Here is a 56,673-nt window from a genome sequence, read left to right as displayed (position 1 = left end):
TAATCCCCGGTCGGCTGCATGAAAATCCCCAGATCGAGCAGGCGATCGCACAGCGCGGCGGTCTCCAGCGTGGCGGGTTCCAGTGTCTGATGATCCCGTACCAGCTCTAGCCCTAGGTAGAAACCCGAGCCATGCACGGCGCCCACCAGCGGATAATCATCGGTCAACGCCTGCAATCGCGCCTTGAAATGCCGGCCGACGTCACGCGCGTTGTCCCAGAGCTGCTCTTGCTGCATGACGTCGAGCACCGCCAGGCCGATGCGGCAACTGACCGGGCTGCCTCCCGCTGAGGAGAAAAAGTACCCCTCGGCCTCCAGCGCTTCGGCGATTTCCCGCCGAGTGATCACCGCGCCAAGGGGGTGGCCATTGCCCATGCCCTTGGCCAGGGTGATGATATCGGGCACCACGCCCTGCTCTTCGAAACCCCAGAAGTACTCGCCCAGCCGGCCATAGCCGACCTGCACCTCGTCGGCGATGCACACGCCCCCCAGTGCTCGCACGCGGGCATAGACCTGTTGCAGATAACCGGGCGGCAGAGCGATGCCGCCCGCGTTACCGTACACCGGCTCGCAGATGAACCCGGCGACCTGGCGGCCTTGCGCGCTCAGCCCGGCCAGGATGGCCTCCACATCGGCGACATAGTTGCCGGTACTCTCGGCGCCGCGCCATTTGCCGCGATAGGTGTTGGGCGCCATGACCGGATGCACCCAGTCCGGCCGGGTGCTGAGTGCCTGCGGGTTGTCGGCGATCGAGGTCGAGATCGCATCGGTGGCCACCGACCAGCCGTGATAGGCCTCCAGCACGCTGAGCATGTCGCGCCCGCCGCTGGCGGCCCAGGCCAGGCGAATCGCCAGGTCGTTGGCCTCGGTGCCGCTGTTGACCAGAAACACCCGGTCCATCCCCGCCGGTGCCAGTGCCAGCAACTGCTCGGAAAACTCGGCAATGGCGGCGTAGTGAAAGCGCGAGTTGGTATTCAACAACGACCATTGCCGCGCCGCCTCGCTGGCCATGCGCGGGTGCCCGTGGCCGAGCACCGCTACGTTGTTGAGCATGTCCAGGTAAGAACGGCCCTGCATGTCGATCAAGTGGTTGCGCCAGCCACGCTCGATGTGCGGTGGCGCCTGGTAGTAATGCTTTTGCGAGCGCGCGAAGCTGGCATCGCGGCGCTGTAACAGGCGCTGGGCGTCCACCGCCGGCGGGGCATCGCAATCAAAACCCAGCAACGCCTGGGGCGAGGGGCAAAGAGCCTGCCAGGCGCGGGCCCGCAGCGCCGTGGTGAACAACGGCGGGGCGATCCATGCCATGCGGCACAATTGCACCCGCACCACGCCTTCGCCGCGGCCCAGGTACTGCCCCTCGGCGACGCCGCGATTGACCGCCGCCTCGTCGGTCGATACCTGCACACCCGTCAGGTACAAGCTGGCACCGTCGCCCACCAAACGCAGTCCGTCGGGCTCCACGGCCTCCAGTACACCGCAGAAAGGCGCGTGCACCGCGCTCCCCGGCGGCAAGTGCAATTCGACATGCAGTGCACAGGTGGCTGGCCCCATGGCGCAGTCGATGCGGGTCTGGGACAATCGATATTCACCATACAGCGAACTGGCGACACCCTCGCTCCCCGCCTGCTCGGCCAGAATCCGCGAGTCGATCAACGGCGTCTCCCAGTTGCCCGCTTCGAACCATGGGCTCAGCACGCCCAGATCGATCCGGCGCACATCCTCGACCTGGAGCGTCGGCAGCAATGCGGACATCGGCAACGGCGCAGGCAGTCGCGGCGCCAGGCCCGCGCACTGCTGAATCGCCAGCTCCATCAACTCGAAGGGGACCGAGGTGGCGACGTCGAAGATTTCCCATTCATGCTGCAGATTGGCGCGGATATAAGCGTTACCGGGTTCGACACTCAACTGCTGCTCGCTGCTCACCACCAGTACCGCCGCTCGGGCCACGATCATCGGCCACAGCGCGCGCAGTTCTTCGACCTGTAGCGGATTGGCGGCGTGATACGCGGCAATGGCCGGCAGCAAGGCGAACGGCTCGCCCGCGACGTGATGCAGCAGCGCCGCGCAGGTGACCGACAGGTCGGCGATACGCCAGGTACGCAGCACGTCGCCGAAATCGATGATGCCCTGCAGTTGCCATTGGCGCTGCACGTCGCGCTGCCACACTGTGTTGTCATCGGTGATGTCCAGATGCACCGCCTGAACCGGCAGGCTGGGCAACAAGGCGTGCAGATGTCGCGCCGCCTGATCGCTGGCCCGCGCGACCTGGGCACGGCGCACGGGGTCGGCGAGTACGGGCAGCAGGTGATTGATCAACGGTTGCGCATGGCGCGGGTCCCATTGCAGGGTGCGGTCAAGGCCGGGATGCTGGAAATCCGCCAAGCCGATATCGATCTCGGCGCAGGCACGCCCCAGCCGCGCAAACTGTGGCGGCCCGACCCAGGCCTGCTTGGTCAGCGAGCTGCCTTCTATATAGTCCAGCAAGCGCAGCCGCACCGGCTGGCCGTCGATACTGAGAGACAGTAACGACTCGCCGTTCAGGGCAGCGACTACACCGGGTACCGGCAACCCGCGCTCGGCCAGGCGCGCCAATGCGCCATGCTGGGCGAGCAGTTCGCTGGCGGCGTAGCTGCCATGACAGATTTTCAGTACGTGGCGTTGTACTTCACCGTCGCTGCCCCTGCTCTCTACCCTGAAGTTGACATCCTGCTGGCTGCCCAGCCGCTCGAGGCTGGCGTCCAGACCATAATGCTCGCGCAACAAGCGCCGTGCCTGCTCGGGGTCGACCTGCGGCGACGGCAAACTGGAACGGTGCATCAGCGTAGTGAGCGGCATGGCATGACCTCGGCGATTTTCAGGCGCCAATATCGCCGTGAGCGGGCGAACGGTGCAAGTCCGACAGCGGCTTTATAGTTATCAGTGCCAATTTGTCAGCAAGGAAACCCAGCACTTACAGTTTGAGACGACTGCCGCTTGCTTCGCTTGATCATTGCCCACAATCTATGCGGCGAATAGCTTCACAGTCAGCTAAGGAAGAAGGCGATTACATGCGAATTCTGGTTACAGGCGGTGCCGGCTTCATCGGGTCGGCCGTAGTGCGTCACCTGATCGGCAACACCGAACACGAAGTCCTCAACCTCGACAAGCTCACGTATGCCGGCAATCTCGAGTCCCTGGCTGCGATTGCCAGCAACAGCCGCTATGAGTTCGTGCAGGCCGATATTGCCGACCAGGCGACCGTCAGCGCCGTACTTGAGCGCTTCGCGCCCCAGGCGATCATGCATCTGGCTGCGGAGTCCCACGTCGATCGCTCCATCGATGGCCCTTCGGATTTCATCCAGACCAACATTGTCGGCACCTACAGCCTGCTCGAGGCCACCCGCGCCTACTGGCAGACACTGCCGACCGCCGAGCGCGAAGCGTTTCGTTTCCACCATATCTCCACCGATGAGGTGTACGGCGACCTGCACGGCGTCGACGATCTGTTCCTCGAGACCACCCCGTATGCACCCAGCTCGCCCTATTCGGCCAGCAAGGCGGCGTCCGATCACCTGGTCCGGGCCTGGCAGCGTACCTATGGGCTGCCGGTGCTGGTCACCAACTGCTCGAACAACTACGGCCCGTATCACTTCCCGGAAAAACTCATTCCGCTGGTGATCCTCAACGCCTTGGCCGGCAAGCCGCTGCCGGTGTACGGCGATGGCCTGCAAGTGCGCGACTGGCTGTACGTCGAAGATCACGCCCGCGCGCTGTTCAAGGTCGTCACCGAAGGCAAGGTCGGCGAGACCTACAACATCGGTGGCCACAACGAGCAGAAAAACATCGACGTGGTGCGTGGTATCTGTGCCCTGCTCGAAGAACTGGCGCCTCAGCGCCCGGCCGGAGTGGCCCAGTACGCCGACCTGATCACCTTCGTCAAGGATCGCCCCGGCCACGACCTGCGCTATGCCATCGATGCCGGCAAGATCGAGCGCGAGCTGGGTTGGGTCCCGGAAGAAACCTTCCAGAGCGGCCTGCGCAAGACCGTCCAGTGGTACCTCGACAACCTCGAGTGGTGCCGCCGCGTTCAGGATGGCAGCTATCAAGGCCAACGCCTTGGCATGACCGAACACAAGGATCTGCTCGCATGATCAAAGGTATCGTTCTGGCGGGCGGCTCCGGCACCCGCCTGCACCCCATCACCCTGGGTGTTTCCAAGCAACTGCTGCCGATCTACGACAAACCGATGATCTACTACCCGATCTCGGTGTTGATGCTCGCCGGTATCCGCGAGATCCTGCTGATCTCCACGCCTGTCGACCTACCGCAATACCGCCAGTTGCTGGGCGATGGCAGCCAGTTCGGGGTAAACATCCAATACGCCGAACAACCCGCGCCGGACGGCCTGGCGCAGGCATTCTTGATTGGCGAGGAGTTCATCGGCAACGACCCGGTGTGCCTGATCCTCGGCGACAACATCTTTCATGGCCAGCATTTCAGCGATCAGTTGCAGCGTGCCGCCAATGCCGGGCCGGGCGCCACTGTGTTCGGCTATTGGGTCAAGGATCCAGAGCGCTTTGGTGTCATCGATTTCGATGAGCACGGTCGCGCCCTATCGATCGAAGAGAAACCCACCCAGCCGAAATCCAGCTATGCCGTGACCGGCCTGTATTTCTACGACAACGATGTGGTCGAGATCGCCAAGGCGGTCAAGCCATCGCCGCGTGGCGAGCTGGAAATCACCGACGTCAACAACGCCTACCTGCAGCGCGGCGATCTGCGCGTCGAGCGCTTTGGCCGCGGCTTCGCCTGGCTCGACACCGGGACCCACGACAGCCTGCTGGAAGCTTCCCAGTACGTGCAGACCATCGAGCATCGTCAGGGCCTGAAAGTCGCCTGCCTTGAAGAAATCGCCTATCAGCAAGACTGGATCGACCGCGAACAACTGCTGGTCCGCGCCAAGGCGTTCGGCAAGACTGGCTATGGCCAATACCTGTTCGCCCTGGCCGGAGAGAAACGATGAAAGCTATTGCATGTGAAATCCCCGATGTATTCATCATCGAGCCGAAAGTATTTGGCGATGATCGCGGATTTTTCTACGAAAGCTTCAATGCGGCGGCCTTTCGTGAAGCGACGGGTGCAGCCGTGGAGTTCGTGCAGGACAACCACTCACGCTCGCAAAAGGGCGTGCTGCGCGGCCTGCATTACCAGATTGAAAACCCTCAGGGCAAGCTGGTACGCGTGACGCAGGGCACTGTACTGGACGTCGCTGTGGATATCCGCCGTACCTCGAAGACCTTCGGCCAATGGATCGGGGTCGAGCTGTCGGCCGAGAACTGCCGTCAGCTGTGGATTCCGGCGGGTTTCGCCCACGGTTTCGTGGTGCTGAGCGACACCGCCGAGTTCCTCTACAAGACCACCGACTACTACACGCCGAGTGCCGAGCGCTGCATCCGCTGGGATGACCCGACGTTGAACATCGACTGGCAGCTGAGCCAGGAGCCGCAACTGTCTGCCAAGGATAAACTCGGCAAGCTGTTGCAGGATGCCGAGCTGGCCTGAGGCTGCAAGCTGCAAGCTGCAAGCTGCAAGCTGCAAGCATTAGAGCTTGCGGCTTGAAGCTTGAAGCATGAAGCTTGCAACTCGCAGCTACCTCTCCGGCTTTCCATGAACAAGACCCCTATTCTCCCGCGCCGGCCTCGCTGGCGCAGCCTCGCCATCCTGGCGATCTGCCTCGCGCCCTTGCTGTGGCCGTTGCAACGCCTGGCCGAGCGGTACTATGGCAGCGAGCTCGCCAGCCAGAATCGCCAGACCCTCGATCTCTACGTCGCCAACCTGCTGGGCACCCTGCATCGCTACGAAACGCTGCCGCAGATCCTCGGCGACCTGCCCGCCCTGCGCCAGACCCTGGCGACCCCTGCCTCGGCGGCCACCGTCGACAACGCCAACCATTTGCTCAAGGCCATCGCGCGCCAGACCGGTGCCGAAGTGATGTACCTCATGGATACCAAAGGCCTCACCCTGGCGGCGTCCAACTGGGATCACAAGGACAGCTTCATCGCGCGCAATTTCGCTTTCCGCCCGTATTTCCGAGATGCCCTCGCCGGGCAGATGGGGCGATTTTTCGGGCTGGGCACCACCTCGGCCAAACGCGGCTATTTCTTCGCCGCGCCAGTGCGAGAAGGCAACCAGGTGATCGGCGTGTTCGTGGTCAAGGTCGACCTGGACCACACCGAAACGCTCTGGGGCAACACCCCCGAGCAACTGCTGCTGACCGACAACAACGGCGTGGTCATCCTCACTTCGCGGCCCGACTGGCGGTTCAAGGCCACCAGGGCGCTCAGCGATAGCGAGCGCCAGAGCATCGCCGAAGTGCAGCCCTACCCGACCCGCGACCCGCAACCGCTGCGCCTCGACACAGGCGCCTGGGTCACCCAGACCCAAAGCATCGGCGAAACCGGTTGGGACGTGAGTATCCTTGCGCCCCGCACCCTGATCGATCGCCCTGTCCGCACGGTGGTCGCCGTCGGTGGCGCTACCTTGCTGGTGCTGATGCTACTGTTGGGCCTGATGATGCAACGCCGCCGTCACTACCTGGACCGCATCAACTTCGACACCAAGGCCCGGCACGAGCTGGAGAAGCGCGTGATCGAACGGACCAGCGCCCTGGAAGGCCTCAACAGCCGACTGAAACAGGAAGTACTGATCCGCGAAGAGGCCCAGCAAAACCTCGTGCAGGCCCAGGACGAACTCGTCCAGGCCGGCAAGCTGTCGGTACTCGGGACCATGTCGGCCAGCATCAGCCACGAGCTCAATCAGCCGCTGGCCGCCATTCGCAGCTACGCCGAGAACGCCGAAGTGCTGCTCGATCATCAACGTACCGACGATGCCCGCGGCAACCTCAAGCTGATCAACGAACTGACCGGGCGCATGGCCTCGATCATCGCCCACTTGCGCGCATTCGCCCGCCGCGACCACCACGCGCCGGAAAGCGTGGCCCTGCAACCGGCACTCGATGATGCCCTGGCACTGCTCGGCAAGCGCCGTCGGGCCATGGCCGTGGAACTGATCCGCGATGTGCCTGACGCCACACTTTGGGTACAAGCCGGGGAAACCCGCTTGCGGCAGATCCTCGGCAACCTGCTGGCCAACGCCCTCGACGCCTTGACCGAGAAAGCCAACCCGCGCTGCCTGTGGATCAGCGCCGAGCAGACCGCCGAAGGTATCAACTTGAGCATTCGCGATAATGGCCCGGGCTTCAGCAGCGTCGCCCTGGCGCGCGCGCGCGAGCCATTCTTCACCACCAAGACCCGCACCCAGGGCCTTGGCCTTGGGCTGGCGATCTGCGATACCCTGATCGGCGCTCTGGGCGGCGAACTGGTCCTGGCCAATCACCCCCAGGGCGGCGCCCTCCTGACCCTGCGCCTGCGCGCGGGCGCACCGGGCGTCAATCTGCAACCACCAGAGGATCTCTCGGTATGAGCCATGAGCCGATCATCGACAGCCAGATCCAAGTGGTATTGATCGATGACGACAAACACCTGCGTCAGGCCCTGACCCAGACCCTCGACCTCGCCGGCCTGAAAATCCTGCCACTGGCAGACGCCCGCGGCCTCGCCGAACGTATCGAGCGTGACTGGCCGGGGGTGGTGGTCAGCGATATCCGCATGCCGGGTATCGATGGCTTGCAATTGCTCGAACAACTGCACGCCCAGGATGCCGAGCAGCCCGTGCTGCTGATCACCGGCCATGGCGATGTGCCCTTGGCCGTGCAGGCCATGCGTGCCGGCGCTTATGACTTTCTGGAAAAACCCTTCGCCAGCGATGCCCTGCTCGACAGCGTGCGGCGCGCCCTGGCCCTGCGCCGCCTGGTGCTCGACAATCGCAGCCTGCGTCTGGCCCTGAGTGATCGCCAGGCACTGAGCACGCGCCTGGTGGGGCAGTCGGCGTCGATGACGCGCTTGCGCGAGCAGATCGGCGCCCTGGCCGCGACCAAGGCCGACGTGCTGATCCTCGGCGAAACCGGCGCCGGCAAGGAAGTCGTGGCGCGAGCCCTGCACGACCTGTCGAATCGCCGTGGCGGGCCTTTCGTAGCAATCAACGCCGGGGCGCTGGCCGAGTCGGTAGTCGAGAGTGAACTGTTCGGCCACGAACCTGGGGCGTTCACGGGCGCGCAGAAGCGCCGTATCGGCAAGTTCGAATTCGCCAATGGCGGCACCTTGTTCCTCGATGAAATCGAAAGCATGAGCCTCGACGTACAGGTCAAACTGCTGCGGCTGCTGCAAGAGCGAGTGGTCGAGCGCCTGGGTGGCAATCAGCAGATCCGCCTCGATATCCGCGTGATCGCCGCTACCAAGGAGGACTTGCGCCACGCTGCCGATCAAGGGCGCTTCCGCGCCGACCTCTACTACCGCCTGAACGTCGCCAATCTGCGCATTCCGCCGCTGCGTGAACGCGGCGAAGATGTATTGATGCTGTTCCAGCATTACGCCGATGCTGCCAGCGATCGCCACGGCCTGTTACCGCATTCCCTGGGCCCCGGCCAGCGCGCGTTGTTGTTGCGCCACAGCTGGCCAGGCAACGTGCGGGAGCTGCAAAACGTTGCTGAGCGTTTCGCGTTGGGACTGGAGCTTGAACTCGACGTACCGGTCAACGAACCGCCCGGCAGTGTCCCGAGCGTTATCGAGGGCGGGCTGGGCGAGCAAGTCGAACACTTCGAGCGCTCGCTGATCGCCGCCGAGATGGCCCGCCCCCACAGTTCGATGCGCAGCTTGGCCGAAGCCTTGGGCCTGCCCCGCAAGACCCTGCACGACAAATTGCGCAAACACGGCCTGACCTTCGCCAGTGGCGAGGACTCGGACTCATGAGCCAGGAAACCCGTTGATGAACCCTGTCGAACACTTGCAGCAGGTGCTGCACCACGATATCCCGCTCACCGCCGACATGCAGATGCAGGTCTTGAGCTGGGAGGCCCACGCATTACGATTGCGACTGCCGCTGGAGCCTAACGTCAACCATAAAAACACCATGTTCGGCGGCAGCCTGTACTGCGGCGCCGTACTGGTGGGATGGGGATGGCTATACTTGAGCTTGCGCGATGCCGGCATCGAAGACGGCCATATCGTCATTCAGGAAGGACAGATCAGTTATCCACAGGCGGTGCGCGGCGCTGGCATCGCCCACTGTGAAATGCCCGAGGCGGCGGTGTGGCAGCGGTTTATCACGACCTACCAGCGCCGTGGCCGCGCGCGGATCACGCTACAGACGCGGATCAGCAATGAGGGCAGCGACGAGGATGCGGTGCGCTTCAGCGGGCAGTATGTGTTGCACCGCTGAACGAGTGCGGTGAAGCGACGGGCCTCTTCGCGGGCAAGCCTTGCTCCCACAGTGCACGCCGCAGCTCAGCCATACACCCGGGGGAGCCCGCGAATAGGCCCGCAGGCACACCGATAGATTCAAAGATGTTTGAGCAACGCCTCACGCCACGGCGCCTTTGCGGGCAACGCCATGAAGAACGGATTCAACAGCGATTCCCGAGCCGGATAGCGGAACGGCGAACCGTCCACTTCCAGCACTTCACCGCCCGCCCCTTCCAGCACCCCTTGCGCCGCAGCAGTGTCCCACTGCGAGGTCGGCGCCAGCCGCGGGTAGCAATCGGCAGCACCTTCGGCCAGCACGCAGAATTTAAGCGAACTGCCGATATTGGCCAGCTCCAGCGCCCCCATATCGGCCTTCAATCCCTCCAGCAAACGCTCCTGTTCCGGGCTCGAATGACGGCGGCTGGCGACCACCACCAGAGGGCTGCCTGCTGGAGGCTGCTCGCGCACAGCAATCGCCTTGCTCTCGCCATCCCCCTCACTGCGCCACGCGCCCAGCCCGGCGCCACCGCTGTAACAGCGGCCATTGGTCGGCATCGACACCACGCCGAACACGATCCGACCCTGCTCCACCAAGGCGATATTGACCGTGAATTCTTCGCTGCCGCTGATGAACTCCTTGGTGCCATCCAGCGGGTCGACCAGCCACCAACGCTGCCAGCCCTGCCGCACGCTGAGAGGGATATCTGCGTCTTCTTCAGACAGGATCGGAATATCCGGCGCCAGCGCCGTCAGCCCGGCGACGATGACGTGGTGAGCGGCCAGGTCAGCGGCCGTAACGGGCGAATCGTCGGATTTGACCTCTACCGCAACATCCGCGCGCCAGAACGGCAGGATCGCTTCGCCGGCGCGGTGAGCCAGTTCTATGACACCGGGCAACAGCGGATGGGCACTGAGGGGGGTTACAGCTTGAGGCATGGTCGAAAACTCCAACGTTGAACCGGCGTGCCGCGGTGCGCGCCAGCCGATGAGCTTGGGACAGCCGGAGGATGTAGTCAAACCTGACGCTACCCACGAGGCTGGTAACACGAATCAGCGCAGACGCGCTACCTGACACTTCTGAGAGGTGTGGGCAGATATAGCCCCCAGTAAGCTCCTTGAGACCGAACCTTTCGGGTTTATCTCCATCATCCAAAGGGGCACCATCATGGCTAATCAAAATCAATCAAGACGGCCGGGGGATCTCAATCCGGCGTTCAACGGCGGCAAGGTTACGCTGGATCACACCGGTAACGCTGCATTCGTACTCAGCCTGGAACAGACTACGGACGCAAATCTCCTCGTACTCTCGCGCAGTATCGGCGCTCGGGGCTACTTTCTCAGCCAATTCACCCCGCAAGGCGAACTTGATCCCTCGTTCGCCGACGGCGCAGGTTTTGTTCACGTCGAAGATCCGATCTACGAGGACCGCGACAGGCTCCATTTGCTGGAGAACGGATCGTTTTTAGTAACCGGCGGTTCAGATGGCGAGCTCCTGTCAGCTTCACGCTTTCACGCTGATGGTCGGCTGGATAGCACGTATGGCAAAGACGGCCACGCTGTCGTACACGTGTCCGAATTGATCTTTGATGGTGAGAGCGGGGCTCGCATTCATACCCCGGAACATAAATCGGCTCAAGATAAGGGCCTGCCACCGAAGACCGGAAACCTGATCAGCATTGCTGACGGTGACAGCTTGTATCTGGTGTTAACAGTGGGCTGGGGTGGTTACGACGAATTGCTGCCGGTAGTAGTCCGCCTCGACAACCAGGGCAAGTTGGACAGAGCATTCAACGGCTCCGGTTATGTAGTGGTAACCCTGGCTGGCACCCTCATCCCCTTCAACTTTGCCGTCGCGGCCGCTCTGCAAACGGGAGGCGCCGGGAGCAGTAAGCTGGTAATTCTCGTCAAGGAGGCATTACCGTTTACCAACCCAGATGAAGGGCAGCAATTCCTGGTGCGTTACGACGCTGAGGGCAAACAGGACTACAGCTTCGGTGGCAATGGCAACGACCAAGGATTGGTGCGCATCGATAAGGATGATTTTTATGTCGTCAACGCTTTGTGGGCCGATGAGAACGGCGCATTGAAAGTGCTGGGGGCCTCGGTGAAGGACGGCATAGGCCTCAAAGGTGCTATAAGTGGCTATACCGCTGAGGGTCAAGTTGATACTTCGTTCAACCGGGGAGAGTTACTATTGAAAGAGATCGTGCCGGGTTATGGCAATTGGCACGGTGGGGCTTTTTATGGTCAAGGCAGAGAGGCGCGAATGGTATTGTCCACGTCCGTGCCCAAAGAGGTGACGAGGATCGGGGTAGTGCGCCTGCTTGATGACGGAAATTTCGATGAGACGTTCGGCGAGCAAGGCATCGCGGCCTTCGATCCAGCAGATAGCGGCCTGCTGGTCTTGGCACAACTGCACCTACTCCCCAACGAGGACATTATTCTCGGCTTCAAGAATGATATCTGGTGGCTGCAGGGCGGTGCCGCGACACCCACCCATCATGGTTGAAAGCTGCCCCGCTGTGTCAGCAGATCCCGAGCCAGATACAGCGCCGCCAGCGCCCGCCCTTCGGAGAATTGCGGGTGCTGGGCCAGGCTTGCCAGTTCGCGCAGGTTGACGCGATCAACGCGCATCTCTTCAGGCTCGTCGCCCTCCAGGCGTTCTTCGTATAGGTCAGAGGCCAGCACCACCTGGATTTTCTGGCTCATGTAGCCGGGCGACAGCGACAGCTCGGTCAGATGCTCCAACTGCCGCGCACCGTAGCCGGCCTCTTCCTTGAGTTCGCGATTGGCCGCCGCCAGCACGTCCTCGCCCGGCTCGATCAGGCCCTTGGGCAAGGACAGTTCGTATTCGTCGGTACCGCCGCAATACTCCTCGATCAACAACGCATGGTCGCTGTCGATCATCGCCACGATCATTACCGCACCATGGCCGGTGCCGCGCCCGACCAGCCGTTCATAGGTGCGCTCGACGCCATTGCTGAACCGTAATTCCACCTGTTCGACACGGAATAGACGGCTGCTGGCGACGATCTCGCGGGAAAGGGCGATAGGTTTCTGGCGCATGGGGGCGGCTCCTGAGCGTGAACGGGTTACTATACCGTGGCTTTTGCCTGCAAAGGCCATCGAACCAACCCATTGCCCGAGAATCTTTATGGCTCCCCTCGCCTGGCAAGACATCGACACCGTGCTGCTCGACATGGACGGCACCCTGCTGGACCTGCACTACGACAACCATTTCTGGATGGAACACCTGCCGCAACGCTACGCCGAGCTGCATGGCGTCAGCCGCGCCATGGCCGAACTCGAAATCCATCCGTTGTTCGAGCGCAATGCCGGCAAGCTGACCTGGTACTGCCTGGACCACTGGAGCGCCGAGCTGAATCTGTCGGTGCGCGACCTCAAGGTCGAAACCGCGCACTTGATCGCCCTGCGGCCCGATGCCGACACCTTTCTGGCGGCGATACGCGATGCCGGCAAGCGAGTGATCCTGATCACCAACGCCCATCGTGACTCGCTGTCGCTGAAGATGGAGCGGATTGAACTGGCGCCCTATTTCGAGCGCCTGATCAGCTCCCACGACTACGGCTACCCCAAGGAAACCCAGCAGTTCTGGGACGCCCTGCAGGCCGATATCGGCTTCGATCCGGCGCGCAGTCTGTTCATCGACGATACCTTGCCGATACTGCGCAGCGCGCGCGCGTTCGGCGTCGGGCATCTGCTGGCGGTGCGCGAGCCTGATAGCAAGAAGGGCCCCAAGGACACCGAGGAATTCGACGCAGTGGACGATTATCGCGAGTTGATCAAAGGTCTTTGAGCGACCTTTGTTGCGCATTGACGGCTTATTCTCGGTGTGGGGGTGTGAGCTGTGTGCAAGCTGCAGCGGCCCCTCAGATCCCCCAAACGTGCGTCAGGAATGCAGATGGACATAAAGCAACTCAAATTCCTCATCGCCCTCGACGAAACCCGGCATTTCGGCCAGGCCGCGGCGCGCTGCCACATCACCCAGCCGACGCTGTCGATGCGCTTGCGCAACCTCGAGCAGGAACTCGACCTGCCACTAGTCAACCGTGGCCAGCGCTTCGAAGGTTTCACTGCGCCCGGCGAGCGCGTGCTGGCCTGGGCGCGCACCGTGCTGGCGGCCTATGACGGCTTGCAAGCCGAGGCAGCAGCCTGCCGCGGTAACCTGGTTGGTACCTTGCGCCTGGGCGTGGTGCCCTTGTCGAGTTTCGACCCGCTGCCGCTGCTGCATCGCTTGCACGGCCAGCATCCCAATCTGCGCTTCGAACTCAGTGCGCTGAGCTCCGAACAGATTCTCGAGCAGTTGGCCAGCAATCGACTTGATATCGGCGTGTCTTACCTTGAGCGGCTGGACACCGAGCGCTTCGAATCCTTGGCGCTGGACGAAACGCGCATGGGCTTGCTCTACGATCAGCGCCATTTTGATTTTGGTGATCAGCCCTTGAGCTGGGAAACATTGGCCGAGCTACCATTGGCCGCCCTGACCAGCGGCATGCACTTTCGCCAGTCCATGGATCACAACTTCCACAGTCGCGGCTTGAATCCATCGTTCCTGCTGCAGACCGATGCCGTTCATCAGTTGCTGCAGGCCGTCCATGGCGGGCTTTGCTGTGCCGTGATGCCGTTGAATGGCGGCCTTGATGCGCTGACCGAACATCTGCGCCTGGCGCCCATCGCCGACGCCCATACCCTTGCGGGGCTGGGGCTGATCATGCGCCGCAGCGCGCCCCGCTCGGCGCTGGCTGAGGCGTGCTTTGCGCTGTGTCGTGAAACGTCCTGAATTGTGCGCTGACCATACCGCCCTTTTCGTGGGCAGAGCCCGCTCCCACTCACCATTGTGGGAGCGGGACTCGCCCGCGAAAGAGCCACCATTCACAACCCAAACCCATCTTCATCGACGCCATCTATCGGCATATCAGTACTAGCGATTAGACGTCCACCGCTGGCAGGCCTAGGCTTTAGCCTATCTTCCAGCCGGTAATCTGCGATGAATGCCAAACGCCCGGCCCCCGCGGCGTCCAGCTTTTCGACGGCCGCTGCAGCGGCCAGTCATGAATACAGTTTCTGCACCCTCGAGCACGAAGGTGAGACCGCCACCGCCCTGGCCGAAGAGGTCGCCCTGGCGATCGCCTACAACGGCATCAGCCAGGCGGTCATGCTGGTCAGCCCCACCGATCTCGAAGACTTCATCGTCGGCTTCAGCATCGGCAGCGGCCTGATTGCCAGCCCCGATGAAATCTACGACATCAAGCTCAGCGGCTGTGGCTCGGCGCAACAGGCCGAGGTCGAGATCGCGAGCCGTGCTTTCTGGAACCTCAAGGATCAACGCCGCCAAATGGCCGGCACCAGTGGCTGCGGCCTGTGCGGCGTAGAAGCCGTCGAACAGGCGTTGCCCGACCTCAAGGTACTGCCCGGCGCGCCCCTGCCGCCCGCGCACTGGCTCGACGGCCTGCGCCAGCGCATCAGCGACTTCCAGCCGCTGGGCCAGCATTGCGGCGCGGTACACGCCGCCATCTTCATGGATGGTCGTGGCGAGCTGCTGCTCGGCCGTGAAGACATCGGCCGCCACAATGCTCTCGACAAACTCATCGGTGCCCTGCTGCGCCAACGCATCGACACCACCGGCGGCGTAGCCGTGGTGACCAGTCGCTGCAGCCTGGAATTGATTCAGAAAGTCCTGCGGGCCGGCATCCAGACCCTGGTCAGCCTGTCGTCCCCCACCGGCCTGGCCCTGCAATGGGCGCGCCGCCACAACCTTAATCTTATCCACCTGCCGCACCACAGTGCGCCGCGGGTCTATAGCCCCGCGATGGAGAAATCAGCGTGACCACTCACAACCAAGCCGACAAGACCCCGACGCCGCGCTACAAGCCGTACAAAGGTGCAGCCGGTGGCTGGGGCGCGCTGATCAGCGTGACCCAAGCCTGGCTGACCAGCGATAACGCGCTGAAGAATATTCGCACCATGCTCAAGACCAACCAGAACGGCGGCTTCGACTGCCCCGGTTGCGCCTGGGGCGATTCGCCGGAAAGCGGCATGGTCAAGTTCTGCGAAAACGGCGCCAAGGCGGTCAACTGGGAGGCCACCAAGCGCCGCGTCGATGGCAGTTTTTTCGCCAAGCACAGCGTGACCTCGCTGCTGGAGCAGAGCGACTATTGGCTCGAATACCAGGGCCGACTGACCGAGCCGATGGTCTACGATGCCGAGACCGATCGCTACAAGCCCATTACCTGGGAAAACGCCTACGGTCTGGTGGCCAGGCATCTGCTCAACCTCACCAGCCCGGACCAGGCCGAGTTCTACACCTCGGGCCGGGCCAGTAACGAGGCGGCCTACCTGTATCAGCTGTTCGTGCGCGCGTACGGCACCAACAACTTCCCCGATTGCTCGAACATGTGCCACGAGGCCAGCGGTGTGGCGCTGTCGCAAAGTGTCGGGGTCGGCAAAGGCACCGTGACCTTCGACGACTTCGAACACGCCGAGGCGATTTTCGTCTGGGGCCAGAACCCCGGCACCAACCATCCACGGATGCTCGAGCCCCTGCGCGAAGCCGTGGAGCGTGGTGCCCAGGTAGTGTGCATCAACCCGCTCAAGGAGCGCGGCCTGGAGCGCTTCCAGCACCCGCAGCACCCGCTGGAGATGCTCACCAACGGCGACAAGCCGACCAACACCGCGTTCTTCCGCCCAGGCTTGGGTGGCGATATGGCGATGATGCGCGGCATGGCCAAGTTCCTGCTGCAGTGGGAGCGCGATGCGCAAGCCCAGAACGCCCCGTCGGTGTTCGACCATGACTTCCTCAATGCCCACACCGTCTCGGTGCTGGACTACCTCGCTGCCGTTGACGCCACTTCGTGGGAACAGATCACCGAGCAGTCCGGCCTGCCGCTGGACGACATTGAGCTTGCTGCGCGCATGTACGTCAAGGCCGAGAAGGTCATCATGTGCTGGGCCATGGGCATCACTCAGCATCGCCACTCGGTCGCGACCATCCAGGAAATCGCCAACCTGATGCTGCTGCGCGGTAACGTCGGCGCACCGGGCGCCGGCCTGTGTCCAGTACGCGGCCACAGCAACGTGCAGGGCGACCGCACCATGGGCATCAACGAGCGCCCGCCGGCCTTTTTCCTCGATGCCCTGGAGCAACGCTTCAAGTTCACCGTACCGCGCAGCCATGGCCACAACGTGATCGAAGCCATCCACGCGATGATCGATGGGCGCGCCAAGGTCTTCATCGGCCTGGGCGGCAACTTCGTACAGGCCACGCCTGACAGTCACCGCACAGCCGAGGCGCTGCGCAATTGCGACCTGACGGTGCAGATCAGCACCAAGCTCAACCGCAGCCACCTGATCCACGGTAAACAGGCGCTGATCCTGCCGTGCCTGGGGCGTACCGATATCGACCTGCAGAGCGAAGGTCCACAAGCGGTGACCGTGGAGGACTCGTTCAGCATGGTTCACGCTTCCAACGGTCAACTGCAGCCCCTGTCGCGGCAGATGCACTCGGAGCCGGCCATCATCGCGGGCATCGCTGCTGCGACTCTGGGCACGCACCCGGTAGACTGGAAATGGCTGGTAGCCGACTACGACCGCATTCGTGATCTGATTGCCGACACCATCCCGGGCTTCAAAGATTTCAACGAGCGCCTGAAAAATCCTGGCGGCTTCTATCTGGGCAACAGCGCTGGCGCGCGCAAGTGGAGCACCGCGAGCGGCCGCGCCAATTTCAAACCCAACGCCCTGCCCAACGACCTGATTCATGAACGGGTTCGTGCCACCGGGCAGATCCCGGATCTGATCATGCAATCGATGCGCTCCCACGATCAGTACAACACCACGATCTACGGCCTGGACGATCGCTATCGTGGCGTGCGTGGCCAGCGTGACGTGCTGTTCGCCAACGAAGCGGACATCATCCGCCTGGGCTTCCGGCCTGGGCAGAAGGCCGACCTGATCTCGATCTGGGACGATGGCCGTGAGCGCCGGGTCAACGGCTTCACCTTGCTGGCGTTCGACATCCCAGCCGGCCAGGCAGCCGCCTACTATCCTGAAGTCAACCCGCTTATTCCGTTGGAAAGCGTGGGCGACGGCAGCAGCACGCCGACGTCCAAATTTGTCGCGATTCGCCTGGAAGCAACGGCCCAAAGCGCCAGAATCCTGTAATCTGCGCACACGAAAAAGGCCTTTTGCGAAATGCAAAAGGCCTTCGTGAAGAGTAAAAGACTTCACAATCCGAACAAAGTTTCATCATTAAAACAATCGTTTACCAGACTGTGCGCAAGTCGCGGTTTCGGCTTTTTCGATGTTGTCAGCCTTGTTACCGAGCCTCAGGATCGCGTCGTCATTCCACTGAGACTCCTCTACATGAAGCTTCCCTCGATTCTGTTGTTGTCCTTTGCCTTGGTCAGCGGGGCTGCCTCTGCGGGCGGCACGGCTGAAGCCGGTATTGGCGGCGCACTGGGTGGGGTTCTAGGTTCGGTTGTCGGCCAGCAACTGGGCGGCACTACCGGTTCGGCCATCGGCGCAGGCGTGGGTGGTGCAGCGGGCAGCGCGGTCGGCGCCAACAAACGCAGCCGTGGCGAAGCCGCGATCGGAGGCGCGCTGGGCGCCGCCGGCGGTAACGTGGTTGGCCGCAGCATGGGCGGGACCAATGGCGCGCTGATCGGCGCGGCGGCAGGCGGCGGTGCGGGCGGCGCGCTGGGCAACTACATGGGCAACGAGAGCGACCGGGACAACCGCAACTACCGTGGCCACGACGACCGTCGCGACTATCGTGGCCATGGTCGCCCACCGCGCCACCACTGGCGTCATCGTTAACAGGAAAAGTCCTTTCCTGCGCTGATACAAGTACTCACATTACCGTTCAGCGACGCTATCGAAGATCGTGGATAGTTCTTTCACTAATGCCCTGAGCCAAGCGCCAGGGCATTGAATCAACTGTCCAGGGACCTGCCATGCGTCACCCACCTCAGCTATTCCATAACCCGTTCCCATTGCTGCCTACTGTCTTTCGCTCAGGGCTGCTGGGCTTGCCATTCACTTTGATCGGCTGCGGGGCCTACGCCGAGTCACCACCGATCGCTCTCGATCGGGCCAGTTTTGAAACCCCCGAATACCATGCCCTCAAAGCCTTGTCGATTATCAACGCGTCGGCACTCTATGCCCGTGGCGGCACCGGCAACGGCGTGACCGTCGCCTTGATCGACTCCGGTCTGGAGCTGGATCACCCGTCATTTCGCGGCCGTATCGCCGACCCCGGTTACGACCACGTGCGCAAGGCGCCAGGTACCGAGGACCGCTTGGGGCATGGCACCCAGATGGCCGGAGTACTGGCGGCCAACAAGGACGATCAGGGCATTCATGGTGTCGCCTACGAGGCCCAGCTGATTCCGATGCGCTTCGGGGATGACAACGAACCTTTCTTTTTCGATGAGGAGATTGCCCAATCCTGGCGATTCGCCTTCGACAAGGGCGTGCGTATCTTCAGTAACTCCTGGGCCAATTCGATCCCCGCCACCGAACTGACCGAGGCACGCTACAACCAGGTCATGGAGGCCTCCTTGGCGCAGGCGCGCGTGATGGTCGAGCAAGGTGCGGTTCTGGTATTCCCGACCGGTAACGAGCTCAAGCGCGAACCCTTGGCCGAGCCGGGCCTGCCCGTAGCGTTGCCCGAACTGGAAAAAGGCTGGCTGGCTGTGGTTGCATTGAGCAACGACGGCACTGCCATCAACGGTAAATCCAACTACTGTGGCGTGGCCCACCGCTGGTGCATTGCGGTGCCCGGAGGCGACTCCGGCCAGGGCAAAGGGCTGATGACCACAGGCAAGGACGGCAAGTTTGTCGAGACCGCCGGGACCTCACCCGCCACAGCCCTGGTAGCGGGCGCGCTGGCAGCCCTGCAAAGCCGCTATCCAGAGAAGAGCCCGCAAGAAATTCGCGAGCTGCTGCTCGATAGCGCTAATCGATCAGGCATATACGCCAACAGTGAAGCCTACGGGCGCGGACTGCTGGATCTTGAAGCTGCCTCCCGAACGGAGCCCAAGCCCATCTGACAACAATGCAGCCCTGACCTGCTGCTGCGGCATCAGGGCTGCCGACTCTCAGGGCCCGGCGGGGTCAACGAAGCTCGCCAATCCTGATTCGGCCCACTGCAGAACCTCTGCATAAGGGTAATCTTCCAAAACCCCATACCCCGGCACAGCCCGCGCTTTCATGCGGGTGAAGATCGGCACGCTGACGCCACAGAGAAAGCGCGTCGCCAGCGTTGCAGACGGCAGGCTGCCCGTTTGCTCGTGGTAACGATTGAGAAACTCGCTGCACTCTTGCACGAAGACCATATCCCCCAGCCGCGGCCTGGCAGGCGGCTCGGGTAACTGTGCGATTTGCCCACGGCACACCGAACAGTGGCCACATCGATCAGGCGCCTCGGTGTCACCAAAGTACCGTGCCAAACTGGCGCTCAAGCATTGATCGTTGGCAAATAGCGCCAGCATGGCGTGGATGCGGCCGATCTCGGCGCCCTCATGGGTGCGGAAATAGTCATAGAGGTTGTCGCCCTGCAACTGGGCATCGAACGCAGGCTCCAGCACGCTATACACCTCGGTCATGTGCTTGCTCTCCAGCTCGATCAGGCCCTGCTCCTGGAAGTAATCCAGTGCCTTGATCACACGTGCGCGTTCCGCTCCATGTTGGTAGAGCGTGTCGAAGTCCACCGTCGCCCAGGTCCGGGCGCGCTTGCAGTGCGCAATGATCGACGCTACGAACGCCTGCCGCTCGCCCTTGAAGCGCTCGAGCAGGGCCTGGGGTTCGACGAGATACTTGAAGCGGTATTCGGAGAAGTAACTGTAGCGTGGCGCGATGATCCCTCGAAGCTCGAGCTGCACCAACAGGGTCTTGAGCGGCAGTTGGCGAATATTGCTCTGGTCGGCCAAGGGCCCCAGCAGAAACTCCCATTGGCCGTCGCCGGCCGCCTGCTGCAGGTCCTCGAGCACTGCAGCGATACCTACGCGCTCTGGCGTGTCGCCGTAAACGAAGTTCTCGAGCACCGCCAAGCTGTCGCGGTTGGCCAGCACCAGGCATTCGGACGGTTGACCGTCGCGACCTGCCCGACCGATTTCCTGACTGTAGTTTTCGATCGATTTGGGCAGATCGAAATGTGCCACAAAGCGAATGTCGCTTTTATCGATGCCCATGCCAAAGGCAATGGTGGCGACGATGCATTGGATATCCCCAGCCATGAAGCGGCGCTGAATATCATCGCGGCGCTCGTTCGGCAGCCCGGCGTGATAGGCCTGCGCCGCTACACCCTGGCGCGACAGCTGCTGAGCCACGGCTTCTGCGGTTTTTTGCTGGGTCACATAGACGATCCCTGCCTGGCCTTGGCGCGCCTGCAGCCATTGCACCAAGCGGGCCTGCTTGTCGGCGCCGGCCACCCCCTCCACTTGCAAATCAAGATTGGCCCGGTAGAACCCCGTGGTGACCACGTCCGAATCGGCGATGGCGAACTTCGCCTGCATGTCGGCGATGACCTTGGGCGTCGCCGTGGCCGTCAGCAGCAAGGCCTGGGGAATATTGAACTGACGCTGATAGTCGGGGAGCTTGAGGTAGTCGGGCCGAAAGTTATGCCCCCACTCGGAGATGCAGTGCGCTTCGTCGATCACCAGCAACGAGATGGGCACCTGCTGCAGAAAATGGCGAAACCGCTCGTTTTTCAGGCGCTCGACCGAAATCATCAGGATCTTCAATTCACCTGAGCGCGCCCGCGTCATCACCTCTGCGGCCTGCTCACGCGTTTGTGCGGAGTCTATATTCGCCGCCGCCACGCCGTGACGATGGAGGAAGGCGAGCTGATCCTGCATCAACGCCAGCAATGGGGAAACCACCAGCGTCAAGTGCGGCAGCATGAGCGCTGGCAATTGATAGCACAACGACTTGCCCGACCCGGTCGGAAAAATCGCCGCAGCCGAACGGCCAGCCAGCACTGCGCCGATGGCGGCCTCCTGGCCTGGACGAAAACGGCTGTGGCCGAACACTGCTTCGAGGGTAGCCTGCATGTCGTGTCACTCCTTGGACGGCATCGAGGGGACACCCTAGCGCGGTCGCTGGCAGATTTGCAGCGCAAGATTGAGCCTGAACATTTCAGAGGGCGGTGCTTCCAGGGTCAACGAGCAACGCCATCAATGTTCGCTGGCCAAGTTTCGAGCCCCGGTATAATCTGCGGCAAATTGTAACAAGTCTGCTACGGCATGGCCCGGATGCCGCTTTATGCCTTACACCAAACGCCAGGAATGGATTCGATGCAACCACCTTCAGATGATGACGGCGTCACGCACTTCCAGCGCCTCAACCCTCGGCAGTTCGACGTGGTGCTCGGCTCTCATCCTGGCAGAAGCCCAGCCGCCAGGCCTTCCGGCGTCAAGTTGGGCTGGATAGCCGCGCTGGCGATGCTTTGCGCCTGCGCCTGGCTCCTCGCTGCGCGCCCGCAGGGCAATGCGCCCTCGCCTCAGCCTGCGAATGCCGTGCAAGAGCCAATGGCAACGGTGACCGACGAGCCAGCCGATGCGCTACCCGTGCAGCCTGTAACGGCCGCCGTCTTGGCTCCAGTGGTCACGGCGCCGCGCGCACAGGCCGACGCCACACCCGCCAAGCCACAGCCTCTGGATGACTGCCTGAAGAACGGCACGGCCATCAACGATGAGGTCGCCAAGTGCCGCTTTGGCGCCGTCCCCAAGCCCGATCCGGCGCCCACATCGGCGCAGGGCATGGTTTCGGCACGCTATATGGCCCAGTACAAAGCCGATCAGGTGCGTCCCGTTACTCGCCAAGGCAAGCCTTACCAAGTGGCGACCGTGGAGATCCGCGAATGGAAAGGCCGCAATCGCTATCGAGCGCAGTGGAAGATCGTCGATAACGAGATCGACAACGCTTCGGTATGCACCAACTTCCCGGGTGACACGGTCGAACACCGTGAGTGCCGACGCGCCGCGGTGGTGTACTTCAAGGAGGCATGTCAGGAATGGACCAAGCGCGCCGACCATGAGAACGACGACCAGACCCTCGCCGCCCAGCAGCGCTACTGCTTGGCGACCAAGACCTTCGCCGCCGCAGATTAGGACTGCCGCCCGGCACAGGAAAGCGCTGGCGCCAGAACAGAAATGTTAAACTCGACGCCTGTGCCCAACCGTCGAACGAGTGCCATGAAAGCCGAGCGCCAGCAACCCCGCCTTAAATCCGATTCCCTGAGCGTCGACGTGGATGACACCGTGGTGCGGCGCACGCGGAAAAAAGCCACCACCGACTCCACTCTGTTTCGCAATGTGTTCATTGGCCTGGTGATCGTCGCCGGCGGCCTGTATGCGCTGAGCCAGCGCTATGACCTGGCCAAGTTGCTGGTCATCGATCTGAATAATCCTTCAGCCAGTCTGGCCCAGGCGCAAACCGACAAACCCGCTGACGCGCCTGCGCCAACCGCCGAACAGGCCGCGCCGAGCCGTGGTTCATCCCACACCGACAAGGCCGCCCACGCGCAGCCCGTGGCACCATCGACCAGCGTCGCGTTGCCAGCCAACGTGAACGTCGCGCCGGTGTATCTGGGCAAGGAAAAAGAGCGCAAATAAAAAAGCCGCCCCGAGGGGCGGCTTGTCAGTTCACAGCTTGAATATTACAGCTGCGGACCGGCGGCACGAATCGAGTCGCTCACTTCGAACTTCTTGAAGTTCTCGATGAACAAGCCGGCCAGCGCCTTGGCCGACTCGTCGTACGCAGCCTTGTCAGCCCAGGTGTTGCGTGGGTTGAGCAGGCCGGTATCGACGCCAGGTACCGATTTCGGCACATCCAGATTGACGGTCGCCAGGTGCTCGGTTTCTGCACCGATCAGCGCGCCGCTCTGGATGGCCGCGATCACGCCACGGGTGGTCGGGATGTTGAAACGTTTGCCGACGCCGTAGCCACCGCCGGTCCAGCCGGTGTTGACCAGATAGACCTTGGAGCCGAAAGCGCGGATGCGCTTGATCAGCAGTTCGGCATACACGCCCGCCGGACGCGGGAAGAACGGGGCGCCAAAGCAGGTCGAAAAGGTCGACTTGATGCCGCTGCCCGAGCCCATTTCAGTGGAGCCGACCAGTGCGGTGTAACCCGACAGGAAGTGGTAGGCAGCCTGTTCTTCGCTGAGGATCGACACCGGCGGCAATACGCCTGTCAGGTCGCAGGTCAGGAAGATCACGGCGTTCGGCTCGCCACCGAGGTTTTTCGGTGCGCGTTTTTCGATCAGCTCGCGCGGGTAAGCGGCGCGGCTGTTCTGGGTCAGGCTGTCGTCAGCGTAATCGGCTTGCTTGGTGACCGGGTCCAGGACCACGTTCTCGAGCACGGCGCCATGCTGGATGGCTTTCCAGATGACCGGTTCGTTCTTCTCGGACAGATCGATGCACTTGGCATAGCAACCGCCTTCGATGTTGAACACCACGCCTTCGCCCCAGCCGTGCTCGTCGTCGCCGATCAGGTAGCGGCTTTCGTCGGCCGACAGGGTGGTCTTGCCGGTGCCCGACAGACCGAAGAACAGCGTCACATCGCCCTCTTCGCCCATGTTGGCAGCGCAGTGCATCGGCAGCACATCGGCCGCCGGCAGCAGGAAGTTCTGCACCGAGAACATGGCTTTTTTCATTTCGCCGGCGTAACGCATGCCTGCGATCAGGACTTTCTTGGCCGCAAAGTTGATGATCACGGTGCCATCGGAGTTGGTGCCATCACGCTCGGGTTCGCAGACGAACCACGGCGCGTTCACGACTTGCCATTCCTGCTTGGCGCCCGGATTGTAGGTTTCCGGATTGATGAACAGGCAACGCCCGAACAGGTTGTGCCAGGCTGTCTCGGTGGTCATTTTGACCGCGAGGTAGTGGCCTTCGTCGGAGCCTACATGAACGTGGGAAACGAACCGCTCGCGCTCACCCAGATAGGCTTGAACACGATCCCACAGGGCATCGAACTTGTCGGCCGGGAACTTGCGGTTTATCGGGCCCCAGGCGATGTCATTCTGGGAAGAGGGCTCTTCGACGATGAAACGGTCTACCGGTGAACGGCCCGTGCGATGCCCGGTCTTGACGACCAGCGCGCCCGTATCGGACAGCTCGCCTTCACCGCGAGTCAGGGCTTCTTTGACCAGATCGTCAGTGCTCAGATCGGTGTACACGGCGTTATTGGCTTGCGTCATGAATGTCCCCGTCGGCCAGCGGCCGAGTGCTCCAAACGTTTTGTAGTAATAATACAAACCTACTACAGCGAAAAAAGTGGCCGGATTATGCCAGAAACATTAGGAAAAAGTAGACCCCTCCTGTCTGGATGGCACTATTCCGACGTTCCTGACCTTCAGTTAGCGGTGCTAAAACCTTTCAGTGACGGGTCTCTGACGGCGAATCGACGCTTCCGTCCAGAAACAACTGCGTGACATCTGCAGAATCGAACAGATAACGCTCGTTGCAGAACTGGCAATCGATCTCGATGGTGCCACCATGTTCGACCAACACGAGCTGCGCATCCTCTTCTCCCAGACTGATCAACGCGCGCGCCGAACGTTCCCGGGAGCAGCTGCAGCGAAATTGCAGCGGCTGGATATCGAACAGACGCAGTTCTTCCTCATGGTAGAGGCGATGCAGAACGGTCTCGTTGTCGAGACCGAGCATCTCCTCGGCCGTCAAGGTGTGGGCCTTGGCGGTGACGTTATGCCAGTTGTCTGCGCGGTCTTCGTCGTCCTTGATCTTGTCGATGGGCAACTGCTGCAACAGCAGGCCCCGGGCACGATGGGTGTCGGCCTTGAGGATGAACTTCGTACCCAATTGCTCCGACAACGCGAAGTAATTAGTGAAGGATTCCGACAAGTCCGCACCGCCCAACTCGACGATGCCCTGATAACGCTGGCCATTGGTAGGGTCAATGGTCATCGCCAGTGTGCCTTCCGGCATCAGTTCCGGCAAGCCGGCGCCGGGTCTAACCTGCTCCGCTTCATAACGCGCCAGGCCGCGGATCTCTCGCTCGCTGGAACATTCGATCATCAGCAGAGGAATCGGCCCGCTGGAGCGGGCCTGGAGGATCAGCAAGCCATCGAATTTCAGGGTGCCGACCAGCAAAGCTGCCGCCGCCATGAATTCGCCGAGCAACTGGGCGACGGGTTCCGGGTACGGATGTTTGGCCAGAACCTCGGCATAACTGCGTTCCAGAGAAACCAGCTCACCGCGGACATCGCTGTCGTCGAAGATGAAACGCTGTGTGAAATCGGTATCGAGCAATTCGGACATAGGTCTGGGTATCTGATATTTATGACAAAATGTATAGTCAGCAAAACAATTTCTGTTACATGCGCTCCGCGCCTGCGAGCTCTGCCATTCGAGGTATTTTATGAACAAACCCGCTCTGTTCCAAGCAAGATGGAACATCAGAGCTCTGGTGACGTGCAACGTCGCCGCGTTGATCCTGCTGGGCCTGTGGCTGTTGCCCGTCGGCAATCAGTTGTTCACGGCGTTCGATGTCGGCCTGTTTCATATGCTCAATCAGCCTTTGGCTACTAATACCGTCTGGCGTTCGATCTGGGCCGTGGGCAGCATGCGGCCGTTCGACATCGTGGTCGGGCTGATCCTTCTGACCCTGTTGATCCGTGGTGACTATGTCTTCGAACGGAGCCAGGTGCGTCAGGCGGCCTTGGGCATTATCGCCATGATGGTAGCGCTGCTGGTCATTCGCGCGCTGTTTTCAGAGGTATGCGACCATCTGGGGTGGCAGCACAGCAGTCCGTCGCTGGTCCTCCCTGAAGCGGTACGTTTGGGGGATCTGTATCCGAACATCGACAAACATCTCGAGCTCAAGGATCAATCCAACCAGAGCTTCCCGGGTGATCATGCCTCGGTACTGTTGATCTGGGCCATGTTCATGACCCTGTTCGCTCGCCGTGGCACCCAGGTGGTGGTGATCTGGGGCCTGGTGGTGCTATTCAGCCTGCCACGCCTGGTGGCTGGCGCGCATTGGGGCCAGGACGATTACATCGGTGGCGTGCTGATGGCATTGCTGGCGCTGGGCTGGGCCTTCTATACGCCGTATCTCGCCAAAGCTACCGCCTTGCTGAGTACTCTCAGCAATCCGGTATTCAAGCTGCTCAATCACATTCCGATACTGCGCCGCCTCAGCGTGGTCAGCGGCTAGTCGCGGCTGCCGAACAACTGATGGAGTTGCCGACGCTGCTTCTTGCTCGGCCGCCCATCGGTTTCGACGCCCAGGCCGCCCGCCTTGCGCATCGCCGCCGCTTGTTCGCGCTTCGCAATACTCTGCTCGGTCTCAGCATAAAGCAACTGCGCCTCGGGGGCACCCCGCCGCACATCGGACAATGCCTTGACCACCACCGTGCGCTCATCAAATCCGGTACGCACAGCGATCTCGTCGCCTACATGCGGCTCCTTGCCCGGCTTGCAACGCTCGCCACGGCAATGCACCTTGCCACTTTCAATCGCGGCCTTGGCCAGCGAGCGGGTCTTGTAGAAACGTGCGGCCCATAGCCACTTGTCCAGACGGATCCTTTCTTCCTCGGCCTGTTTCTGCGCCACGACTTCACCTCGATCTGAAACATGCTGGAACTCTACTACCCTACACGGCGGATGCAAGTGGCAGGCGTTCCGTTTAGAGTGCGCCGAGCAGACTACGCTCGGTTGAATTGATCTGCCCAAGGCCGGTCTCAACTACCTCGGGCTCTGATTTATGCAGCAACCTGTTCCTGACACTTTCTGCGGTTGATCCCTTGAAGACATTTGACCATCTGACTGTGATCGGCCTGCGCGAGTGGGTGGCCCTGCCCGAACTGGGCGTGGCCGGCCTGCGCGCCAAGATCGACACCGGTGCCAGCACCTCGAGCCTGCACGCGACGGAGATCGAAACCTTCGAGCGTCAGGGTGAAACATGGGTGCGTTTCAATGCGCACCTGGGCACCGTGGTGCAATTGCGCCACCGCCGCTGCGAGGCGCCTCTGGTGGCGATGAAGACCATCAAGAGCTCCAATGGCCACGCGCAGACGCGCTACGTCATCAAGACCACCCTCGCCCTGGGCGACCGGGTGTGGGACGTCGAATTCACCCTGGCCTGTCGCAAGGCCATGCGTTATCGCTTGCTGCTCGGCTCCAAAGCCCTGGTACAAGGCCAATTGGTGGTCAACCCGGGCGTGACTTACGTTCAAGACAAGCCGACCTTTCCGGCTTCTACTACTACCCCTGCCAATGGTGTTGCATGAAGATCGCTGTGCTTTCGCGAAATCCGCGTCTGTATTCCACTCGTCGTCTGGTTGAAGCGGGAATCGAACGCGGCCATGAGATGGTGGTGGTCGACACCCTGCGCGCCTATATGAACATCGCCAGCCACAAGCCGCAGATCCACTATCGCGGCAAACCGCTGGAAGATTTCGACGCAGTGATTCCGCGCATTGGCGCCTCGGTGACCTTCTATGGCTGCGCCGTGCTGCGCCAGTTCGAGATGATGGGCGTCTATCCCCTCAACGAATCGGTGGCCATCGCCCGCTCGCGGGACAAGCTGCGTTCGCTGCAATTGCTGTCGCGCCGGGGTATCGGCCTGCCGGTTACAGGGTTTGCCCACTCGCCCGATGACATCCCCGACCTGATCCAGATGGTCAACGGCGCGCCGCTGGTGATCAAGGTTCTGGAGGGTACCCAAGGCATCGGCGTGGTGCTGTGCGAGACCACCAAGGCCGCAGAGTCGGTGATCGAGGCCTTCATGGGCCTCAAGCAGAACATCATGGTGCAGGAATACATCAAGGAGGCCGGTGGCGCCGACATCCGCTGCTTTGTGGTCGGCGACAAGGTCCTGGCCTCGATGAAGCGCCAGGCCAAGCCGGGGGAGTTCCGCTCCAACCTGCATCGCGGCGGCACAGCCAGCCTGATCAAGATCACCCCCGAAGAGCGCATGACCGCCATTCGTGCGGCCAAGGTCATGGGCTTGGGCGTCGCCGGGGTCGATATCCTGCGCTCCAATCATGGCCCGCTGGTGATGGAGGTCAATTCGTCGCCAGGGCTCGAAGGCATCGAAACGACCACCGGCAAGAACGTCGCCTGCATGATCATCGAGCACATCGAGAAGAATGCCGAACCTGGGCTGACGCGGACCAAGGGCAAGGGTTGAACGACGCGTCGTTGATACTGACGCCTTCGCGGACAGAGCCCGCGAAGGCGTGAGCAATAACCGCAGGCTTACTGACTGATCGCCAGAATACTCGCTTGATAAGAAGCGACGAACAGGTCGAAATCCCCCACTTCGGTCTGTTCCAGCTCCGCCTGGCGCGCGATGGATTCGCGCGCAGTAGTCTCGAACGCGGCCTGTTCTTCGATGCTCAAAGGATTGCCCCGCAGCGTATCGGCGTGGGCATTGCTCTGGCGTAGCGAGAACTGCGCGAAGCTTTCATTGTGCTCAGCCATGCTCGCCAGCACTTTGGCCGACGGCGTCAGTGACGGATCGGCTACCTTGGCTGTCTGAGCGGCCAACGCCTGGACGTGGGCATCGCCACCATGGCTGCGATCGAGCAATTCGGCCAGTGGCTGGATGCGCTCCAGCAACTCGTCCGCCCACTCCTTGAGCCCGATCGGCGCACCGTCGCGCTGCAGTTGAAGGCCCGGCCGGCGGCCATCCTTGACCACCGTGAGGAAGTTGTTGGTGCAATTACCACATTCCAGCGTGGCGAACTGGGGGCTTTCTTCCAGTGCACAGAACAGCAGGAATGCGTCGAGGAATCGAGCCTCAGTCAGATCCACACCGGTCGGCAGGAACGGGTTGATGTCCAGGCAGCGCACTTCCACGTACTGCACACCGCGGGCCTGCAAGGCCTGGATCGGCCGTTCGCCGGTATAGGTCACGCGCTTGGGGCGGATATTGGAGTAGTACTCGTTTTCGATCTGCAGGATGTTGGTATTGAGCTGTACCCACTCGCCATCCTTGTGTGTGCCCACTTCGACATACGGCGCATAAGGCGTAGCCACGGCCAGGCGCAGGCTGTCGGTATAGCTGGCCAAATCGTTGTAGCAAGGCGTCAGCCCCGCCTGGGCGTTGCTTTGATAACCCAGGTCACTCATGCGCAGGCTGGTCGCATAGGGCAGGTAAAGCGTCTCGGCATCCAGCTGCTCCAGCTGATGCGCACGGCCGCGCAAAAAGCCTGCATCGAGTACCGGCGAGGCGCCGAACAGATACATCAGCAGCCAGCTGTAGCGGCGGAAGTTGCGGATCAGGGCAATATAGGCCGCCGACTGGAAGTCGCGATCACTGCCCGGCACGCCCTCTGCGTTCTTGAGCAGAGGCCATAGCGCATCGGGCACCGAGAAGTTGTAATGAATACCGGCGATGCACTGCATGGTACGGCCATAGCGCAGAGCCAGGCCCTGACGGTAGACATACTTGAGCTGACCAATGTTGGACGTGCCGTAGTACGCGATCGGAATATCCTGCTCGGCCGGCAACGCACAAGGCATCGACGGGCTCCACAGCAGCTCGTTACCCAGCTTGCTGTAAGCGAAGCGGTGAATTTTTTCCAGACTTTGCAGGGTCTGAGCCGGGTCGGCCAACGCCGGAGTGATGAACTCCAGCAGCGACTCCGAATAATCCGTGGTGATTTGCTCGTGGGTCAGCGCCGCGCCCATTCCTTCAGGGTGAGGCGTCTGAGCCAGGCGGCCATCGGCCGTCACGCGCAGGCATTCACGCTCGATACCGTGCAGGCACTGCTGCAGCAGAGGAAGATTGGCAGGCGCCCCAAGCAGTTCCAGGCGGCGTTTGAGAAAGTCGCTCAAGTTGAATTCCTTCACGGTCAGTCGCCCCAATATGGGGGTGGACATAACGGTCTACAAGGGTGAAGAAAGTTACCGGCGTTGTCGCCTGGTTTCGATCTCGTCGCCAGTTATGACTAGCGGCTCCTAGGTGTAATTCCGACAATGTCAGCGCAGCGTCGAAATTACCCCAGATGCGCGAAACGAGCTAGAGAGCGGCGAAGGTTGCTTGCGCCTTCGCCATCAATTTGTCGCCCTGAAGCACTTCGGCGTCGACCACAAGAGTGCGGCGCCCACCATGGATGACCTTGGCCGTGCACACCACCTCGCCATCCGCTACAGCGCGAATGTAGTTGATCTTGCATTCCAGGGTCACGCTCTGCTTGTCAAAACCATGGGAGGTCGAACACGCCAGGCCCATGGCAACATCAACCAGGCTGAACATCGCCCCGCCATGGAGCTTGCCCAAGCGGTTGCGCAACTCGGGCTCCAGGGTCATCGCCACTTGCGCGACCCCCTCGCCCAAGTGCAGCACCCTGCAGCCAAGGAGCTGGCTGTAGGCGCTCTGGGTGAACTCTTCAGGCAGATCCATCAGCGCTTCTTCAGTTGTTTGGCGTTGGCGAACAGGGAAGCCATAGCGTTATTGGCGGGGGCCGCTGCCGGCTCCTTGGCCCGTGCCGGCGTGCTCTGCTGGCGCGGCGACGAGCCCGGACGGCTGCCACGGGCGCCATCGATCTTCTCGCCCGGCGTGTCGCTCATGCGCATCGACAAGCCCACGCGTTTGCGCGGAATGTCCACTTCCATGACCTTGACCTTGACCACGTCCCCAGCCTTGACCGCTTCGCGCGGGTCCTTGACGAACTTCTCCGACAACGCAGAGATGTGCACCAGGCCGTCCTGATGCACGCCGATGTCGACAAAGGCACCGAAGTTGGTGACGTTGGTCACCACGCCTTCGAGGATCATCCCCAGTTGCAGGTCCTTGAGGTCCTCGACGCCATCCTGGAAGGCTGCGGTCTTGAACTCGGGACGCGGGTCGCGGCCGGGCTTGTCCAGTTCCTGAAGGATGTCGGTGACCGTCGGCAGGCCGAAGGTCTCGTCGGTATATTTTTTCGGGTCCAGGCGCTTGAGGAAGCTGCTGTCGCCGATCAGCGAGCGGATGTCGCGGTCGGTTTCAGCGGCGATACGCTGCACCAACGGGTAGGCCTCAGGGTGCACGGCGGAAGCGTCGAGGGGGTTGTCGCCGTTCATGACCCGCAGGAAGCCGGCTGCCTGTTCGAAGGTCTTCTCGCCCAGGCGGCTGACTTTCTTCAGTGCTGCACGGGTCTTGAACGCGCCGTTGGCATCACGATGGCTGACGATATTCTGCGCCAGCGTGGTGTTGAGGCCGGAAATCCGCGCCAACAGGGCTACGGAAGCGGTGTTGACGTCGACACCCACGGCGTTGACGCAGTCTTCGACCACGGCGTCCAGGCCGCGGGCCAGCTTGAGTTGCGACACGTCGTGCTGGTATTGGCCCACACCGATGGATTTCGGATCGATCTTCACCAGTTCCGCCAGCGGATCCTGCAGACGACGGGCGATGGACACCGCGCCACGGATGGAGACGTCCAGATCCGGGAATTCCTTGGCGGCCAGTTCCGAAGCCGAGTACACCGACGCACCCGCCTCTGAGACCATCACCTTGGTCATGCCCATGGCTGGATACTTTTTGATCAGCTCGGCGGCGAGCTTGTCGGTCTCGCGGCTCGCGGTACCGTTACCGATGGCGATCAGGTCCACGGAGTGCTTGGCGCAGAGCGCGGCCAGCACCGAGAGGGTCTGGTCCCACTTGTTGTGCGGCACGTGGGGGTAGACGGTCGCGAAATCGAGCATCTTGCCGGTGGCGTCCACCACGGCCACCTTGCAACCGGTGCGCAGCCCAGGGTCGAGACCCAGGGTGGCGCGCGGCCCGGCAGGGGCAGCCAGCAGCAGGTCGTGCAGGTTGTGGGCGAACACATTGATCGCTTCGGTCTCGGCGCCGTCGCGCAACTCGCCCAGCAAGTCGGTTTCCAGGTGGGTATACAGCTTGACCTTCCAGGTCCAGCGCACCACTTCACCCAGCCATTTATCGGCTGGGCGATTCTGATTCTTGATATTGAAGTGCTCGCCGATCATCCCCTCGCACGGATGCATGGTCCCGGGCAACTCTTCGCCGACCTTGAGCGCGGAGCTGAGAATACCTTCGTTACGGCCACGGAAGATCGCCAGGGCGCGGTGCGACGGCATGCTCTTGAGCGGTTCGTCGTGCTCGAAGTAATCGCGAAACTTGGCGCCTTCCTCTTCCTTGCCGGCCACCACGCGGGCGCTGAGAACCGACTCCTGCTTGAGGAAACCACGCAGCTTGTCGAGCAGGCGGGCGTCTTCGGCGAAGCGCTCCATGAGGATGTATTTGGCGCCCTCCAGCGCAGCCTTGGTATCGGCGACGCCCTTCTCGGCGTTGACGAAACCCGCAGCCGTGGCTTCAGGGTCGCGTTGCGGATCGTTGAACAGGCCGTCGGCAAGCTCGCCGAGGCCCGCTTCAAGAGCAATCTGGCCCTTGGTGCGACGTTTCTGCTTATAGGGAAGGTAAAGGTCTTCAAGACGGGTCTTGGTATCGGCCAGCTTGATGTCGCGGGCGAGCTCCGGGGTCAGCTTGCCTTGCTCCTCGATGCTGGCGAGGATGCTGATACGCCGTTCGTCGAGTTCGCGCAGGTAGCGCAGGCGCTCTTCAAGATGACGCAATTGCGTGTCATCGAGGCTGCCGGTGACTTCTTTGCGATAGCGGGCGATGAACGGCACGGTAGAACCTTCATCGAGTAGCGCCACGGCCGCTTCGACCTGTTGAGGGCGGACGCCGAGTTCTTCGGCAATGCGGCTGTTGATACTGTCCATTAGACCACCTGACCTATTGTTAATGCAGAGCCCCGCTTTTAGCGGGCGAACCATCCTCGCCAGGCCTCGAAGCCTGACGCTAGCGGCCGGCATTATAACCACCCATAAGGCCTTGGGGGGATTGCCGGTTTACCTGCAAGATATGTCAGGATGGTGGATCAGGAAAAATCTGCTAACAATGCACTCGGCACAGTGGCTTGCAGCTAAGCCATAATGGCCGCCGAGATCATAGGAGCTATTCATGAGCAGCACTGTCCTCCCTGTTGAAGGCGACAAAATCCTCATCGTCGATGACGATCCAGGCCTGAGCAGCCTTCTGGAGCGTTTTTTCACCAACAAGGGTTATCGCGCGCGCGCCGTGCCCAATGCCGAGCAGATGGACCGTTTGCTGACCCGTGAAGTCTTCAACCTGGTCGTGCTCGATCTGATGCTGCCCGGCGAAGATGGCCTGTCCGCCTGCCGACGCCTGCGGGCCGCCAAGAACCAGATTCCGATCATCATGCTGACCGCCAAAGGCGACGAGCTGAGCCGCATCAAGGGCCTGGAGCTGGGTGCCGACGATTACCTGGCCAAGCCATTCAACCCGGATGAACTGATGGCACGGGTCAAAGCGGTGCTCCGCCGCCAGTCCGCCCCAGTCCCGGGCGCGCCCGGCAGCGAGGACGAGTCCGTCACTTTCGGTGATTACGAACTGTCCCTGGCCACTCGTGAACTGCGTCGCGGCGATGAATTGCACATGCTGACCACCGGCGAGTTTGCTGTACTCAAGGCACTGGTAATGCATGCACGCGAACCCCTGACCCGCGACAAACTGATGAATCTGGCACGCGGTCGTGAATGGGATGCGCTGGAGCGCTCCATCGACGTGCAGATCTCGCGGCTGCGCCGAATGATCGAACCGGACCCTTCCAAGCCGCGGTATATCCAGACGGTCTGGGGCGTGGGGTATGTCTTCGTACCGGACGGCGGCAAAAGCAAGGCGTAAAGCCTGACCTGTAGAAGCGGGCCGCCCTGCAACCCCAACCCCCAGACGGGGGTTTTGCGTTGTGGGCGGCCCGCTGTCCGCATTGTTGCGAGCCCGTCTCGCGCCTGCAAAGTTATGTGCTCAAGCCTATGAAAACCCCGTTGTGGTTCCCCCAGAGTTTCTTCTCGCGCACGCTCTGGCTGGTGCTGATCGTCGTGCTGTTCTCCAAGGCACTGACGCTCGTCTACCTGCTGATGAACGAGGATGTGCTGGTCGACCGTCAGTACAGTCACGGTGTGGCCCTGACCTTGCGCGCGTACTGGGCGGCCGACGAGTCCAATCGCGATCAGATCGCCGAAGCGGCGGGCCTGATCCGGGTCGTGGGCGGCGGAGTGCCCGAAGGCGAACAACACTGGCCCTACAGCGAAATCTACCAGCGCCAGATGCAGGCCGAACTGGGCAACGATACCGAAGTGCGACTGCGCGTGCATGCTCCGCCCGCGCTCTGGGTGCAGGCCCCGAGCCTGGGCCCAGGCTGGTTGAAGGTACCCTTGTATCCTCACCCCTTGCGCGGCCAGAAAATCTGGAGCGTGCTGGGCTGGTTCCTGGCGATCGGACTGCTGTCGACGGCATCGGCCTGGATCTTCGTGCGCCAGCTCAATCAACCGCTCAAGCGCCTGGTGTTCGCTGCCAGACAACTGGGCCAGGGCCGCAGCGTCCGCTTGCCGATCAGCGATACGCCGAGCGAAATGGCCGAGGTATACCGCTCGTTCAACCAGATGGCCGAGGATGTCGAACAAGCGGCCCGGGAGCGCGAACTGATGCTGGCCGGCGTGTCCCACGACCTGCGAACACCCTTGACTCGCCTGCGGCTTTCCCTTGAATTGATGAGCGGCGACAGCGATCTGAGCGAAGACATGGTCCGTGACATCGAAGACATGGACGCCATCCTCGACCAGTTCCTGGCGTTTATCCGGGATGGCCGCGACGAGACGATCGAGGAGGTAGACCTGTGCGACCTCATTCGCCATACCGTCGCCCAATTCAATCAGCCCGAAGAGCGGGTGCGGCTGTGCCTCGAAACGATCCCGCCCTTCCCGCTGCGAAGAATTTCGATCAAGCGCCTGCTGAACAATCTGATCGGCAATGCGCTTCATCATGCGGGCAGCGGCGTCGAAGTCGCCGCCTACGTGGCCGAGGACTCAAGCGCGCCGTATGTCGTGCTCAGCGTTCTGGACCGTGGCACCGGCATCGACCCAGCGGAACTCGAAGGTATTTTCAATCCATTCACGCGCGGCGATCTGGCCCGCAGCGGCAAAGGCACGGGCCTGGGCCTGGCCATCGTCAAGCGCATCGTGCTGATGCACGGCGGCAACGTGGAGCTACGTAACCGGTCAGGCGGCGGCCTCGAAGCGCGGGTGGTGTTGCCACTGAATCTGATGCTGCCGCGTGATGCGGTTTGACGTCTCCCAGTGCCAACCGATCCGGAGTCGTACACCAGTGGGAGCAAGGGCGCGCGTCGGGCAGCGAAGAGGCCAGTGGCAACGACGCCACTGCAGAGCCTTACAACGCCTTCTCGAAGATCTTCGAATTACGCTGATAGTTGTACAGCGACGCCCGGGCAGCAGGCAGACGCTCGACACCACTAGGAATAAAACCACGCTCGCGGAACCAGTGCGCCGTGCGGGTGGTGAGGACGAACAGGGTATTGATCCCAAGCGCTTTGGCACGCACCTCGATGCGCTCCAACAGTTCATCGCCACGCCCACCATGGCGGTACTCAGGATTGACCGCCAGGCAAGCAAGCTCCGCAGCCTGAGAGTCCGCAATCGGGTACAGCGCCGCACAGGCGATGATCATCCCCTCGCGCTCGACCACGCTGAATTGGGTGATTTCCCGCTCCAGTACCTCGCGTGAGCGGCGTACCAGAATCCCCTGTTCTTCCAGTGGGCTGATCAGTTCGATCAATCCGCCCACGTCCTCGATATTGGCCTCGCGGACCTTCTCGAACTGCTCCTGCGCCACCAGCGTACCGCCACCATCGCGCGTGAACAGCTCGGTCAGCAAGGCGCCATTTTCGGCATAGCTGACGATGTGGCTGCGGGCCACGCCGCCCTTGCAAGCCTCGGCGGCCGCATCCAGCAGCTCGCCTTGATAGTCGCTGCCCAGACGCAACAGGTGCGCCGGCACCTGTGCCGGGCCCAGCTCCCGCACCAGCTTGCCGTGTTCGTCGAGCAAGCCGGGTTCGGCGCCGAACAGCAACAGCTTGTCGGCACCCAGGTCGATAGCCGCCCGCGTCGCGACGTCTTCACAGGCGATGTTGAAAATTTCTCCGGTGGGCGAGTAGCCCAGCGGCGACAGCAATACGATCGAGCGCTCATCGAGCAACTTGTTGATACCCTTGCGATCGACCCTGCGTACCAGCCCGGTATGGTGATAATCCACCCCCTCGACCACGCCGATCGGCCGCGCGGTGACCAGATTGCCGCCCGCCACGCGCAGGCGTGAACCCTGCATCGGCGACGAGGCCATGTCCATCGACAGGCGCGCTTCGATGGCGATACGCAAATACCCGACAGCATCGATAACACAATCCAGCGTGGCCGCGTCAGTGATGCGCAGCCCGTGGTGGTAGTGCGGGGTGATACCCCTTGCGGCCAGGCGCTCTTCGATCTGCGGGCGCGAGCCGTGCACCAGCACCAGGCGCACCCCCAGGCTGTGCAACAAGACCAGGTCGTGAACGATATTACCGAAGTTGGGGTGGTCGACCCCGTCCCCCGGCAGCATCACCACAAAGGTGCAGTCCCGGTGGGCATTGATATAGGGCGAGGCGTGACGAAGCCAGTTAACGTACTCGGGCATGCTGAAATGAGCCTGTAAAAAATTGGACGAAACGTGAAAACGCAACTTGGGTGTTGTGGGTTATCGTCGAAACAGGCTTGGCAACACGCGCATGCTCCTTTCAGATACGGTCAACAGGGCTATCACTTTAGGGGCGGCCTCTGGAGTGGCAGATCGCTCGATCACTACTCAGAGACCGAGGCCAGACAATAATGTTCTACCAATTGTTGCAATAGACGCACGGTCGGCTGCAAACGTGACATTTCCAGATACTCGCCCGGCTGATGCGCACAGGCTATATCCCCAGGGCCCAATACCAGCGTTTCACAACCCAGACGCTGAAAGTACGGGGCTTCGGTCCCAAAGGCCACTGCGGCTGCGGTGTGCCCGGTGAGGCGCTCGGCAACCCGTACCAGCTCGGCATCGGCCAGTTGTTCGAACGGCGGTACTTCCGGAAACAGCGGTTTATAGTCGATCTTGACCTGATGCTGCTCGGCCAACGGTACCAGCTTCTGGCGGATCGCCGCCCGCAACACCTCAGGGTCCATACCCGGCAGCGGCCGCAGATCGAATTCAAGCGAGCATTGCCCGCAGATGCGATTGGGGTTGTCACCGCCGTGAATGCAACCGAAGTTGAGGGTCGGTTGCGGCACGCTGAATTGCGGATTGCGATATTCACGCTGCCATTGCTGGCGCAAGCCCTTGAGCTCGGAGATAGCCTCGTGCATGGCCTCGAGCGCGCTGTGGCCCAGGCTCGGATCAGAAGAATGGCCACTCTGGCCAAGGATATCGATGCGCTCCATCATCACGCCCTTGTGCAGGCGAATCGGCTTGAGCCCGGTCGGCTCGCCGATCACTGCTGCACGCCCTAGCGGACGCCCGGCTTCGGCCAAGGCACGCGCACCGGACATCGAGCTCTCTTCATCGCACGTGGCGAGAATCAGCAGCGGCTGCTTGAAGGGTTGATCGAGCAGCGGCTTTACTGCCTCGATCGCCAGCGCGAAAAACCCTTTCATGTCACAGCTGCCCAGGCCGACCCAGCGCCCGTCCACCTCAGTGAGCTTGAGCGGATCGGTCTGCCACAGTTTTTCGTCGAAGGGTACGGTGTCGCTGTGGCCGGCCAGCACCAGCCCGCCTGGGCCGCTGCCGTAAGTGGCCAGCAGATTGAACTTGCCGGGAGAGACCTGCTGGATATCGCAGGCGAAGCCCAGGTCCCCCAACCAGCCGGCCAGCAGATCGATCACCGGGCGGTTGGACAGATCGAGGTTCGGCTGCGTACAGCTCACCGATGGCACCGCGATCAGGGCGGCAAACTGGTCTTTCATGGACGGCAAAGGCATGCGCATTCTCCCAGGGCGAAGCCCATCATAGAGCCATCTGACGTCGAGAATAAACCGTCAGCGCAACACTCCTGTACACTGCTCGGCCATAGCAGCTCCTTTATTTAGCGTCTGCGCGGCATTACGCCAGCGCCTGGATTTTCCCGCCATGCAAAAAGAAACCGAAATCAAACTGCGCGTCAGCCGCGAAACTCTCATCGCCTTGCGCGAGCACCCGCTGCTGAAAAAGCGCAACAAAAGTGGCTGGGAACGCCGCGAACTGTTCAACCAGTACTTCGATACACCCGAGCGTGACCTTGCCGGGGCCAAGGTTGCCCTGCGCCTGCGCCGTGACGGCGACGAGTTCATCCAGACCCTCAAGACCCGCGGCCAAAGCGTTGCCGGGCTGTCGGAGCGTAACGAATACGACTGGAAACTGGCCAAGGCCAAGCTGGACCTGAAAAAACTCGATGACGAATGCTGGCCGGCGCAGCTGGCCGAGCTGGACAAAAAAACCATCAAGCCGGTATTCACCACCGATTTCGTCCGCGAGCGCGCTGAAATCGCCTGGGGCCGAGGCAAGAGCAAAGTCGTGATCGAGGCCGCCCTGGATCTGGGCAAGGTCATCGTCGGCAAGCAGTCGGAAGAAATCTGCGAACTGGAACTGGAACTGCGCGAGGGCGAGCCCGCCGCCCTGCTGGAATTGGCCGCCGAGCTGGCCGCGACCCTGCCGCTGATGCCCTGCGACATCAGCAAGGCTGAGCGTGGATATCGTCTGTTCGATGCCAACAGCTATGCCTTGAGCCTGCCCGCGCCAGAGCTGAGCGCCGAAACTTCGCTGGACGACGCCTTTACCGGCCTCGCTTGGCACCTATTGGCGAGCAGCCAGCGCCTGGCCGAGCAATACCGTTTCAACGGCCATTGGCGCCTGCTGCAGGATTGGGTCACGCAATTGATCGAACTGCGTGCATTGCTGGGCAGCCTCGGCCAGGCGGCGCCGCGCGCCACCTCCAGCGAACTGCGCAGCGCCCTTGACCTGCTGCTCGAAGACTGGCGCCCATTGGTGGAAGCCGGCCAGGAAGACGAAGACGTGCGCCGCGCCGCGCCCGAGCAGTTCGCCGAAGAGCTGCAAGACCCACGCTGGGGCCTGTTCTCGCTGAACACCTCGCGCTGGCTGCTAGCATGCGCCTGGACCGTCGAGCGCAACAATCGCGGCAATCGCCAAGGCGCCGCGCAACTGGCCAACTGGCTGGCGCATTTCATTGCCGAAGAAGGCGCTGCCTTGCAACTGCAGCGCTACCAGCAACAGCCCGAGGACCTGGCCGAACAGCTGCCGCGTATCGAGCGCATTCAGGCCTGGATGCACCATGCGCGTGGCGTGCTGGACGTGCCTGAGCTGGATCGCCTGTACGGCGACCTGAACAAGTTGCAGGCGCTGGCCACCCAGCAAATCAGCGACGAAGTCCTCGACGCCCGCGTCCACCAGGCCCTGGCCGTGTCCCAGACTCGGGCCTGGAAACAACTGGTCCGCAAATAAAGTCAGCACCGGTGTAGCGAAGGAGGGCTTGCCCCCTCGCTACACAGGGCGCAGCACCGGCAGACTCGTGGTGGACTTGATCTCTGACAAGGCCACTGTCGAGTTGACCTCCTGAATCCCCGGCACCATCGACAGTTTCTCGAAAAAGAACCGCTCGTAGGCTTCAATGTCCGGAGTCACGATCCGTAACAGAAAATCCACCGCCCCCATCAGCACATAACACTCCAGCACCTCCGGGAAGCCGCGAATCGCTTCGGTGAACTCGGTAAAATTGGAGCGCCCGTGAGCGTTGAGTTTCACCTCCGCGAAAATCTGCGTGTTGAGGCCGATCTTCTTGCGATCAAGCAAGGTCACCTGGGCGCGAATCACGCCCTCCTCCTTCATTCGTTGAATCCGCCGCCAGCAGGGCGACTGAGAAAGCCCGACCTGTTCTGCGATCTGAGCGCTGGACAGCGAAGCATCTTCCTGCAGCAGCGCGAGAATCTTGCGGTCGTAGTTATCCAGCTCGCTTTGCATAGAAATATCTCGTTAAGCACTTAGTGAGCATGATCAATTCAAAATAGCGGAAAAACTCGAAATAATCGCTAAGAAATATCTCGATACTCATGGAACAATGGCCCGACTGAATCAGGAGCCGGCCCATGACCACATTGCACGCCATGAACGATCCCTGCCCGCGCCCGGATGTCTGGGCGGCGGGCAACCCGACCACTGCAGTGCGCTTTCGCCTGGTGGCCGAGGCACAGGCGGATTTGCCCTGTCGATTGCTCAACCTGTTTGCCATGCAATACCTCATTGCCCAACGCATCGAAATGGTCCGCGATGACGATCTCCTGCATATCGAACTGGAACTGCACGACGTGACTTGGCATCGCGCGGAAGTGATAGCGCAAAAAATGCGCAATCTTGTCGAAGTGTGTTCAGTCGAGCTCGAACCGGCTGGAGCATTGAAAGCTGTCGGTGGCGCAAGTCATAACGCGGCACAGGCCTGACATCTGCGGCAACGATTGCCGCGATTGATCATGGCACGCTGTTTTTGCTCTTCTGGCTGTCCAGACGTGGCGCAGGACGCCCCACGGCACTGCCCGGGAGGGCGCAGTGAGCCAGACCACCACCGATCGCCCGCTGGGGCTTGGAGACTTGCTGGACGAGCTGATCGCCCAGGGTTTCATCCTTGCCGACACCCGCGAGCCGTTGCTCAAAGCGTATCAGTCGGCCCATCACCGTGATCGCCACCCACTGGAGTTCATGGCCGGGCAACAGATCGCCGATCTCAGCCACCCGGGCCATTGCCTGGAAATTGAACAGCTGACCATATGGCTGGCTCAGCAAGCCGGGCTGCCTTATCTGCGTATCGATCCACTTAAAATCGATGTCGCCGCCGTCACGCCGGTGATGTCCCATGCCTTTGCCCATCGCCATGGGATACTCGCCGTGGAAGCCGATGCCGGCACCATTACCGTGGCCAGCGCGCAGCCCTATGTAACGTCCTGGCTCCAGGACCTCAGTCATGCGTTGCAAAAGCCGATCCGCCGGGTACTGGCCAATCCGCTCGACATCCAGCGCTACACGCTGGAGTTCTACCGGCTGGCAAAATCGGTCAGTGGTGCCAGTCACGTCGATCAAACCGACAAGACGCCGGGCAATTTCGAACAACTGCTCAAGCTCGGCGCCAGTGATCGTGAACCCGACGCCAACGATTCGCACATCATCGACATCGTCGACTGGCTGTTCCATTACGCCTTCGAACAGCGCGCCAGCGATATCCACATCGAACCGCGCCGCGAGCACGGCAGCGTACGCTTTCGCATCGATGGCATGCTGCACAACGTCTACCAGTTCCCGCCCCAGGTGATCATGGCCATCGTCAGCCGCCTGAAAAGCCTGGGGCGCATGAACGTCGCAGAAAAACGCAAACCTCAGGACGGCAGGGTCAAGACGCAGTCGCCCGGCGGCAGTGACGTGGAACTGCGCCTGGCGACGCTGCCGACAGCCTTTGGCGAAAAGATGGTGTTGCGAATATTCGATCCCGAGGTGCTGCTCAGGGACTACGACGCGCTGGGCCTGAGCGGTGACGACTTGAGCCGCTGGCAAGGCATGACCGGGCAGACCAACGGCATCATTCTGGTGACCGGTCCGACAGGCTCGGGCAAGACCAGCACGCTTTACACCACGCTCAAGAAGCTCGCCACCCCCGAAGTCAACCTGTGCACCATCGAAGACCCTATCGAAATGGTCGAGCCGGCGTTCAACCAGATGCAGGTCCAGGCAAATATCGACCTCACCTTCGCCAGCGGCGTGCGAGCACTCATGCGCCAGGACCCGGACATCATCATGGTGGGTGAGATCCGCGACCTGGAAACCGCTGAAATGGCCATACAAGCGGCGCTCACCGGACACCTGGTGCTCTCGACCCTGCATACCAACGATGCGCCGAGCGCGATCAGCCGGCTGCTTGAACTGGGTGTCGCCCATTATCTGATCAAGGCCACGGTGCTGGGGGTCATGGCGCAGCGCCTGGTGCGCACGCTGTGCAACCACTGCAAAGCGCCGTATACGCTCGCGGCCAGCGATTGGCACGAGCTGACCCGCCCCTGGCAAGCCCCGGTGCCCAGCGGTGCACAACGGGCGATAGGCTGCGCGGAATGCCGCGAGACCGGCTATCGCGGCCGTGCCGGGGTGTACGAAATAATGCTCCTGAGCGACAGCCTCAAGCACCACATCCAGCTCGATACCGACCTCGCTGCCCTCAAGCGCCAGGCCTACCTTGAAGGCATGCGCAGCCTGCGCGTGTCTGGCGCGCAGAAGGTTGCGAACGGCCAGACCACAGTCGAGGAAGTGCTGCGCACGACGCCCCACAGCGGCGTGAAGTAGTCAGGCATGGCCGGCGCCATGGGTAATCACTTGCTGACACAAACTACCGCTAGATCACTGCCCCAACAGCGCTCACAATCATTGATTCAGCAATCTTGAACAGGGATTCGTCATGCAAATCGGTAGCGTGCTACTGCTCTTCGTCGGCCTGGTCGTGGCCATCATCTTCATGGGTTTCAAGGTCGTGCCGCAGGGCTACCAGTGGACGGTGGAGCGCTTCGGCCGCTATACCAACACCCTGAAGCCCGGCCTCAACATCATCGTGCCGGTGATGGACCGCATCGGTCGCAAGATCAACGTCATGGAAAGCGTGCTCGACATTCCGCCACAGGAAGTCATCACCGCCGACAACGCCACGGTGCAGATCGACGCCGTGTGCTTCTTTCAGGTGGTCAACACCGCCCAGGCTGCCTACGAGGTCAACAACCTCGAGCATGCCATTCGCAACTTGCTGCAGACCAATATCCGTACCGTACTCGGCTCCATGGAGCTGGACGCCATGCTCAGCCAGCGTGATGGCATCAACGAAAAACTGTTGCGTACCGTGGACGAAGCAACCGCCCCCTGGGGCATCAAGATTACCCGTATCGAGATCAAGGACATCAGCCCTCCCGCCGACCTCATGGCGGCCATGAGCGGGCAGATGAAAGCCGAGCGGGTCAAGCGCGCACAGATTCTCGAGGCCGAGGGCCTGCGCGCCGCTGCCATACTGACCGCAGAGGGCAAGAAGCAGGCGCAGATTCTGGAAGCCGAGGGTGAACGCCAGGCGGCGTTCCTGGAGTCCGAAGCACGGGAGCGACAGGCAGAGGCGGAAGCTCGCGCGACGCAGGTAGTGTCAGAAGCGATCGCGAGCGGCAACGTGCAAGCCATCAACTATTTCGTGGCGCAGAAATACGTCGATGCACTGGGCAAACTGGCTTCGGCGAACAACAGCAAGGTCATCCTCATGCCTCTCGAAGCCAGCTCGATCATCGGCTCGGTGGGCGGCATCGGAGAAATCATCAAGGCAACGTTCGACAACAAGAAAGTCTGAGGCCTGAAGATGCTGGACTTCGTGCAACATCTGTCGTTCTGGGACTGGCTGGCACTGGGTACGGTGCTGCTGATCCTCGAAGTGTTCGGTGCCGGTGGCTACCTGTTATGGCTGGGCATTGCAGCCGCAGCGGTTGGCGTCATTACCTTTGCCGTGCCTGCACTGACCTGGGCCATGCAGCTACCGCTGTTCGCGGCGCTCTCTTTGTTGACTGCGGTCTACTGGTGGCGCAGGCAACGCAGTGTGGCGCGCCCCAGCGATCAGCCAGGGCTGAACATGCGCGGTCAGGAGCTCGTCGGGCGAACCCTGCTCGTCACCGACGCCATTGTCGATGGCCGGGGCAAGGTCAAAGTCGGTGACGGCGTATGGCTGGCACGCGGGCCAGACGCCGCGGTCGGATCACGGGTCCAGGTCACCGGATTGGACGGCACCGTATTGCTGGTAGTACCTGAATAAAGCGCCACGGGGAACTTGATGCCTGGTGCCCCTATCCAACGATCAGGAATAATAAAACTGGAGTATTCCGTCATGCGTCTCAAGATCGCCGCTGTCACGCTCGCCCTGCTTTCCCTGCCTGTCGGCTCAGCCATGGCTGACGGCTTTCTGCGTCAGGTGCTGTCGTCCGGCGCCACCACGGGCTCGACCTACCTGACGTTCAAGGATCACAAAATGATCATTGCCGCTCAGGACGACGCAGGCAGCTTCGTTGCCAGCGACGGCAACATCCGTGGCCCTTATCTGGAGGCTGCCATGGCCAAGGTTCGCGCCGAGAATCCAAACTTGAAGGCTTCGGACATGGATCTGGCCAATGCTATCCTGGCCAAGAATGCGGTTGTAGATAACAACTGAATCACTGATTGCTTGCAGTAAAACTATTGTGGGAGCGGGCTCTGCCCGCGAAGAGTTCCGCAGCGCTGCCGAACCCTTCGCGGACAGAGCCCGCTCCCACAACTGTCAGTACTTACACTGCTTACTCGCCGATTGCAGCCCTGTACCCGGCCGCATCGAGCAGCTTGTCCAAATCACCTGCATTGGCCGGCTTGAGCTTGAAGATCCAAGCCCCGTAAGGATCGCTGTTCAGCAGCTCTGGCGAACCCTGGAGCTCGTCGTTGACGGCAATGACTTCGCCTGCAACAGGCGCATAGATGTCCGACGCCGCTTTCACCGACTCAACCACGCCCGCCTGATCGGCAGCAGCGAAGGTTTTGCCGATCTCGGTCAGTTCAACAAATACCACGTCACCCAAAGCTTCCTGGGCATGGTCGGAAATACCGACGGTCACTGTGCCATCAGCTTCCAGACGCGCCCACTCGTGGCTCTCGGCGAAACGCAGTTCGGCTGGGATATCGCTCATAGTGTTGTCCTCAACAGGGTCAGCGGTAGGCCGCCAAAAAATATCAGATCAGGGTTTTGCCGTGACGTACGAACGTCGGCCTTACGACGCGCACCGGGTACCATTTGCCGCGGATTTCGACTTCAGCACGATCAGCGGTAGCCATCGGCACACGCGCCAAAGCAATCGACTTGCTAAGCGTAGGAGAGAAACTACCACTGGTGATCTCCCCTTCGCCAATCTTGCTGATGCGTACCACCTGATGAGCGCGCAACACACCACGTTCTTCAAGCACCAGGCCGACCAGCTTGCGCTCGATACCGGTACTGCGCTCAGCTTCGAGGGCTGCACGACCAATAAAGTCACGCTCGGCCGAGTCCCAGCATACCGACCAGGCCATATTGGATGCCAAGGGCGAATTGACCTCGTCCATGTCCTGGCCGTACAGATTCATACCGGCTTCCAGGCGCAAGGTATCACGGGCACCCAGACCGATGGGAGGGATGCCAGCGCCGACCAGATCGTTGAACAGCCCCGGCGCCTGTGTGGCGGGCAGGATAATTTCGACACCGTCTTCACCGGTATAGCCGGTACGGGCGATGTACCAGTCGCCTTCGGCTGCACCTTCGAATGGCTTGAGCGACTGCACACGCTGCGCCCGTGCTTGATCCAGCACCTCGACCAGACGCTGCCGGGCCTTGGGACCCTGAATGGCGAGCATGGCCAGGTCGGCGCACTCGCGTACTTGGACGTCATAGCCAACGGCTTGCGCGTGCATCCAGGCTAGGTCCTTGTCTCGGGTGGCGGCATTGACCACCAGACGATAACCTTGCTCGGTCAGGTAGACGATCATGTCGTCGATGATGCCACCCTCAGGCTCCAGCATGGCACTGTAGAGCGCACTCCCTATGGACTGCAGACGCTCGACATCATTAGCCAGCAAGCGCCGCAGCCATGTCTTGGCCTGAGGCCCGGTCACGTCGATGACAGTCATGTGCGAGACGTCGAATACACCGCAGTCGCGACGCACCTGATGATGTTCCTCAACCTGGGAACCGTAGTGCAGCGGCATATCCCAGCCGCCAAAATCCACCAGCTTGGCACCCAGTGCGAGGTGCAGATCAAACAGTGGTGTACGCTGTCCCATGGGTGTCTCCTTCCGGGCGTGGCGAAGGTGCGGCCCTCGCTTCAGGCTCAATGAAATGTCCGAGCCAAAAACCATATGAAACAAAGAGATAACCGTCACCCGCAACCCCTGTCGCGAGTGAGCGGTCCGCACCGAATGCCGCGCATTGTAGCTGCAAGGGACGACACTGGCACTAGCAGCTTCGACCAGCGCCGTGCGCCGAACGTCGTATCAGGCCGATGACCGGCAGCAACCCTACCGCCACGAGGGTCAACGCCGGCAACGAGGCGCGCGCCCACTCGCCTTCGCTGGTCATCTCGAAAATCCGCACAGCCAGCGTGTCCCAGCCAAAGGGACGCATCAGCAAGGTGGCAGGCATTTCCTTGAGCACATCGACGAATACCAGCAAGGCGGCGCTCAGCAGGCCCGGCACCAGCAGCGGTAGATACACCTTCAGCAGCACCGTCCGCTTGTCGGCCCCCAGGCTCTGCGCCGCTTCCGGCAACGAAGGGCGAATTCGCGCCAGGCTGCTTTCCAGCGGCCCGTAGGCGACCGCCATGAAACGCACCAGATACGCCAGCAGCAGCGCGGCGAGACTGCCGAGCAGCAATGGTCGTCCGGCCCCCCCCAACGCGCTGGATGCGGGCACCACCAGCACCCGATCCAGGTAGCTGAACCCGAGCATGATAGACACCGCCAGCACCGACCCCGGTAATGCGTAGCCGAGGTTGGCCAAACTGACCCCCGCTCGTATTCCCGACGTTGGAGAAAAACGTCGAGCAAAAGCCAGCATCGAGGCAATCACCACGGTGATCAACGCTGCCATCGCACCGAGATATAAAGTGTGCAGGATCAACGCGGCATAACGTTCGTCCAGATCGAAGCGCCCACGCTGCCAGCACCACACCAGCAATTGCAGTACCGGTATTACAAAGGCACAGGCGAACACCAGTGAACACCAGGCGGTGGCTGCCACAGCCTTCAAGCCGCGCAGATGATAGAGCGCCCCCAATCGCGGACGCTCGCTGGCGGCGTGATGGGCGCCTCGGGCACGGCGTTCGCCATAGAGCACCAGCATCACGGCCAGTAACAGCAGGCTCGCCAGTTGGGTGGCGCTTGAGAGGCTGAAGAATCCGTACCAGGTCTTGTAGATGGCCGTGGTGAAGGTATCGAAATTGAATACCGACACCGCGCCGAAATCGGCCAGGGTTTCCATCAGCGCCAGCGCGACCCCGGCACCGATCGCCGGCCGCGCCATGGGTAACGCGACCCGCCAGAACGCCTGCCAGGGCGATTGCCCGAGCACACGCGCCGCTTCCATCAGGCCCTTGCCTTGAGCAAGGAAGGCCGTACGCGCAAGCAGGTAGACATAGGGATAGAACACCAGCACCAAGACGCTGATCACTCCTCCCGTGGAACGCACCCGCGGCAGCCGCAGACCCACACCGAACCACTCGCGCAGCAGGCTTTGCAGCGGCCCGGCGAAGTCCAGCAAGCCGACGAAGACGAACGCCAGCACGTAAGCGGGGATTGCAAACGGCAGCATCAGCGCCCAGTCGAGCCAGCGCCGGCCTGGGAACTCGCAGAGGCTGGTCAGCCACGCAAGACTGACCCCGAGCACCGTGACACCAATGCCGACACCCAACATCAGAACCAGCGTATTACCCAGTAGCCGTGGCATCTGGGTGTCCCACAGATGCCCCCAGATCTGCACATCGATTGATTGCCACGACAGCAGCAACACGCTCAGGGGCAGCAGCACCAACGCAGCGACGGCGAACACCGGCAGATGCCAGCGCATCAACACGCAGATCCTTTCGGCAAGGGAGCTTGCCCCCGAAAAAAATTACCGGCCCAGAGGTGCGCCAGACACACCGATTCGAGGGCAAACCTCCTTGCTACTGGTAACGGCAGGATCAATTCCAGCCCACCCGATCCATCAGGCGAATCGCCTCGGCCTGGCGTTTGCCTGCCACTTCCACCGGTAGCGTGTCGGCTTTGAACGCGCCCCAACTGGCCACCTCCGCAGACGGCGCGACGCTCGGATTGGCTGGAAACTCCTGATTGGTATCCGCGAAAATACGCTGCGCATCGGCTCCAGTCATCCACTCCACCAACGCCTTGGCGGCTGCCGGATGCGGTGCATGTCGGGTCAGGCCGATACCTGACAAGTTGACGTGCACGCCACGATCATCCTGATTGGGCCAGAACAGCTTGACCGGCAATGCAGGGTCCTGCTTGTGCATACGCCCGTAGTAGTAAGTGTTGACGATACCTACGTCGCACTGCCCGGCAGCGATGGCCTGGAGCACGGCAATGTCGTCGGAAAAAACATCGGTGGACAGGTTGTTGACCCAGCCCTTGAGGATCCGCTCGGTCTGCTCGCTGCCGTGAGTTTCAATCAAGGTGGCGGTCAACGACTGGTTGTAGACCTTCTTGGCGGTGCGCAGGCACAAACGCCCTTCCCACTCTTTGTCCGCCAGGGCTTCATAGGTGGAAAGCTCCGCCGGCTTTACCCGAGCGGTTGCGTATGCAATGGTCCGCGCGCGCAGGCTCAAGCCCGTCCAGGCGTGGCCGGACGAGCGATATTGTGCGGGGATATTGGCATCGATGATCGGCGACTCGATGGGCTGCAAAATGCCCATCTGCTCGGCTTGCCAGAGGTTGCCGGCATCGACTGTGAGCAGCAGATCGGCGGTGGCATTGCTGCCCTCGGCCTTGATGCGCTGCATCAGCGGGGCTTCCTTGTCGGTGATGAACTTGACCTTGACGCCGGTCTGCGCGGTATAGGCGTCGAACACCGGTTTGATCAGTTCGTCGATGCGTGACGAATACACCACCACTTCGTCCGCCGCCACAGCGTGACTGCCGAACAGGGTCAATGCCAGCGCGGCCAGGAATCGCTTGCACGCCATGGGAAGTGCCTCAGCTTGAAAATGAGGCGAAATGGTAGTGAATCCCATTTAGCATCACAATCAAACTCTCGGCCGTGCAGTTACCAGATGTTTCAGGGACGCGCCAACGCCGGCAGGTCGCCGCTCAACCCCAGCGCCTGTCGCACGAACAGCGCCTTGGCCTGGGCGCTCTGGTCGACCAGTTTGAGGCCCGTGTTGCGCAACCAGCGCAACGGCAGCCGATCAGCCTGGAACAACCGCTCGAAGCCTTCCATCGCTGCCATCAGCGCCAGATTGTGCGGCATGCGCCGACGCTCATAACGGCTCAGCACGCGCATGTCGGCCAAGCGCTCACCCCGCTGCACCGCGGCCAGCAGCTCTTCCGCCAGCACCGCAGCGTCGAGAAATCCCAGGTTGACGCCCTGCCCGGCCAGCGGGTGAATGGTGTGTGCGGCATCGCCGATCAAGGCCAGGCCATTGTCGACATAGCGCTTGGCGTGGCGCTGGCGCAACGGTACGCACAGGCGCGGATCTGCCGCCAGCACGGTGCCCAGGCAACCCTCGAAGGCCCGCTCCAGCGCGCGGCAAAAGGCATCATCGTTCAACGCCATCATCCGCTCGGCTTCCACCGGGGTGATCGACCAGACGATCGAACACCAGTGTTCATCACCGCGCTGCAACGGCAGGAAGGCCAGCGGGCCGTCATCGGTGAAGCGCTGCCAGGCGGTATTGGCGTGGGGCTTGTCGCAGCGCACGCTGGTGACGATGGCGTGGTGCAGATAATCCCACTCGCGAGTTTCACAACCGGCAAGGCGCCGCACAGCCGAGTGCGCGCCATCGGCGGCGATCACCAGCGGCGAGCGCAACTGGCGACCATCGGCCAGGGTCAACAGCCAGTCATCCCCGGAGTGGCGCAACTGTTCAAGACGCGCATTGGCCAGCAAGCCGATGTCGCTGTCATGCAGGCATTCGAGCAGGGCATCCTGAACCACGCGGTTTTCGACGATATGCCCCAGATGCTCGGCGTGGACGCTGGACGCCGAGAAGTGCACCAGCCCCGTGCCGCTGCCGTCCCAGACATGCATGTCGGTGTAGGGACTGGCGCGCCGTTGCCGGACGCCCTCCCACGCGCCAACACGCTCGAGGATGCGTTGACTGGCGACCGACAGCGCACTGACCCGCGGTTCAAAGGGCCCATCGACGGCAAACGGCTTGACCGTCAGCGGCCCGCCATCGAGCAGAAGAATCTCCAGACCGCTGTTCTGCAGGGCCAAGGCGAGGGCACTGCCCACCATGCCGGCTCCGACTATCAGCACATCCGCGCGCGTTTCCATGGGGTCAAGCCTGTTTGACGGGCGACCGCACGGGTCGCCGAATGGGAGAGAGAATAACCGGCATCAGGGGCGAGGATCCGGACGGGTACCCAGGCCCATGGCCTGCCGCGCGAACCAGCGCTTGGCCGGCGGCAGCAGGTCGAGCCCCAGCAGCCCGAGGTTGCGCCCCGCCGCCACCAGCGGCTGCGGCGTGGCAAACAAACGCGTGACCTGATCGGAAAAACCGACCGTCAATTGTTGATCCTGACGCTGACGCTCACGATAGCCCTGCAAAGTCGCGAAGTCGCCCGGGAGCTCGGGGCTGGCCAACAGCGCCTCGGCCAGCGCCTGCACGTCACGCAGCGAAAGATTGAAGCCTTGGCCGGCAATCGGATGCAGGCTGTGCGCGGCATTGCCAAGCACCGCCAAGTGCGGGCGCACCTGCTCTTCGGATTCGATCAGCGACAGCGGATACAGCTGCCGCGCGCCAACCTTGAGCAAGGCGCCCAGTCGATAGCCAAAGACCCCTTGCAGCTCCTGCAAGAAGTGCCTGTCGTCCAACTCGGCCAGCCGCTGCGCGTCCATGCCCTGACGGGTCCAGACCAACGCGCAGCGGTTTTCCGGCAGCGGCAGCAGGGCCATCGGGCCTTCGTCGGTGAAGCGCTCGAACGCCTCGCCATTGTGAGATTCGCCTGGGGTGATGTTGGCGATCAGCGCGCTCTGGTCGTAGGGCCGAGTGCGCACACCAATGCCCAGTTGTTCGCGCAGATCGGAACGGCCACCGTCCGCCACCACCGCCAGATCGCATTCCAGGCGAGTACCGTCATCCAACACCAACTGGTAGCCATCGGGCAGGGTCTGCAGGGTGCGCACTTCGCGCGGGCAATGCCAGGAGACCACCTCCGGATCGAGTCCCTGCCACAGGCAAGTGCCTAGCCAGGCATTCTCCACCACATAGCCCAGCGCGGGCACGCCCTCTTCGATCGCACTCAAGCGCGTCACGCCAAAACGGCCACGGTCGGAGACGTGAATCTGCTTGATCGGCTGCGCATGGCGACTGACTGCTTGCCAAAGACCCAGGCGGTCGTAGATCTGCCGGGTACCGAACGACAACGCCGAAGAGCGCGCGTCATAGCTGGGCTGGTAAGCGTCACCGGGGGCAAAACGCTCGATCAGGCTGATGCTCCAGCCACGCGCCTTGGCGCCAGCCTGCAACGCCATGGCCAGGCTGGCGCCCACCAGGCCACCGCCGATGATCGCTATGTTGACGCGGCTCATGCGGCTTGGGTTCTGGCGGCGGCCATCAGGGCCTCGATTTCGTCGACGGTCTTGGGCACGCCATTGGTCAGGATCTCGCAGCCATGGCGGGTGACCACCACATCGTCTTCAATACGCACGCCAATGCCTCGCCATTTTTTTGCAACATTGAGGTTGTCCGGCGAAATATAAATGCCCGGCTCGACCGTCAGGGTCATGCCGACCTCCAGCACCCGCCAGGCACCGCCAACCTTGTATTCGCCGACGTCGTGCACATCCAGGCCCAACCAGTGACCGGCTCGGTGCATGTAGAAAGCGCGATAGGCTTCGCTGGCGATCAATTCCTCCACTGTCCCCTGCAACAGGCCCAGCTCTACCAAGCCGGCGGTGATCACCTGCACAGTGGCCTCGTGGGCCTGATTCCAGTGTTTGTCCGGGCCGATGGCGGCAAAAGCGGCTTCCTGGGATTTGAGCACCAGTTCATAGATCGCCCGCTGCTCGACAGAAAACCGCCCGCTGACCGGGAAGGTGCGGGTGATGTCGCTGGCGTAGCAATCGATCTCGCAGCCCGCGTCTATCAGCACCAGGTCACCATCCTTCAGCACCGCTGCATTCTCCTGATAGTGAAGGATGCAGGCGTTACGGCCGGCCGCGACGATGGAGCCATAGGCCGGCATGCGCGCACCGCCTTTGCGGAATTCGTATTCCAGCTCGGCTTCGAGGCTGAACTCATGCAGCCCCGCCCGGCACGCCTGCATCGCACGGATATGAGCGCGGCAGGAAATGGCCGCGGCCTCGCGCATGACCTTGAGCTCGGCCGCCGACTTGTACAGACGCATGTCGTGCAGCAGATGGTCGAGGGCGACGAATTCCTTGGGTGGCAACGAACCCATCTTGGCCTTGGCGCGGATGGTGTTGATCCACTCCATGAGATGGCGATCGAACTCGGCGTTGCTGCCCATGGCGCTGTAAACGCGATTGCGGCCCTCGATCAGGCCCGGGAGGATTTCATCGATATCGGCGATAGGGAACGCATCATCGGCGCCAAAATCGCGAATCGCCCCTTCCTGGCCAGCGCGCAGGCCGTCCCACAGCTCGCGCTCGGGGTTACGCTCGCGGCAGAACAGCACGTACTCGCCATGCTCGCGGCCGGGGATCAGGGCCACCACGGCCTCGGGCTCGGGGAAGCCGCTCAGGTACTGAAAATCGCTGTCCTGGCGGTACACATGCTCGACATCACGGTTACGGATCGCCACCGCCGCAGCGGGCAGAATGGCGATACTGTTGGGCTCCATCTGCGCCATCAGCGCCTTGCGGCGCCGGGCGTATTCGGACTTCGGGATATGGATCATGGGCGAAGCGATTCCCCTGTCGGCAATGGCTGAAAAGTCTGGATCAGTGCTGCGTTGGCTTGGCGACCGGCGCCGCCGGCTTGTTCAGCTCAGTGAACAGCAGCAATGGCGCGACGCGCAGGTACTCCATGACTTCCATGTAGTCGTTCTCGCCGTCATCGGATTCCTCGAGGGCATCCTGGACTTGAGCGATGGCGGTCAGATCCTGCAGCACTTCCATGGCATCGGTGCTCAAAGCAGTGTCGCCCGCAGCGATACCGAAGCCGGTGAGGAAGCCCTGGCACCACTGGCCCAAGGCCTCGGCGCGCTCCTTGAGGGCCGTGTCATCACTCGGCAACAGCAGCACCACGGTCATGTCGTCGCTGGTGAGCTCGCCCTTGACCATCTCTTGCAGACCGATCAGCGCCTGGCGGATGTTGTCCTGGGGCTCGCCACCCAGCAGGTCGGCAGCATCGGCGATCCAGGTGTCGTTGTCGAAACCGGCGCCACCGCAACTGCGGCCGAGCAGCAGGCCATGCAGTTCGGCGGGCGATACCGGATGGTCGCCAGTGTTGAGCAATGCGGCAAAAGCGTGATACGGGGAATTCTGTATAGGCATGATAACTAGGCGCCAAGCGGCGCAATGTCTAGAATGAAGGCCTTGTATCCTAGCACCGGCAGGCACGCCAAGACCATCGACGCCGCCGCCGACTATTACAAGCCTCCAGGTCCACCCGCATTCGGACCATATTTCATCCTCCAGGACCGAATCGAACAGCCCCATGGAACAAACCGACCTGAACCTCCTGATGGACAGACTTGAACGATTGATCGATCGAGTCGAGCAACTAAAACAGCAAAACGGACTCCTACTAGCTCAGGAAAAATCCTGGCGCGAGGAGCGCGCGCATCTGATCGAAAAAAATGAAATCGCCCGGCGCAAGGTTGAATCGATGATTTCGCGCCTCAAGGCCCTGGAGCAAGACTCATGAGTTCAAGCAATAGCGTCACCGTGCAGATCCTCGACAAAGAGTATTCGATCATTTGCCCACAGGAAGAACGCAGCAATCTGGTGGGCGCGGCGCGCTACCTGGATGGCAAGATGCGCGAGATTCGCAGCAGCGGCAAAGTCATCGGCGCCGACCGTATTGCGGTGATGGCCGCGCTGAATATCACCCATGATCTGCTGCACCGCCAGGATGCGCCTGCAGCCGCCGACGGCTCGACTCGCGAGCAGGTTCGCGACCTGCTCGACCGTGTCGATCTGGCGTTGGCCAGCGATGCCGACGCACCCAAGGGCTGATTCCGCGCTCGCTTTGGGGTATACTGGCAACCGTTCCCTGGAGTGCTTGCCAGTCGGTCATGTCCCTGAGCCGATACGCACAACCACGGGGGTTGCACGTGGGGCCGGTGTGCATGTCCGCTCGACGGAAAGCCTTAAGGCCTCCTGTAATCTCCACCTTGAACTTTCGGGTTCAAGGGCTACACCGACAGCGGTTCGTCGGGGAGCACCTTTCTTCAAACCCCTGCCCTTGTTGGCTCCGGCGGGGGTTGCCCGGTCCGCCTGCCGCAGCCCTTGCGCCTTAGGACACTTATCCCGATGACTTCTTCCGCGCCCCTTACGCGTGTGCAACTGCGTCGCCAATTGCGTGATGCACGCCGCGCCCTGACGCCTGTGCAGCAGCGTCGGGCGGCACTCGATCTGTACCGCCAACTAGCCCAGCACCCACTGTTTCGCCGCAGCCGTCACGTATCTTTGTATCTGCCCAACGACGCCGAAATCGATCCACGGCTGTTATTGCGTGCGGCACAGCGTCGCGGCAAGCACACCTATCTGCCGGTGCTCAATGACTGGCCACGAACACGGATGGTGTTCCAACGAGTGCTGCCGGGGGAAAAACTGCGCCCTAATCGCTTCGGCATCGCAGAGCCGCACATCGATCGCGCAAAACAGCGAAAAGTGTGGGCGCTGGACTTGGTCCTGCTGCCGCTGGTGGGCTTCGATGAAGCCGGCGGACGCCTGGGCATGGGCGGTGGATTCTATGACCGCAGCCTCGCGTACAGAGGCCGGCGCAGCGCCTGGCACAAGCCGGTGCTGTTGGGGCTGGCTCACGAATGTCAGAAAGTGGAGAAGCTATCCCAGGCCAGCTGGGACGTGCCGTTGCAGGGTACGCTGACAGACAAGGGATGGTATCTGGCGCAGAAGGGGTAGATTTCAAGGGCCCCTTCGCGGGCAAGCCTTGCTCCTACAGGTGTACGACTGTGGGAGCGGGGCTTGCCCGCGAAGAGGCCGGTAGACTCAGCGATGCTGCAAGGGTGCAACCACAGGCGCCGGCTCATCGGCCTTGCGATCCCAGAAACTCTGCGCATAACCGGTAGTCACGATACCCAGACCCAACAACGCAACCAACACCCACAACAAATCCGGCTTGCGACGCATCTACAACCCCCAAAAATGAATATGAAAAATCCTGTCGCCGGATGTAGTAGTCAATGGCCGGACGGCAGTGTCTGAATCAAAAGTTGGCGCATTCTGCGACAACCCGCCTCATCGCGCAAATGGTGGCGCGATACCGGCTGTCGGTAAATTGTAATCCTGTAATAATGATCTGAGACGAACATTTCGAGGAACTGTCATGGCCTACTGGCTGATGAAATCCGAGCCCGACGAGCTCTCCATCACCGATCTTGAGCGCCTGGGCCATGCCCGCTGGGATGGCGTACGCAACTACCAGGCGCGCAACTTCATCCGCAGCATGGCCGCCGGCGATCAGTTCTTCTTCTACCACTCAAGCTGCCCCGAACCCGGAATTGCCGGCGTCGCCCGCATCGACAGCGAGGCGTACCCCGACCCGACGGCGCTGGACCCAGCAAGCCACTATCACGACCCTAAAGCCAGCCCGGAGAAAAACCCGTGGAGCGCGATCGATGTCGGCCACGTCCAGACCTTCCCCAAGGTCATCGCCCTCGGCACCCTGAAATTGCAGAGCGCACTGGCGGAGCTGGCCCTGGTGCAAAAAGGCAGCCGCCTGTCGGTGATGGCGGTTACACCCGAGCAGTGGGCCGCCGTCCTCGGTTTGTTGCGTTGACCGTTACTACTGGACGATCAAGTTATTGAACAGCAGGTCTTCAACTATCGGCTTGCCTTCTTCGTCGTTGAGCACCTGCTGGGTCTCCTTCAACGCTTCCTGACGCAGGGCTTCCTTGGAGTCGGACTTGCTCATCGAATCCACGGTCTGCTGAGTGAACAACTGCACCAGCTTGTTGCGAATCAGCGGCTCGTGGTGCTTGACCGCCGCCAGCGCTTCGGCACCGGTGACTTTCAGGGCGATATCAGCCTTGTAGACGTGCAGTTTCGGCCCGCCGTCCAGCGAATAATTGCCCACCAGTGGCGGGGTCAGCGAGTAATAGGTGACGACAGGCCCGGCGCCTTCCTTGGCCTCTTCATTGGCCATGGCGGCCATTGGCGCGGACAACGCCAGCAACATCAGGATCAACGCTTTCAATGTTTCGCTCCTCGCAAAATGAACACAGCATAAACACCCCGATACCCAAATCAAAATCGGGCGGTGGTGTCGATGAGAAGGAGCGCTATACCCCTCGATGCCAGAGTTATCGGCAGCCAGCAGGAAAGGTATAGGGCAGGTTTGATGCCTTAAAGGCGCGGTACGTCCAGGCCAGTGACCTGAATCCGTTCGGCGGCGGACGAGCAATGGCAGCGCTTGATACGCGCCTCCAGATTGCGGTCCGGCATGGCGTGCGTGCGCAAGGCGCTGATGGTCTGCTCGACATAC

General features: G+C 61.7%; 54 protein-coding genes and 1 other RNA gene (2 of these 55 cut by a window edge). 31 read left to right on the top strand and 24 right to left on the bottom strand.

The window, feature by feature from the left end:
* Positions 1 to 2,834, bottom strand: the 5' portion of a protein-coding gene (locus tag REH34_RS17115; RefSeq protein WP_311968546.1) for an aminotransferase. Its footprint begins 100 nt before the window's first position; 2,834 of the gene's 2,934 nt are visible here — the first part of the coding sequence; its start codon is at positions 2,832 to 2,834; the stop codon falls past the left edge of the window.
* Positions 2,835 to 3,046: 212 nt separating this feature from the next.
* On the opposite strand from REH34_RS17115, the gene rfbB reads away from it, so the two are divergent.
* The 6 genes from rfbB (at position 3,047) to REH34_RS17085 (ending at position 9,314) form a co-directional block, all read left to right on the top strand.
* Entirely contained in the window at positions 3,047 to 4,129 is a 1,083-nt protein-coding gene (gene rfbB, locus REH34_RS17110; protein ID WP_311968545.1) for a dTDP-glucose 4,6-dehydratase, read from the top strand.
* Positions 4,126 to 5,001, top strand: a complete 876-nt coding sequence (gene rfbA, locus REH34_RS17105; RefSeq protein ID WP_226504102.1) for a glucose-1-phosphate thymidylyltransferase RfbA — start codon at positions 4,126 to 4,128, stop codon at positions 4,999 to 5,001. The genes rfbB and rfbA overlap by 4 nt, the downstream gene beginning before the upstream one ends.
* Entirely contained in the window at positions 4,998 to 5,540 is a 543-nt protein-coding gene (rfbC, locus tag REH34_RS17100) for a dTDP-4-dehydrorhamnose 3,5-epimerase (protein ID WP_226504101.1), read from the top strand. The genes rfbA and rfbC overlap by 4 nt, the downstream gene beginning before the upstream one ends.
* Before the next feature lie 105 nt (positions 5,541 to 5,645).
* Positions 5,646 to 7,460, top strand: a complete 1,815-nt coding sequence (locus REH34_RS17095; RefSeq protein ID WP_226504100.1) for an ATP-binding protein — start codon at positions 5,646 to 5,648, stop codon at positions 7,458 to 7,460.
* Complete coding sequence (locus REH34_RS17090) at positions 7,457 to 8,845, top strand: sigma-54 dependent transcriptional regulator (RefSeq protein ID WP_311968544.1); 1,389 nt, start codon at positions 7,457 to 7,459, stop codon at positions 8,843 to 8,845. Before REH34_RS17095 ends, REH34_RS17090 begins: the two co-directional genes overlap by 4 nt.
* 16 nt (positions 8,846 to 8,861) lie before the next feature.
* Positions 8,862 to 9,314, top strand: a complete 453-nt coding sequence (locus tag REH34_RS17085) for a YiiD C-terminal domain-containing protein (protein WP_311968543.1) — start codon at positions 8,862 to 8,864, stop codon at positions 9,312 to 9,314.
* 119 nt (positions 9,315 to 9,433) lie between these two features.
* On the opposite strand, the gene cysQ is transcribed toward REH34_RS17085, so the two are convergent.
* A complete protein-coding gene (gene cysQ, locus REH34_RS17080; RefSeq protein WP_311968542.1) occupies positions 9,434 to 10,273 on the bottom strand; it encodes a 3'(2'),5'-bisphosphate nucleotidase CysQ in 840 nt (279 codons plus the stop codon).
* A gap of 229 nt (positions 10,274 to 10,502) precedes the next feature.
* Between cysQ and REH34_RS17075 the strand changes: the two genes are divergently transcribed.
* Positions 10,503 to 11,846, top strand: coding sequence for a hypothetical protein (locus tag REH34_RS17075; RefSeq protein ID WP_311968541.1), 1,344 nt, complete (start codon positions 10,503 to 10,505; stop codon positions 11,844 to 11,846).
* Here the strand turns inward: REH34_RS17075 and nudE are convergent.
* Complete coding sequence (gene nudE / locus REH34_RS17070) at positions 11,837 to 12,403, bottom strand: ADP compounds hydrolase NudE (RefSeq protein WP_226504095.1); 567 nt, start codon at positions 12,401 to 12,403, stop codon at positions 11,837 to 11,839. The two genes, REH34_RS17075 and nudE, sit on opposite strands and share 10 nt — an antisense overlap.
* Positions 12,404 to 12,491: 88 nt before the next feature.
* Between nudE and yrfG the strand changes: the two genes are divergently transcribed.
* The 6 genes from yrfG to REH34_RS17040 all read left to right on the top strand — a co-directional run bounded on the left by yrfG (position 12,492) and on the right by REH34_RS17040 (position 19,407).
* A complete protein-coding gene (gene yrfG, locus REH34_RS17065) occupies positions 12,492 to 13,154 on the top strand; it encodes a GMP/IMP nucleotidase (RefSeq protein ID WP_311968540.1) in 663 nt (220 codons plus the stop codon).
* Between the two features lie 105 nt (positions 13,155 to 13,259).
* A complete protein-coding gene (locus tag REH34_RS17060) occupies positions 13,260 to 14,138 on the top strand; it encodes a LysR family transcriptional regulator (RefSeq protein ID WP_311968539.1) in 879 nt (292 codons plus the stop codon).
* 207 nt (positions 14,139 to 14,345) lie between these two features.
* Positions 14,346 to 15,185, top strand: a complete 840-nt coding sequence (fdhD, locus tag REH34_RS17055) for a formate dehydrogenase accessory sulfurtransferase FdhD (protein ID WP_226504092.1) — start codon at positions 14,346 to 14,348, stop codon at positions 15,183 to 15,185.
* Positions 15,182 to 17,518 (top strand): FdhF/YdeP family oxidoreductase, encoded by a 2,337-nt coding sequence (locus REH34_RS17050; RefSeq protein ID WP_226504091.1) that lies wholly within the window; start codon positions 15,182 to 15,184, stop codon positions 17,516 to 17,518. The genes fdhD and REH34_RS17050 overlap by 4 nt, the downstream gene beginning before the upstream one ends.
* A gap of 201 nt (positions 17,519 to 17,719) precedes the next feature.
* Positions 17,720 to 18,172, top strand: coding sequence for a YMGG-like glycine zipper-containing protein (locus REH34_RS17045; protein WP_311968538.1), 453 nt, complete (start codon positions 17,720 to 17,722; stop codon positions 18,170 to 18,172).
* A 137-nt stretch (positions 18,173 to 18,309) separates the two neighbouring features.
* Positions 18,310 to 19,407: a S8 family peptidase gene (locus REH34_RS17040; RefSeq protein ID WP_226504089.1), complete on the top strand. Its 1,098-nt coding sequence runs from the start codon at positions 18,310 to 18,312 to the stop codon at positions 19,405 to 19,407.
* Between the two features lie 48 nt (positions 19,408 to 19,455).
* Here REH34_RS17040 and REH34_RS17035 read toward each other — a convergent pair whose 3' ends face one another.
* The gene (locus tag REH34_RS17035) at positions 19,456 to 21,408 is read right to left on the bottom strand and encodes an ATP-dependent DNA helicase RecQ (protein ID WP_311968537.1); all 1,953 of its coding nucleotides are present in this window, start codon (positions 21,406 to 21,408) and stop codon (positions 19,456 to 19,458) included.
* Positions 21,409 to 21,651: 243 nt separating this feature from the next.
* On the opposite strand from REH34_RS17035, the gene REH34_RS17030 reads away from it, so the two are divergent.
* Both REH34_RS17030 and REH34_RS17025 read left to right on the top strand, forming a co-directional pair.
* A complete protein-coding gene (locus tag REH34_RS17030; RefSeq protein ID WP_311968536.1) occupies positions 21,652 to 22,467 on the top strand; it encodes a hypothetical protein in 816 nt (271 codons plus the stop codon).
* An 84-nt stretch (positions 22,468 to 22,551) separates the two neighbouring features.
* Positions 22,552 to 22,971 carry a hypothetical protein gene (locus tag REH34_RS17025; RefSeq protein ID WP_226504086.1) on the top strand — a complete coding sequence of 140 codons (420 nt, stop codon included), beginning with the start codon at positions 22,552 to 22,554 and terminating at the stop codon, positions 22,969 to 22,971.
* A 44-nt stretch (positions 22,972 to 23,015) separates the two neighbouring features.
* On the opposite strand, the gene REH34_RS17020 is transcribed toward REH34_RS17025, so the two are convergent.
* Entirely contained in the window at positions 23,016 to 24,560 is a 1,545-nt protein-coding gene (locus REH34_RS17020) for a phosphoenolpyruvate carboxykinase (protein ID WP_226504085.1), read from the bottom strand.
* Between the two features lie 178 nt (positions 24,561 to 24,738).
* Positions 24,739 to 25,641: an Hsp33 family molecular chaperone HslO gene (gene hslO / locus REH34_RS17015; RefSeq protein ID WP_226504084.1), complete on the bottom strand. Its 903-nt coding sequence runs from the start codon at positions 25,639 to 25,641 to the stop codon at positions 24,739 to 24,741.
* A 100-nt stretch (positions 25,642 to 25,741) separates the two neighbouring features.
* On the opposite strand from hslO, the gene REH34_RS17010 reads away from it, so the two are divergent.
* Positions 25,742 to 26,539 carry a phosphatase PAP2 family protein gene (locus tag REH34_RS17010; protein WP_311968535.1) on the top strand — a complete coding sequence of 266 codons (798 nt, stop codon included), beginning with the start codon at positions 25,742 to 25,744 and terminating at the stop codon, positions 26,537 to 26,539.
* Here the strand turns inward: REH34_RS17010 and REH34_RS17005 are convergent.
* Positions 26,536 to 26,937 carry an RNA-binding S4 domain-containing protein gene (locus REH34_RS17005; RefSeq protein WP_226504082.1) on the bottom strand — a complete coding sequence of 134 codons (402 nt, stop codon included), beginning with the start codon at positions 26,935 to 26,937 and terminating at the stop codon, positions 26,536 to 26,538. The genes REH34_RS17010 and REH34_RS17005 overlap by 4 nt on opposite strands.
* 224 nt (positions 26,938 to 27,161) lie before the next feature.
* Here REH34_RS17005 and REH34_RS17000 point away from each other — a divergent pair, with 224 nt between their 5' ends.
* Entirely contained in the window at positions 27,162 to 27,614 is a 453-nt protein-coding gene (locus REH34_RS17000; protein ID WP_226504451.1) for an ATP-dependent zinc protease, read from the top strand.
* A complete protein-coding gene (gene rimK, locus REH34_RS16995) occupies positions 27,611 to 28,516 on the top strand; it encodes a 30S ribosomal protein S6--L-glutamate ligase (RefSeq protein ID WP_226504081.1) in 906 nt (301 codons plus the stop codon). The genes REH34_RS17000 and rimK overlap by 4 nt, the downstream gene beginning before the upstream one ends.
* A gap of 68 nt (positions 28,517 to 28,584) precedes the next feature.
* Here the strand turns inward: rimK and gshA are convergent, their stop codons facing one another.
* The 3 genes from gshA to REH34_RS16980 form a co-directional block, all read right to left on the bottom strand.
* Positions 28,585 to 30,168 (bottom strand): glutamate--cysteine ligase, encoded by a 1,584-nt coding sequence (gene gshA, locus REH34_RS16990; protein ID WP_226504080.1) that lies wholly within the window; start codon positions 30,166 to 30,168, stop codon positions 28,585 to 28,587.
* A gap of 184 nt (positions 30,169 to 30,352) precedes the next feature.
* A complete protein-coding gene (locus REH34_RS16985; RefSeq protein WP_226504079.1) occupies positions 30,353 to 30,736 on the bottom strand; it encodes a PaaI family thioesterase in 384 nt (127 codons plus the stop codon).
* On the bottom strand, positions 30,736 to 33,057 hold the full coding sequence (locus REH34_RS16980; RefSeq protein ID WP_311968534.1) for a Tex family protein: 2,322 nt from the start codon (positions 33,055 to 33,057) through the stop codon (positions 30,736 to 30,738). Before REH34_RS16980 ends, REH34_RS16985 begins: the two co-directional genes overlap by 1 nt.
* A 241-nt stretch (positions 33,058 to 33,298) precedes the next feature.
* Here REH34_RS16980 and ompR point away from each other — a divergent pair, with 241 nt between their 5' ends.
* Together ompR and REH34_RS16970 are read left to right on the top strand one after the other, a co-directional pair.
* On the top strand, positions 33,299 to 34,042 hold the full coding sequence (ompR, locus tag REH34_RS16975; RefSeq protein WP_226504077.1) for a two-component system response regulator OmpR: 744 nt from the start codon (positions 33,299 to 33,301) through the stop codon (positions 34,040 to 34,042).
* 128 nt (positions 34,043 to 34,170) lie between these two features.
* Positions 34,171 to 35,484, top strand: coding sequence for an ATP-binding protein (locus REH34_RS16970; protein ID WP_226504076.1), 1,314 nt, complete (start codon positions 34,171 to 34,173; stop codon positions 35,482 to 35,484).
* 100 nt (positions 35,485 to 35,584) lie between these two features.
* On the opposite strand, the gene argA is transcribed toward REH34_RS16970, so the two are convergent.
* Both argA and argE read right to left on the bottom strand, forming a co-directional pair.
* Positions 35,585 to 36,883: an amino-acid N-acetyltransferase gene (gene argA, locus REH34_RS16965; RefSeq protein ID WP_226504075.1), complete on the bottom strand. Its 1,299-nt coding sequence runs from the start codon at positions 36,881 to 36,883 to the stop codon at positions 35,585 to 35,587.
* A gap of 164 nt (positions 36,884 to 37,047) precedes the next feature.
* A complete protein-coding gene (gene argE, locus REH34_RS16960) occupies positions 37,048 to 38,202 on the bottom strand; it encodes an acetylornithine deacetylase (RefSeq protein ID WP_226504074.1) in 1,155 nt (384 codons plus the stop codon).
* 148 nt (positions 38,203 to 38,350) lie between these two features.
* Between argE and REH34_RS16955 the strand changes: the two genes are divergently transcribed.
* Entirely contained in the window at positions 38,351 to 39,718 is a 1,368-nt protein-coding gene (locus REH34_RS16955) for a CYTH domain-containing protein (protein ID WP_311968533.1), read from the top strand.
* 39 nt (positions 39,719 to 39,757) lie between these two features.
* Here REH34_RS16955 and REH34_RS16950 read toward each other — a convergent pair whose 3' ends face one another.
* On the bottom strand, positions 39,758 to 40,234 hold the full coding sequence (locus REH34_RS16950; RefSeq protein ID WP_311968532.1) for an Lrp/AsnC family transcriptional regulator: 477 nt from the start codon (positions 40,232 to 40,234) through the stop codon (positions 39,758 to 39,760).
* A gap of 125 nt (positions 40,235 to 40,359) precedes the next feature.
* On the opposite strand from REH34_RS16950, the gene REH34_RS16945 reads away from it, so the two are divergent.
* The 5 genes from REH34_RS16945 to REH34_RS16925 all read left to right on the top strand — a co-directional run bounded on the left by REH34_RS16945 (position 40,360) and on the right by REH34_RS16925 (position 44,474).
* Positions 40,360 to 40,710, top strand: coding sequence for a hypothetical protein (locus tag REH34_RS16945; RefSeq protein ID WP_311968531.1), 351 nt, complete (start codon positions 40,360 to 40,362; stop codon positions 40,708 to 40,710).
* A gap of 106 nt (positions 40,711 to 40,816) precedes the next feature.
* The gene (locus REH34_RS16940) at positions 40,817 to 42,592 is read left to right on the top strand and encodes a GspE/PulE family protein (protein WP_311968530.1); all 1,776 of its coding nucleotides are present in this window, start codon (positions 40,817 to 40,819) and stop codon (positions 42,590 to 42,592) included.
* Positions 42,593 to 42,704: 112 nt separating this feature from the next.
* A complete protein-coding gene (locus REH34_RS16935; protein ID WP_226504069.1) occupies positions 42,705 to 43,625 on the top strand; it encodes an SPFH domain-containing protein in 921 nt (306 codons plus the stop codon).
* A gap of 9 nt (positions 43,626 to 43,634) precedes the next feature.
* A complete protein-coding gene (locus REH34_RS16930; protein WP_311968529.1) occupies positions 43,635 to 44,081 on the top strand; it encodes an NfeD family protein in 447 nt (148 codons plus the stop codon).
* Positions 44,082 to 44,153: 72 nt separating this feature from the next.
* Positions 44,154 to 44,474: a DUF2388 domain-containing protein gene (locus REH34_RS16925; RefSeq protein WP_311968528.1), complete on the top strand. Its 321-nt coding sequence runs from the start codon at positions 44,154 to 44,156 to the stop codon at positions 44,472 to 44,474.
* A 121-nt stretch (positions 44,475 to 44,595) separates the two neighbouring features.
* Here REH34_RS16925 and gcvH read toward each other — a convergent pair whose 3' ends face one another.
* The 8 genes from gcvH to REH34_RS16885 form a co-directional block, all read right to left on the bottom strand.
* Positions 44,596 to 44,979 carry a glycine cleavage system protein GcvH gene (gcvH, locus tag REH34_RS16920; protein ID WP_311968527.1) on the bottom strand — a complete coding sequence of 128 codons (384 nt, stop codon included), beginning with the start codon at positions 44,977 to 44,979 and terminating at the stop codon, positions 44,596 to 44,598.
* A 43-nt stretch (positions 44,980 to 45,022) separates the two neighbouring features.
* On the bottom strand, positions 45,023 to 46,105 hold the full coding sequence (gcvT, locus tag REH34_RS16915; RefSeq protein ID WP_226504065.1) for a glycine cleavage system aminomethyltransferase GcvT: 1,083 nt from the start codon (positions 46,103 to 46,105) through the stop codon (positions 45,023 to 45,025).
* A 172-nt stretch (positions 46,106 to 46,277) separates the two neighbouring features.
* Positions 46,278 to 47,885: an iron ABC transporter permease gene (locus REH34_RS16910; protein ID WP_311968526.1), complete on the bottom strand. Its 1,608-nt coding sequence runs from the start codon at positions 47,883 to 47,885 to the stop codon at positions 46,278 to 46,280.
* Positions 47,886 to 48,000: 115 nt separating this feature from the next.
* Entirely contained in the window at positions 48,001 to 48,999 is a 999-nt protein-coding gene (locus REH34_RS16905; RefSeq protein ID WP_311968525.1) for an extracellular solute-binding protein, read from the bottom strand.
* A gap of 92 nt (positions 49,000 to 49,091) precedes the next feature.
* A complete protein-coding gene (locus REH34_RS16900) occupies positions 49,092 to 50,312 on the bottom strand; it encodes a 2-octaprenyl-3-methyl-6-methoxy-1,4-benzoquinol hydroxylase (protein WP_311968524.1) in 1,221 nt (406 codons plus the stop codon).
* A 63-nt stretch (positions 50,313 to 50,375) separates the two neighbouring features.
* Positions 50,376 to 51,569 carry a 2-octaprenyl-6-methoxyphenyl hydroxylase gene (gene ubiH, locus REH34_RS16895; RefSeq protein ID WP_311968523.1) on the bottom strand — a complete coding sequence of 398 codons (1,194 nt, stop codon included), beginning with the start codon at positions 51,567 to 51,569 and terminating at the stop codon, positions 50,376 to 50,378.
* A complete protein-coding gene (gene pepP, locus REH34_RS16890; RefSeq protein WP_226504060.1) occupies positions 51,566 to 52,900 on the bottom strand; it encodes a Xaa-Pro aminopeptidase in 1,335 nt (444 codons plus the stop codon). Before pepP ends, ubiH begins: the two co-directional genes overlap by 4 nt.
* 43 nt (positions 52,901 to 52,943) lie before the next feature.
* The gene (locus tag REH34_RS16885; RefSeq protein ID WP_311968522.1) at positions 52,944 to 53,498 is read right to left on the bottom strand and encodes a YecA family protein; all 555 of its coding nucleotides are present in this window, start codon (positions 53,496 to 53,498) and stop codon (positions 52,944 to 52,946) included.
* Between the two features lie 163 nt (positions 53,499 to 53,661).
* On the opposite strand from REH34_RS16885, the gene REH34_RS16880 reads away from it, so the two are divergent.
* The 4 genes from REH34_RS16880 to REH34_RS16865 all read left to right on the top strand — a co-directional run bounded on the left by REH34_RS16880 (position 53,662) and on the right by REH34_RS16865 (position 55,091).
* Entirely contained in the window at positions 53,662 to 53,871 is a 210-nt protein-coding gene (locus REH34_RS16880) for a TIGR02449 family protein (RefSeq protein WP_226504058.1), read from the top strand.
* Positions 53,868 to 54,182 carry a cell division protein ZapA gene (locus REH34_RS16875; protein WP_226504057.1) on the top strand — a complete coding sequence of 105 codons (315 nt, stop codon included), beginning with the start codon at positions 53,868 to 53,870 and terminating at the stop codon, positions 54,180 to 54,182. The genes REH34_RS16880 and REH34_RS16875 overlap by 4 nt, the downstream gene beginning before the upstream one ends.
* Before the next feature lie 31 nt (positions 54,183 to 54,213).
* Positions 54,214 to 54,391: non-coding RNA, 6S RNA (gene ssrS / locus REH34_RS16870), on the top strand.
* An 88-nt stretch (positions 54,392 to 54,479) separates the two neighbouring features.
* Positions 54,480 to 55,091: a 5-formyltetrahydrofolate cyclo-ligase gene (locus REH34_RS16865; RefSeq protein WP_311968521.1), complete on the top strand. Its 612-nt coding sequence runs from the start codon at positions 54,480 to 54,482 to the stop codon at positions 55,089 to 55,091.
* An 87-nt stretch (positions 55,092 to 55,178) separates the two neighbouring features.
* On the opposite strand, the gene REH34_RS16860 is transcribed toward REH34_RS16865, so the two are convergent.
* A complete protein-coding gene (locus REH34_RS16860; protein WP_226504055.1) occupies positions 55,179 to 55,319 on the bottom strand; it encodes a hypothetical protein in 141 nt (46 codons plus the stop codon).
* Positions 55,320 to 55,515: 196 nt separating this feature from the next.
* On the opposite strand from REH34_RS16860, the gene REH34_RS16855 reads away from it, so the two are divergent.
* Positions 55,516 to 55,968 (top strand): EVE domain-containing protein, encoded by a 453-nt coding sequence (locus REH34_RS16855; RefSeq protein ID WP_311968520.1) that lies wholly within the window; start codon positions 55,516 to 55,518, stop codon positions 55,966 to 55,968.
* Between the two features lie 6 nt (positions 55,969 to 55,974).
* On the opposite strand, the gene REH34_RS16850 is transcribed toward REH34_RS16855, so the two are convergent.
* Entirely contained in the window at positions 55,975 to 56,385 is a 411-nt protein-coding gene (locus tag REH34_RS16850; RefSeq protein WP_311968519.1) for a flagellar basal body-associated protein FliL, read from the bottom strand.
* 149 nt (positions 56,386 to 56,534) lie between these two features.
* A protein-coding gene (locus tag REH34_RS16845) for a gamma-glutamylcyclotransferase (protein ID WP_311968518.1) crosses the window boundary here: on the bottom strand, positions 56,535 to 56,673 show its 3' portion. The gene runs 551 nt beyond the window's last position; only the last 139 of its 690 coding nucleotides appear in the window; the start codon falls outside the window, past its right edge — the gene reads right to left on this strand; the stop codon is at positions 56,535 to 56,537.

The organism is Pseudomonas baltica (genome assembly GCF_031880315.1).
GTDB lineage: Bacteria > Pseudomonadota > Gammaproteobacteria > Pseudomonadales > Pseudomonadaceae > Aquipseudomonas.
This window is presented reverse-complemented; position numbering and strand designations above follow the sequence as displayed.

Bases quoted from the DNA above. Each gene is read 5' to 3' on its own strand.
- REH34_RS16860 (WP_226504055.1), bottom strand. From the start codon at position 55,319: ATGCGTCGCAAGCCGGATTTGTTGTGGGTGTTGGTTGCGTTGTTGGGT.
- REH34_RS16905 (WP_311968525.1), bottom strand. From the start codon at position 48,999: ATGGCGTGCAAGCGATTCCTGGCCGCGCTGGCATTGACCCTGTTCGGC.
- REH34_RS17095 (WP_226504100.1), top strand. From the start codon at position 5,646: ATGAACAAGACCCCTATTCTCCCGCGCCGGCCTCGCTGGCGCAGCCTC.
- REH34_RS17035 (WP_311968537.1), bottom strand. From the start codon at position 21,408: ATGCAGGCTACCCTCGAAGCAGTGTTCGGCCACAGCCGTTTTCGTCCA.
- REH34_RS16985 (WP_226504079.1), bottom strand. From the start codon at position 30,736: ATGGATCTGCCTGAAGAGTTCACCCAGAGCGCCTACAGCCAGCTCCTT.
- REH34_RS17060 (WP_311968539.1), top strand. From the start codon at position 13,260: ATGGACATAAAGCAACTCAAATTCCTCATCGCCCTCGACGAAACCCGG.
- REH34_RS16900 (WP_311968524.1), bottom strand. From the start codon at position 50,312: ATGGAAACGCGCGCGGATGTGCTGATAGTCGGAGCCGGCATGGTGGGC.
- REH34_RS17090 (WP_311968544.1), top strand. From the start codon at position 7,457: ATGAGCCATGAGCCGATCATCGACAGCCAGATCCAAGTGGTATTGATC.
- ompR (WP_226504077.1), top strand. From the start codon at position 33,299: ATGAGCAGCACTGTCCTCCCTGTTGAAGGCGACAAAATCCTCATCGTC.
- REH34_RS16930 (WP_311968529.1), top strand. From the start codon at position 43,635: ATGCTGGACTTCGTGCAACATCTGTCGTTCTGGGACTGGCTGGCACTG.
- yrfG (WP_311968540.1), top strand. From the start codon at position 12,492: ATGGCTCCCCTCGCCTGGCAAGACATCGACACCGTGCTGCTCGACATG.
- REH34_RS16950 (WP_311968532.1), bottom strand. From the start codon at position 40,234: ATGCAAAGCGAGCTGGATAACTACGACCGCAAGATTCTCGCGCTGCTG.
- cysQ (WP_311968542.1), bottom strand. From the start codon at position 10,273: ATGCCTCAAGCTGTAACCCCCCTCAGTGCCCATCCGCTGTTGCCCGGT.
- gcvT (WP_226504065.1), bottom strand. From the start codon at position 46,105: ATGGGACAGCGTACACCACTGTTTGATCTGCACCTCGCACTGGGTGCC.
- nudE (WP_226504095.1), bottom strand. From the start codon at position 12,403: ATGCGCCAGAAACCTATCGCCCTTTCCCGCGAGATCGTCGCCAGCAGC.
- REH34_RS16865 (WP_311968521.1), top strand. From the start codon at position 54,480: ATGACTTCTTCCGCGCCCCTTACGCGTGTGCAACTGCGTCGCCAATTG.
- REH34_RS17025 (WP_226504086.1), top strand. From the start codon at position 22,552: ATGAAAGCCGAGCGCCAGCAACCCCGCCTTAAATCCGATTCCCTGAGC.
- REH34_RS16970 (WP_226504076.1), top strand. From the start codon at position 34,171: ATGAAAACCCCGTTGTGGTTCCCCCAGAGTTTCTTCTCGCGCACGCTC.
- REH34_RS16855 (WP_311968520.1), top strand. From the start codon at position 55,516: ATGGCCTACTGGCTGATGAAATCCGAGCCCGACGAGCTCTCCATCACC.
- REH34_RS16875 (WP_226504057.1), top strand. From the start codon at position 53,868: ATGAGTTCAAGCAATAGCGTCACCGTGCAGATCCTCGACAAAGAGTAT.
- REH34_RS17010 (WP_311968535.1), top strand. From the start codon at position 25,742: ATGAACAAACCCGCTCTGTTCCAAGCAAGATGGAACATCAGAGCTCTG.
- rimK (WP_226504081.1), top strand. From the start codon at position 27,611: ATGAAGATCGCTGTGCTTTCGCGAAATCCGCGTCTGTATTCCACTCGT.
- rfbB (WP_311968545.1), top strand. From the start codon at position 3,047: ATGCGAATTCTGGTTACAGGCGGTGCCGGCTTCATCGGGTCGGCCGTA.
- pepP (WP_226504060.1), bottom strand. From the start codon at position 52,900: ATGATCCATATCCCGAAGTCCGAATACGCCCGGCGCCGCAAGGCGCTG.
- REH34_RS17045 (WP_311968538.1), top strand. From the start codon at position 17,720: ATGAAGCTTCCCTCGATTCTGTTGTTGTCCTTTGCCTTGGTCAGCGGG.
- REH34_RS16935 (WP_226504069.1), top strand. From the start codon at position 42,705: ATGCAAATCGGTAGCGTGCTACTGCTCTTCGTCGGCCTGGTCGTGGCC.
- REH34_RS17085 (WP_311968543.1), top strand. From the start codon at position 8,862: ATGAACCCTGTCGAACACTTGCAGCAGGTGCTGCACCACGATATCCCG.
- REH34_RS17020 (WP_226504085.1), bottom strand. From the start codon at position 24,560: ATGACGCAAGCCAATAACGCCGTGTACACCGATCTGAGCACTGACGAT.
- fdhD (WP_226504092.1), top strand. From the start codon at position 14,346: ATGAATGCCAAACGCCCGGCCCCCGCGGCGTCCAGCTTTTCGACGGCC.
- REH34_RS17075 (WP_311968541.1), top strand. From the start codon at position 10,503: ATGGCTAATCAAAATCAATCAAGACGGCCGGGGGATCTCAATCCGGCG.
- rfbA (WP_226504102.1), top strand. From the start codon at position 4,126: ATGATCAAAGGTATCGTTCTGGCGGGCGGCTCCGGCACCCGCCTGCAC.
- argE (WP_226504074.1), bottom strand. From the start codon at position 38,202: ATGCCTTTGCCGTCCATGAAAGACCAGTTTGCCGCCCTGATCGCGGTG.
- REH34_RS16925 (WP_311968528.1), top strand. From the start codon at position 44,154: ATGCGTCTCAAGATCGCCGCTGTCACGCTCGCCCTGCTTTCCCTGCCT.
- REH34_RS17030 (WP_311968536.1), top strand. From the start codon at position 21,652: ATGCAACCACCTTCAGATGATGACGGCGTCACGCACTTCCAGCGCCTC.
- REH34_RS16955 (WP_311968533.1), top strand. From the start codon at position 38,351: ATGCAAAAAGAAACCGAAATCAAACTGCGCGTCAGCCGCGAAACTCTC.
- REH34_RS16945 (WP_311968531.1), top strand. From the start codon at position 40,360: ATGACCACATTGCACGCCATGAACGATCCCTGCCCGCGCCCGGATGTC.
- REH34_RS17040 (WP_226504089.1), top strand. From the start codon at position 18,310: ATGCGTCACCCACCTCAGCTATTCCATAACCCGTTCCCATTGCTGCCT.
- argA (WP_226504075.1), bottom strand. From the start codon at position 36,883: ATGCCCGAGTACGTTAACTGGCTTCGTCACGCCTCGCCCTATATCAAT.
- REH34_RS16910 (WP_311968526.1), bottom strand. From the start codon at position 47,885: ATGCGCTGGCATCTGCCGGTGTTCGCCGTCGCTGCGTTGGTGCTGCTG.
- rfbC (WP_226504101.1), top strand. From the start codon at position 4,998: ATGAAAGCTATTGCATGTGAAATCCCCGATGTATTCATCATCGAGCCG.
- gcvH (WP_311968527.1), bottom strand. From the start codon at position 44,979: ATGAGCGATATCCCAGCCGAACTGCGTTTCGCCGAGAGCCACGAGTGG.
- hslO (WP_226504084.1), bottom strand. From the start codon at position 25,641: ATGTCCGAATTGCTCGATACCGATTTCACACAGCGTTTCATCTTCGAC.
- ubiH (WP_311968523.1), bottom strand. From the start codon at position 51,569: ATGAGCCGCGTCAACATAGCGATCATCGGCGGTGGCCTGGTGGGCGCC.
- REH34_RS16880 (WP_226504058.1), top strand. From the start codon at position 53,662: ATGGAACAAACCGACCTGAACCTCCTGATGGACAGACTTGAACGATTG.
- REH34_RS16980 (WP_311968534.1), bottom strand. From the start codon at position 33,057: ATGGACAGTATCAACAGCCGCATTGCCGAAGAACTCGGCGTCCGCCCT.
- REH34_RS16885 (WP_311968522.1), bottom strand. From the start codon at position 53,498: ATGCCTATACAGAATTCCCCGTATCACGCTTTTGCCGCATTGCTCAAC.